This is a genomic window from Paramagnetospirillum marisnigri (genome assembly GCF_001650715.1).
Taxonomy (GTDB): Bacteria; Pseudomonadota; Alphaproteobacteria; order Rhodospirillales; family Magnetospirillaceae; genus Phaeospirillum; species Phaeospirillum marisnigri.
In genome coordinates this window covers 1-42,963 of record NZ_LWQT01000053.1, presented here as the reverse complement: position 1 = coordinate 42,963, position 42,963 = coordinate 1, and the positions used below count along the sequence as shown (strand labels likewise).

General features: G+C 64.4%; 45 protein-coding genes and 1 tRNA gene. 28 read left to right on the top strand and 18 right to left on the bottom strand.

Annotation, left to right across the window (positions count from 1 at the left end):
• The 13 genes from A6A04_RS09700 to A6A04_RS09645 form a co-directional block, all read right to left on the bottom strand.
• Positions 1–197 (bottom strand): transposase (locus A6A04_RS09700; RefSeq protein WP_068492287.1); only part of this gene is annotated, 197 nt, incomplete at its 3' end.
• 231 nt (positions 198–428) lie between these two features.
• Positions 429–692: a hypothetical protein gene (locus tag A6A04_RS09695; RefSeq protein ID WP_068492282.1), complete on the bottom strand. Its 264-nt coding sequence runs from the start codon at positions 690–692 to the stop codon at positions 429–431.
• Between the two features lie 293 nt (positions 693–985).
• Positions 986–1,576 carry an AAA family ATPase gene (locus A6A04_RS09690; RefSeq protein ID WP_068492280.1) on the bottom strand — a complete coding sequence of 197 codons (591 nt, stop codon included), beginning with the start codon at positions 1,574–1,576 and terminating at the stop codon, positions 986–988.
• Entirely contained in the window at positions 1,576–1,824 is a 249-nt protein-coding gene (locus A6A04_RS09685; protein ID WP_216636090.1) for a hypothetical protein, read from the bottom strand. The genes A6A04_RS09690 and A6A04_RS09685 overlap by 1 nt, the downstream gene beginning before the upstream one ends.
• 157 nt (positions 1,825–1,981) lie before the next feature.
• Positions 1,982–3,055: a GGDEF domain-containing protein gene (locus A6A04_RS09680; RefSeq protein WP_068492278.1), complete on the bottom strand. Its 1,074-nt coding sequence runs from the start codon at positions 3,053–3,055 to the stop codon at positions 1,982–1,984.
• 48 nt (positions 3,056–3,103) lie between these two features.
• Positions 3,104–3,622, bottom strand: coding sequence for a GAF domain-containing protein (locus A6A04_RS09675; RefSeq protein ID WP_068492277.1), 519 nt, complete (start codon positions 3,620–3,622; stop codon positions 3,104–3,106).
• Positions 3,623–3,842: 220 nt separating this feature from the next.
• A complete protein-coding gene (locus A6A04_RS09670) occupies positions 3,843–4,349 on the bottom strand; it encodes a hypothetical protein (protein WP_156612547.1) in 507 nt (168 codons plus the stop codon).
• Positions 4,346–4,735: a helix-turn-helix domain-containing protein gene (locus A6A04_RS21625; RefSeq protein ID WP_082914827.1), complete on the bottom strand. Its 390-nt coding sequence runs from the start codon at positions 4,733–4,735 to the stop codon at positions 4,346–4,348. The genes A6A04_RS09670 and A6A04_RS21625 overlap by 4 nt, the downstream gene beginning before the upstream one ends.
• A 10-nt stretch (positions 4,736–4,745) precedes the next feature.
• A complete protein-coding gene (locus A6A04_RS22300; RefSeq protein WP_156612546.1) occupies positions 4,746–5,348 on the bottom strand; it encodes a hypothetical protein in 603 nt (200 codons plus the stop codon).
• A 338-nt stretch (positions 5,349–5,686) separates the two neighbouring features.
• Entirely contained in the window at positions 5,687–6,832 is a 1,146-nt protein-coding gene (locus A6A04_RS22295; protein ID WP_172822752.1) for an HTH domain-containing protein, read from the bottom strand.
• 279 nt (positions 6,833–7,111) lie between these two features.
• Positions 7,112–7,187 (bottom strand) — tRNA-Glu (locus A6A04_RS09655).
• A 21-nt stretch (positions 7,188–7,208) separates the two neighbouring features.
• A complete protein-coding gene (locus A6A04_RS09650; RefSeq protein ID WP_068492269.1) occupies positions 7,209–7,679 on the bottom strand; it encodes a Mov34/MPN/PAD-1 family protein in 471 nt (156 codons plus the stop codon).
• Entirely contained in the window at positions 7,679–8,008 is a 330-nt protein-coding gene (locus A6A04_RS09645) for a hypothetical protein (protein WP_068492267.1), read from the bottom strand. The genes A6A04_RS09650 and A6A04_RS09645 overlap by 1 nt, the downstream gene beginning before the upstream one ends.
• A 64-nt stretch (positions 8,009–8,072) precedes the next feature.
• Between A6A04_RS09645 and A6A04_RS09640 the strand changes: the two genes are divergently transcribed.
• The gene (locus A6A04_RS09640) at positions 8,073–9,047 is read left to right on the top strand and encodes an RluA family pseudouridine synthase (protein WP_068492265.1); all 975 of its coding nucleotides are present in this window, start codon (positions 8,073–8,075) and stop codon (positions 9,045–9,047) included.
• A 132-nt stretch (positions 9,048–9,179) separates the two neighbouring features.
• A complete protein-coding gene (gene rpoH / locus A6A04_RS09635; RefSeq protein ID WP_068492294.1) occupies positions 9,180–10,073 on the top strand; it encodes an RNA polymerase sigma factor RpoH in 894 nt (297 codons plus the stop codon).
• 60 nt (positions 10,074–10,133) lie between these two features.
• On the opposite strand, the gene A6A04_RS09630 is transcribed toward rpoH, so the two are convergent.
• The gene (locus A6A04_RS09630; RefSeq protein ID WP_068492263.1) at positions 10,134–10,634 is read right to left on the bottom strand and encodes an acyl-CoA synthetase; all 501 of its coding nucleotides are present in this window, start codon (positions 10,632–10,634) and stop codon (positions 10,134–10,136) included.
• Between the two features lie 55 nt (positions 10,635–10,689).
• A complete protein-coding gene (gene nhaA, locus A6A04_RS09625; RefSeq protein WP_068492292.1) occupies positions 10,690–11,853 on the bottom strand; it encodes a Na+/H+ antiporter NhaA in 1,164 nt (387 codons plus the stop codon).
• Between the two features lie 134 nt (positions 11,854–11,987).
• On the opposite strand from nhaA, the gene A6A04_RS09620 reads away from it, so the two are divergent.
• The 5 genes from A6A04_RS09620 to A6A04_RS09600 are packed head-to-tail and all read left to right on the top strand — an operon-like array spanning position 11,988 to position 16,127.
• A complete protein-coding gene (locus A6A04_RS09620; protein ID WP_068492262.1) occupies positions 11,988–12,578 on the top strand; it encodes an anthranilate synthase component II in 591 nt (196 codons plus the stop codon).
• A complete protein-coding gene (gene trpD, locus A6A04_RS09615; protein WP_068492261.1) occupies positions 12,578–13,633 on the top strand; it encodes an anthranilate phosphoribosyltransferase in 1,056 nt (351 codons plus the stop codon). The genes A6A04_RS09620 and trpD overlap by 1 nt, the downstream gene beginning before the upstream one ends.
• A gap of 4 nt (positions 13,634–13,637) precedes the next feature.
• The gene (trpC, locus tag A6A04_RS09610; RefSeq protein WP_068492260.1) at positions 13,638–14,447 is read left to right on the top strand and encodes an indole-3-glycerol phosphate synthase TrpC; all 810 of its coding nucleotides are present in this window, start codon (positions 13,638–13,640) and stop codon (positions 14,445–14,447) included.
• Positions 14,440–14,937 carry a cyclic pyranopterin monophosphate synthase MoaC gene (gene moaC, locus A6A04_RS09605; RefSeq protein ID WP_068492259.1) on the top strand — a complete coding sequence of 166 codons (498 nt, stop codon included), beginning with the start codon at positions 14,440–14,442 and terminating at the stop codon, positions 14,935–14,937. Before trpC ends, moaC begins: the two co-directional genes overlap by 8 nt.
• A complete protein-coding gene (locus A6A04_RS09600; protein WP_068492258.1) occupies positions 14,937–16,127 on the top strand; it encodes a molybdopterin molybdotransferase MoeA in 1,191 nt (396 codons plus the stop codon). The genes moaC and A6A04_RS09600 overlap by 1 nt, the downstream gene beginning before the upstream one ends.
• 190 nt (positions 16,128–16,317) lie before the next feature.
• Here A6A04_RS09600 and A6A04_RS09595 read toward each other — a convergent pair whose 3' ends face one another.
• Both A6A04_RS09595 and lexA read right to left on the bottom strand, forming a co-directional pair.
• Positions 16,318–16,524, bottom strand: coding sequence for a hypothetical protein (locus A6A04_RS09595; protein WP_068492257.1), 207 nt, complete (start codon positions 16,522–16,524; stop codon positions 16,318–16,320).
• A 1-nt stretch (position 16,525) separates the two neighbouring features.
• On the bottom strand, positions 16,526–17,230 hold the full coding sequence (gene lexA / locus A6A04_RS09590; protein WP_068492256.1) for a transcriptional repressor LexA: 705 nt from the start codon (positions 17,228–17,230) through the stop codon (positions 16,526–16,528).
• 216 nt (positions 17,231–17,446) lie between these two features.
• Here lexA and A6A04_RS09585 point away from each other — a divergent pair, with 216 nt between their 5' ends.
• The 11 genes from A6A04_RS09585 to ybgF all read left to right on the top strand — a co-directional run bounded on the left by A6A04_RS09585 (position 17,447) and on the right by ybgF (position 26,141).
• The gene (locus A6A04_RS09585; protein ID WP_068492255.1) at positions 17,447–18,199 is read left to right on the top strand and encodes a YebC/PmpR family DNA-binding transcriptional regulator; all 753 of its coding nucleotides are present in this window, start codon (positions 17,447–17,449) and stop codon (positions 18,197–18,199) included.
• 25 nt (positions 18,200–18,224) lie between these two features.
• Entirely contained in the window at positions 18,225–18,722 is a 498-nt protein-coding gene (ruvC, locus tag A6A04_RS09580; protein ID WP_068492254.1) for a crossover junction endodeoxyribonuclease RuvC, read from the top strand.
• Entirely contained in the window at positions 18,719–19,351 is a 633-nt protein-coding gene (gene ruvA / locus A6A04_RS09575; RefSeq protein WP_068492253.1) for a Holliday junction branch migration protein RuvA, read from the top strand. Before ruvC ends, ruvA begins: the two co-directional genes overlap by 4 nt.
• On the top strand, positions 19,348–20,385 hold the full coding sequence (gene ruvB / locus A6A04_RS09570; protein WP_068492252.1) for a Holliday junction branch migration DNA helicase RuvB: 1,038 nt from the start codon (positions 19,348–19,350) through the stop codon (positions 20,383–20,385). Before ruvA ends, ruvB begins: the two co-directional genes overlap by 4 nt.
• Entirely contained in the window at positions 20,382–20,828 is a 447-nt protein-coding gene (locus tag A6A04_RS09565; protein ID WP_068492251.1) for a YbgC/FadM family acyl-CoA thioesterase, read from the top strand. The genes ruvB and A6A04_RS09565 overlap by 4 nt, the downstream gene beginning before the upstream one ends.
• A 5-nt stretch (positions 20,829–20,833) precedes the next feature.
• A complete protein-coding gene (gene tolQ / locus A6A04_RS09560) occupies positions 20,834–21,559 on the top strand; it encodes a protein TolQ (protein ID WP_068492250.1) in 726 nt (241 codons plus the stop codon).
• Entirely contained in the window at positions 21,559–22,026 is a 468-nt protein-coding gene (tolR, locus tag A6A04_RS09555) for a protein TolR (RefSeq protein WP_068492249.1), read from the top strand. Before tolQ ends, tolR begins: the two co-directional genes overlap by 1 nt.
• 9 nt (positions 22,027–22,035) lie before the next feature.
• Complete coding sequence (locus A6A04_RS09550; protein WP_068492248.1) at positions 22,036–22,980, top strand: cell envelope integrity protein TolA; 945 nt, start codon at positions 22,036–22,038, stop codon at positions 22,978–22,980.
• 5 nt (positions 22,981–22,985) lie between these two features.
• Positions 22,986–24,320 carry a Tol-Pal system beta propeller repeat protein TolB gene (tolB, locus tag A6A04_RS09545; RefSeq protein WP_068492290.1) on the top strand — a complete coding sequence of 445 codons (1,335 nt, stop codon included), beginning with the start codon at positions 22,986–22,988 and terminating at the stop codon, positions 24,318–24,320.
• 167 nt (positions 24,321–24,487) lie between these two features.
• Positions 24,488–24,976: a peptidoglycan-associated lipoprotein Pal gene (gene pal / locus A6A04_RS09540; RefSeq protein ID WP_068492247.1), complete on the top strand. Its 489-nt coding sequence runs from the start codon at positions 24,488–24,490 to the stop codon at positions 24,974–24,976.
• Positions 24,977–25,118: 142 nt separating this feature from the next.
• Positions 25,119–26,141: a tol-pal system protein YbgF gene (gene ybgF, locus A6A04_RS09535; RefSeq protein WP_068492246.1), complete on the top strand. Its 1,023-nt coding sequence runs from the start codon at positions 25,119–25,121 to the stop codon at positions 26,139–26,141.
• Between the two features lie 105 nt (positions 26,142–26,246).
• On the opposite strand, the gene A6A04_RS09530 is transcribed toward ybgF, so the two are convergent.
• A complete protein-coding gene (locus A6A04_RS09530; protein ID WP_068492245.1) occupies positions 26,247–26,723 on the bottom strand; it encodes a GNAT family N-acetyltransferase in 477 nt (158 codons plus the stop codon).
• Positions 26,724–26,800: 77 nt separating this feature from the next.
• On the opposite strand from A6A04_RS09530, the gene tilS reads away from it, so the two are divergent.
• The 10 genes from tilS to A6A04_RS09485 all read left to right on the top strand — a co-directional run bounded on the left by tilS (position 26,801) and on the right by A6A04_RS09485 (position 42,717).
• Positions 26,801–28,114, top strand: a complete 1,314-nt coding sequence (gene tilS / locus A6A04_RS09525) for a tRNA lysidine(34) synthetase TilS (RefSeq protein ID WP_068492244.1) — start codon at positions 26,801–26,803, stop codon at positions 28,112–28,114.
• An 80-nt stretch (positions 28,115–28,194) separates the two neighbouring features.
• Positions 28,195–30,114 (top strand): ATP-dependent zinc metalloprotease FtsH, encoded by a 1,920-nt coding sequence (ftsH, locus tag A6A04_RS09520; protein WP_068492243.1) that lies wholly within the window; start codon positions 28,195–28,197, stop codon positions 30,112–30,114.
• Complete coding sequence (gene folP, locus A6A04_RS09515) at positions 30,107–31,258, top strand: dihydropteroate synthase (RefSeq protein WP_068492242.1); 1,152 nt, start codon at positions 30,107–30,109, stop codon at positions 31,256–31,258. The genes ftsH and folP overlap by 8 nt, the downstream gene beginning before the upstream one ends.
• Positions 31,259–31,498: 240 nt before the next feature.
• Complete coding sequence (locus A6A04_RS22290) at positions 31,499–31,648, top strand: hypothetical protein (protein WP_156612544.1); 150 nt, start codon at positions 31,499–31,501, stop codon at positions 31,646–31,648.
• Positions 31,649–31,736: 88 nt separating this feature from the next.
• Positions 31,737–32,984, top strand: a complete 1,248-nt coding sequence (locus A6A04_RS09510; protein ID WP_156612543.1) for an NHLP bacteriocin system secretion protein — start codon at positions 31,737–31,739, stop codon at positions 32,982–32,984.
• Entirely contained in the window at positions 32,981–35,170 is a 2,190-nt protein-coding gene (locus A6A04_RS09505) for an NHLP family bacteriocin export ABC transporter peptidase/permease/ATPase subunit (RefSeq protein WP_407670251.1), read from the top strand. The genes A6A04_RS09510 and A6A04_RS09505 overlap by 4 nt, the downstream gene beginning before the upstream one ends.
• Positions 35,160–38,051 (top strand): NHLP bacteriocin export ABC transporter permease/ATPase subunit, encoded by a 2,892-nt coding sequence (locus A6A04_RS09500; RefSeq protein ID WP_156612542.1) that lies wholly within the window; start codon positions 35,160–35,162, stop codon positions 38,049–38,051. Before A6A04_RS09505 ends, A6A04_RS09500 begins: the two co-directional genes overlap by 11 nt.
• A gap of 18 nt (positions 38,052–38,069) precedes the next feature.
• Positions 38,070–39,182, top strand: coding sequence for a branched-chain amino acid ABC transporter substrate-binding protein (locus tag A6A04_RS09495; RefSeq protein ID WP_082914825.1), 1,113 nt, complete (start codon positions 38,070–38,072; stop codon positions 39,180–39,182).
• 388 nt (positions 39,183–39,570) lie between these two features.
• A complete protein-coding gene (locus tag A6A04_RS09490; RefSeq protein WP_068492237.1) occupies positions 39,571–41,358 on the top strand; it encodes a sensor histidine kinase in 1,788 nt (595 codons plus the stop codon).
• Positions 41,359–41,898: 540 nt separating this feature from the next.
• Complete coding sequence (locus A6A04_RS09485) at positions 41,899–42,717, top strand: hypothetical protein (protein ID WP_156612541.1); 819 nt, start codon at positions 41,899–41,901, stop codon at positions 42,715–42,717.
• The last annotated feature ends 246 nt before the right edge of the window (positions 42,718–42,963 follow it).

Genomic DNA, 42,963 nt, shown 5'->3' with positions numbered 1-42,963 from the left:
TCGCGCTCAAGCTCCTTGAGCCGCTTGGCCTGTGAGACCTTCATCCCACCGTATTCCTGGCGCCAGCGGTAGTACGTAACCTCCGTTACCGCCAAAGCCTTGGCGACGTCGGCCACCTTCCGGCCTTGCGCCAGAAGCACGTCCGCTTCACGCAGCTTGCCGATGATCTCTTCGGCGGTATGTCTCTTCTTCGGCATGGAATGTCCCCTTCATGGTCAGTTGAATTATTACATTCAACCTGGAGCCATTCACGGGGGGAGGGTCAAGGAAGGCTGGCCGGAACTTTGGCACCTGATCACCACGGATGAGTTAGCGGGAGCGCAGTAGCCCGGAGGGGCGGCGCCATTGGGAGGGGGCTTGTCTCCCTTCCAATGGCGGCGTTGCGGGTTGCCGGGTGCTGAGAGGGCACAACATCAGGCCGAGGCCGCTTACGCGGCCTGGCGCTGGGGGAAATTCCGACCGGCGGCGGCGGCATGGAAGAACGCGGCGGTCTGCATGGCCCAAAGGTCCAAGCCGATGTCGTCGGCTGCCTCGACCGGGATGGTCTGGCTCCAATCGGCGGCGCCGAAGAAGTCACCGGCGAGCGTCCCGGACAGGCTTCCAAATTCACCTTTCGGGGTCCAGCTGACCATGTAGGGGGTGTCTCCGATCCAGGTCAGGAACTGCTGGGGCTGGGTGGCGGTGCGGTCCATGGGAAGCCTCCTAAATCTCGGTTTCGACGGCGATCCGAGACACCGGGGCGTGGGGCAGGCATAGGATTTTGGGGGAACCGCGTCGGCTTGCCGACGTGGGGGAGCCGAAATCCGTCATTGCCAGGACCGGCGGCAGCCGGGCCGGTGCCCAGGCGACCTGGTGTAGGATCGCCAGCGGCGAAACTGAGCATTGATCGGAGGTGGCTTCCCCAGGGCCGTCTGCCGGAGCCGTGCCGGTCAGGCCCGGTCGCGGTCTCCTGCATGAGCCAGCGGCTGGCGTTGGTCGTGGAAGGCTACAGGGACAGTCCGGTTTCGAGGACCTGAAGCTTGGCGCCTCGCACCCAACGCGGCAGGGTGCTGGCCTGGCTTTTGACCTGGTTATGCTCGATGGCGGCGATCAGCCGCATCCGAGCCCGCGAATTGTCCAGCAGCCATGCACGATCTGCCAGGGCCAGGGCCTGCGGAAGATTGTCCATGCTGCGGCGGTAACGTCGTTCCACGTCGGCGCCGGAAACACGGTGGCCACCATCCGAAACGCGGGAGGCGATTCGGCCCATGGAGACGATGGGCGATTCCGTCGCGATGAAGATGAGGTTCACCTTGTAACCTGCCGCCTTGGCGTCCCGCATCAGGGCAAGTTCCTGGTTGCCGGACAGCGTGGTCTCGATGGCGAAGCTTCGACGATCCGCGAGCAAATGGCCCCTGAGAGCCAGGGCCTGGCGCCCCGCGCGGATCGCGGCGGCAGGATCATTCGGATTGGACGGGTTGAGGGTACGCGCGATTTCGTCGGGATTGACAACGGGAAGGCGGTCCACCAGATGGCGACGGGCCAGTGTGGTCTTGCCGCTTCCATTCGGCCCGGCGACGATCCAAATCTGGTGCATTACAGGTCTCGGATCAGGACTTCCCGGTCATTGGCGAAGGTCACCAGCTGGCGGCGACCGTCAGGGTGCTCCTTCACGATGCCCTCACGATATTGGTCGTCGCTGTAGTAGATGGGGCGACCGGCGGCCAGATGGCGTTTCGCCTCATCGCCCTTGTCGCTGGCCAGGGCGCTGGTGAAGGCCGTGACGAACCGGCGTTCCTCAGCCTCGGTCATGGTCTCCAGCTTTGAAATATCCTGTTGCGTCATCACCATCTCCTCTGCTGCGGATTCAATCGCTCGCAGTCAGGTCCGTCCAGATAATTTTTGGCGGCCCTTGCGCAAGGCAACCAGTGCCTGTCCGGCCCTGAACCAGATCGTATGCCTCCAGGCCGCGTCGGCATCCCTGAGCCCCGAGATCGAACATTCACGCGATGCACGTTACCCGGTTCCGGCCTTCCCGCTTGGCAACATACATAGCCTGATCTGCCTGACTCTGGATCTTGGCAATGCTTTCGGAGTGGGCCTTGGCCGCAGCGACCCCGATGCTCGCCGTGATCGCCAAGCGTTTCTCACCAATATCGGGCATCAGGTTCTCGATATCCTGCCGCAGTTTCTCAGCCAGTGCCACTGCACCTTCGATATCCGTGTCGGGCAGCAGCGCCGAGAACTCCTCACCCCCGATCCGTCCGATGAAGTCGCTCTGCCGAACCCCCATGCGCAGGGCATTGGCGACCGTCCGAAGCACGGTGTCTCCGGCCTCGTGTCCATAGGTGTCGTTGATGCGCTTGAAGTGGTCCAGGTCGACGAACATCATGGCGAATGGCGCCTGCGAGCGCTGCGCCTGCTTCAAGGCACTCTCACACAGGGCGTAATAGGCCCGGGCATTGTACAGCCCGGTAAGCGGGTCCTTGGCTGCCTGATCGGCGAGCTTCTGGTTCGCCAGCACCATGGCGTGGTGAAAGGATATGGACTTGGACGAAAACGCAAAGAAGAAGGCGCTGATATAGCCGATGGCCACCGCCATGGTGATGATAGCGTTGGCCGAATACGGCGTCGGCAGGAGGGGGTTCGCGGCAAATATGAAGATAATCGATACGCCGGTTAGAAAGAGGCCGTACCAAGTGCCGACCAGCAGATAGACGGCAGGGATGGAGAGAGCGAACCAGACGATGCGCATCTCATCTTCGGCGTTGGAGAAAAATGCAACCGCTTCCAGCAGAAACGAAGCCGTCATGCAGATCGTCGCGATCACCGGAAGGCGCTCCGGCTTCGCGCGAAGAAGAGCCAATGCCACCGCATTGAGGACGCAATACGCCGCCCCGCTCCAGAGATAGTGGGGATGCAAGTGCGCGCTGCCGGTCAATGCCGCGATAATGAACAGCGCGGTGACACTGGTGCTGAAGACCACCAGGACACAGGCGAATCGGTGCTGGAACTGGCGGTATTCCGCTCCGTCGGGGAACTCGGTTCGTCCGAACAGAAGGTGGTCGAAGCGCATGGCTTTCCCTCTTGCCTCGCCGATGGCCAGCTTCGGCGCTCACTCAGGTCAGCGTTGTGTCTGCTGTCGCTCCCACTGGCGGCGACAGCGGCGAAATTCCAACATCTCCATGACCATGGCCGCCAGATCCTGGAGCACTTGACGCTGATGCGGATCGAGGCCACGACGGACGCGACGGTCGAAAATGCAGACGGTGCCGAGGGCATAATTGTCGGGCGTCAGCAGCGGCGCGCCCGCATAGAAGCGGATTCCAGGCTTGCCAGTGACCAGGGGATTGGCGGCGAATCTCTCATCTCGCGACGCATCTGGAACCATCAGGACGTCGGTGTCGAGGATCGCATGGGTGCAGAACGAGATTTCCCGCGCTGTCTCGCGGGCGTCGGTGCCTATCATCGCCTTAGACCATTGGCGGTTCGTGTCAATCAGCGACACCAGGGCGACCGGCACATCGAACACCGTGGCGGCGGTCCTGACGATACGATCGAAGCTCTCCTCGAACTCGGTGTCGAGGATGCCGTAATTGACCAGCGTCCCCAGGCGTTCAGCCTCATTTGACGGCAATTCCATCGGGTACCTCTCCCATTGAACGTCAACGAACACATACCATCTGTATATGCTGTTATTTGTGCTATTGGCAACCCAATATCATGAGGTCTAGGCACTCATTGATAGAAGTAATTAGTCTCCGCAAGCGGCCGGAAGCATAGTGGCGGCAAACACGCTGCCGTCGATTCCCTCTGGTGCAATCCCCGTCGCCGTCATGGCTGTGGTGTTGAAGGGCTTCATGCTAGGTGTCTCCTTCAGTTTTCGGTGACCTTTTCCCAGCCTTCGCCCGGCGTTCCTTCAATTCCTCGCGGGCCGATGTGAATTCCCGGCAAACCTTCGTGAGGCCGCCATCTACCTTACCGATCCGCCATTCGTGGAGAGCCTTGGCCAGGCTGGGTCCACGGCCCTTCCAGAAATTGTTAAAGGCCTGCTGGTGATCGGGGCAGCAAAAGTCCTGCTGTTGACGGGCCTTGTCGAAGCTCCCATCACACCACAGGCACGTCCCTTTAGGCTTCTCGGCCGCCGCCTGCTTGCGACGGACCCTTTTGGACCGCTCCCATTCCATCCGGCATTCGGCGCAGCAGCATTCCTGGTTGCGCCTGGGCTTCATCATGGTCTTGCCGCACCAGCGGCAGGCTTTGGAGGGGTCCTGCGCCAGAGCGAGGGGGATTGGAGCCGCCGCACCTTGAACAAGCCCCATCGGGCTTGTTTGGGGAACCATGTACATGGATCGCGAAACAGGCTTCATGGCTGCCTCCCGAACTTGGCGGCAAGGGCGACCTGCCGGACACGTTCAACGGCATCCCTGTAGTCTGGATCAGCGCGCATGTGGACCTCCGCGCGTCGAATGCCGTTCAGAATCGTCGTGTGGTCGCGGCGGCGGAGCAACATCGCGATCCGGACCAAGGCCAGTCCTCCGACCTGGCGCAATACCAGCATGGCCGACCACCTGGCCCGAACGTACGGCATGGCACGAGAGGGGGAGAGCAATTCGGCACGGGTGACGCCATGATTGATGCAGGCCGCTCGAATTACAGTTTCTGACCGAAGCTGATTTTGAGAAGAATGGCGACAATCCTGGGCTTTGTTGATCACGCCAGCAAATTTTCCATGATCCAGATCATAATTTGTCATGGCCGCCTCCCTAAACCTGATAGCCGTGAGACGCGAAGACCTGAGCCATGTTTGCGCCTTCCCAAGAGCCTGGCCGGGACACCACCATGGCGGCGTCCTCCACCAGCATGGCGACCAGGCCGTCAACGGTCAGGGGGCCATGGGAGGTGCAACTTTTGTTGGCCTGGTCGGCTTCAGTGCACCAGGTGGCCAGTTCGGCGAGCAGACGAGCGGTCTCGGCCGACACCTCGACGATGATCTGGCGGGGGGAGTGGTCTTCCTTGATCTGGTCGGGGTCGGGCTTCGCGGGTTTACGCCAGTCCCAGGTATAACCGAGGCGCAAGGCGCCTGCTGGACGCTTGGCGATATTGCTGTAATACATCGGGTTCCGGTTCATGGCGCGATAGAATAGTCGCTGCCGGGCATCTTCGATCTTTGGCCGGAAAGTCCTGCTCCGGCGTACTGACTTCAGGACGTGCCATTTGTGCCATTGGCCGGGCAGGAAGCCTTCCGGGAGGTCATAGGCGCGCGCCCGCTCGCAGGCTGGGTGAAGCCGCCTTCCAACAGCCCTGCGGCCGCGCATGCTGAAATAACCAAAATCGGCATCCCAGCCGTTACCAATGGTGAAGCTCATGATCCTGTCCTCCGAGTGGGTTTCGCACCTTTTCCTCGTCGTGAAATCGGGGGTAGCAAGGTCAAGGGACAGGGGGCGGGCGGGGTAGCTCCCAAAACCCGGAGGGCGGCGCTTGCGCCGATCTGCTTGCAGATTTTTGGGGCATCCCGGCCCCTGGCGACGGGCATCGCCCGGCGCTTGCCCATTGACCGCGCGAGCGGGCTGAAAGCCCCTTAGCTCATCAGGTTGTGGCGCGAACAGCGCCACACCGATTTTGCTCCCTCCCCGCATATGGCGGGGAGGGCCGGGGAGGGGTACGCCCCGACGAGGGGCGTTCCGTTTGTGTGTGGGAGGGGAATTCACGAATTGGCCTGATTAAACAAATCCATCAATTCAAAAAAGTCCGCATCCCACGAATATGCGCAATCAAGGCCAAACAATTCAGACAGGATGCTGCGAATCTCCTCGATACTAATGCGACCAGTAGTTATTGCCGTTTTTAGGTCATCAAGAATCAGTGAATCTGCGCGAGTGCCTTTGGGCCTTGGCCCTAGTAGACCAGGGACGAAGTCTGTTCGAGGGCATATAAAGCGATTGGAATTTGTTGCGTAAAGCAAAGCGACAGCTTTTGCTCTGACTCTGGTTGTGTAGGGGGATGGCTTGGATAATAGCGCCTTTACCCGGCTACGGAGTTCAGGACTGCCATACTCGTACTGCCTGGAATTCATTGTATCCTCCGAGGGGATGTTTCCTTGCTTCTGGGTGACGCAGGAATGGCCCGTTGATATGTTTTTCCGAGGCGATATCTCTATATAGTTTTGGTATTTAGACTCACTGTGGGACGATCCTGTCTCCCCTATGCTCACGGTTTTTTCGTGGTGGCTCACGCAACGAGCCAAGCCGTCAGCCATGGTCTCGGATCGGCGTGGGCGATGGTGAGGGGGCAGCACTTTCTCGGTAATCTCAATAATCTGACCGATTACCCATCCATCGCGGTTGGTGATCAGGCGAGTTTGGATGTAGCCACGATATTTCAGCAGATGGATATATCTCTGGATCGTTCGGGGGCTGACCCCCAGCAGCACGGCCAAGCCGTTGCGGCTTACCCGTTTCGAGCGAGCGGTAAGCGATCTAATCGCCTGAAGCGCCAGTCTGGCCCCCATTGTCAGGCGGGTATCGGTCGCCGCCTGTAGGCTCATGGGCTTCGACCAGAGCTTGGTCTCCGGCGGTGCGGGGTTGGTGTCGCGTGCCCGTTTTGTGCGTTTGCCCTGGCGCTGAGCCTCCCTGGCCCGCAATGACCGCTCGGCCTGGTCATGCCACTCGGCTTCCAGGGCCTCCAATTCTCCGGGCCGCATCGGTCGACGCTGGGCCTCCTGCTTCGCCCGCCACTTTCCGGCTGCTGCCGCCAGCGCGGTCTGCATCCGTTGCCGAGGCGATGGTGGTGCCTCGGTGCTTATAGCGTCTGATCGCGGCTCAAAATGTCCTCGCACATGGCCATAGGTCATCGTCCCTCCTGCGAGGGGCGCGGATGACGACAGGAGAAAAGGACGAGCTAGCCCGTTCGGAAAACTCATGGTTTTCCGTTGACACTTCGACCTGCCTGGGCTAAGAAAAAGGTCGCCAAACGATCTTCTTAGCCGGTAACGGCAGGCCGCTAATCCTCAGGGTTAGCGGTCTTTTTGCTTATGTCATTGGTATTTCCGCGCCTCTCCAATGCAAGCTCACCTTGCGGGACACCATTTGGTCGTGATATCACAACCAACGGATTCGGCGGGTAAATCGCATGGCGTCCCCACGGGGATTCGAACCCCGGTTACCGCCGTGAGAGGGCGGTGTCCTAGGCCTCTAGACGATGGGGACGCAAGAGGCGCGAGGCCCGCTTTATGTCGGAAAGCCCTTGCCCTGGCAAGCACTTTTTTCCGCGATCCGCAGGGGGACCGGGCGGCTGCGCCCGGTGTCGCGGTCGAGGCGGTGGGCCAGGGCCTCGACCATGCGCGGGCGGCCGTCGGGGGATCGGGCCACGGCGGCGATCAGCCAGATCATCTCGGGTTCCCAGGCCTGCTCCAGGTCGGTGGTCGAGGGCAGGGGCGGGGCGTCGGGGTGGGAGTGCCAATGGCCGACGATGCGTTCGCGGCCGCCGCGCAATTCGCGTTCGGCCTGAAAGCGGATGCGGGGGTCCAACTCGAAGCGGTCGGGCCGCTGGTCGGCCAGCAGATTGGCAGCCTCCATCAGTCGCGAGACCCGGACGACGCGTTGGCCGCTGCCGATCAACAGGCCGCAGCATTCGCGGGGATAGGCGGCTTCGGCCGCCTGGGCGATGACGGCCAACTGTGCCGCCGTCATCACCAGCATCAGCGCACCTGGGGTTCCGGGGCGAGCACGAAGCCGCCCACCACCCGGCCTTGGGCGGGGTCCAGCACCAGCAGCCGGTCGGGGCCGGCGCCGGAAAGGCGCAACACCACCCGTTCGCCCGCCGCCGTCACCTGTTCGATGCGGCTGCCCGCGGGCACCGGAATGGCGACGGTGCCGAAATCGGCGCTGGCGGGGGCGCTGGCGGCCGGGGCGGGGGCGGCCATGCCCTTGTACTGGGCCTTCTTGGCGAACAGGCCATAGCCCATCAGGCCCAGCCCCGCCATGAGCAGGATGCCGAGGAACACCACCAATGCCTTGATCGCTTTCATGGGCTGCGCTTCAATCCGTGTTCGCCGATCCGGGCGGATCGGCCATGAAGGAAAACCGAGCACCGTGACCCAGACCCAACTCGATCCCAGGCCGGTTGCCCCCGAGGAAGCCGGTGCCCGTCTCGACAAATGGCTGGCCGGGCAGCTTCCCGATCTGTCGCGCACCCGCATCAAGGCGCTGATCGAGGACGGGCAGGTGGTTTCGGCGGGCGCCACCATAGCCGACCCCTCGCACAGGGTCAAACCCGGCCAAATCTTCTCGGTGGGGGTGCCGCCCGACGCCCCGGCCGAGCCCGAACCCCAGGATATCGCCCTCGACGTGGTCTACGAGGATGCCGATCTGATCGTCATCAACAAGCCCGCCGGAATGGTGGTTCATCCGGCGCCGGGCAATCCCGACGCCACCCTGGTCAATGCCCTGCTGGCCCATTGCGGCGATTCCCTGGCCGGAATCGGTGGGGTGCGGCGGCCGGGCATCGTCCATCGCCTGGACAAGGACACCAGCGGCCTGATGGTGGCGGCCAAGACCGATATCGCCCATCGCTCGCTGTCGGAACAGTTCGCCGCCCACAGCCTGGAGCGTGCCTATCGCGCCCTGGTCTGGGGCCTGCCCAACCCGCCCAAGGGCGAGATCGAGGGCAATATCGGCCGCAACCCCCATGACCGCAAGAAGATGGCGGTGGTCAAGGGTGGCGGCAAGCCGGCGCTGACCCGCTATCAGGTGCTGAAGACCTTCGGCGGCGGTGCCGTCAGCCTGGTGGAATGCCGCCTCGCCACCGGGCGCACCCACCAGATCCGGGTCCACATGACCAGTCTGGGCTATCCGCTGGTGGGGGACCCCGCCTATGGCCGCAGCCGTGCCGGACGGTTGAAGGCGCTGCCCGAGCCGGTGCGAATGGCATTAGCCGATTTCTCTCGTCAGGCTCTCCACGCCTATCTTCTTGGCTTCGATCACCCGACCAAAGGAAGTAGGATTCGGTTCGAAAGCAGTATGCCTGCGGATTTGGCGGGCCTTATCTCAACCTTAGAGGCTATATAAAAATCCCTATACTTGAGCGCGGTGCTGTGACATTCTTTTTCTTATGGAACGACATTGCCGACCAAGGGCGCCTCTCCGGCGCCGGGACGGGAAACGAGGGAAGACCCTCCATGTCGGAAGAGGAGAATGACCATGACGGCGATTGCTTCCAGTCTGTCGCTTGCCCCCGAGGGCAACCTGACCCGTTATCTCCAGGACATCCGCAAATTCCCCATGCTGCCGCCGGAAGAGGAATACCAGCTGGCCAAGCGCTTCCGCGAGCACGGCGATATCGCCTCGGCCGACAAGCTGGTGACCAGCCATCTGCGGCTGGTGGCCAAGATCGCCATGGGCTATCGCGGCTATGGCCTGCCCTTGGGCGAGCTGATCTCGGAAGGCAATGTGGGCATGATGCAGGCGGTGCGCCGCTTTGACCCGGAACGTGGCTTCCGCCTCGCCACCTATGCCATGTGGTGGATTCGCGCCGCCATCCAGGAATATATCCTGCATTCCTGGTCGCTGGTGAAGATGGGCACCACCGCCGCCCAGAAGAAGCTGTTCTTCAACCTGCGCAAGCTCAAGGGCCAGATGCAGGCCATCGAGGAAGGCGACATGTCGGCCGAGAATGTGGCCAAGATCGCCCACAATCTCGACGTCACCCCGGAAGAGGTGATCAACATGAACCGGCGCCTCGCCAGCCCCGACCATTCCCTCAATGCCCCGGTGCGGGCCGAGGGCGAAGGCGAGTGGCAGGACTGGCTGGTGGACGATCACGAGGACCAGGAAACCGAGCTGGGCGAGCGCGAGGAACTGGGGCAGCGCCGTCAGATGCTGACGGCCGCCCTGGCCGGGCTCAACGATCGCGAACGCGCCATCCTGACCAAGCGCCGCCTGACCGATGATCCCGCCACGCTGGAGGATCTGTCGCAGCATTACGGCATCTCGCGCGAGCGGGTGCGCCAGATCGAGGTCCGCGCCTTCGAGAAGCTGCAGAAGTCGGTGAAAAGCGCCGCCGCCGCCCAGGAGGTCGGGACGTTGCGCTGTTGATAAGGCCGTGAACCAGTGCAAAGGGCCGGTTCCCGAGAGGGACCGGTCCATTTCTTTGTCTTAACCGCCCTTCTTGGCCACTTCGTCGCCCCATTCCTCCACCAGCTTCTTCTGGGCGGCTTTCAGGGCATTGACCCGGCGCTGGCCGCTGGCGGCCAGATAGCTGGCCACCATGGGCGGCATGGCGGCATAGATGCCCCAGCCGATGGCGGCGCAGCCATAGGCCACCATCAGCATCACCGGGTCGGTCACCAGCCGCAGGGCCTCGTCCAGGGTATGGACGCCGAACCATAAGCCGAACAGATAGGGGAACACCCCGGCGAAGTTCAGGCCGCCGACGCACAGGAAGGCGTATTTGTTGGGGCCTTTCTCGGTGGCCCACGAGCCCAGGGTGGGCAGCATGGTGAAGAAGATCAGCACCGCCGTGGGCAGCGAAAACGGCACCAGGGCGGCCAGGATGGCCAGCACCACGCCCTTGTTGATGCCACCGCCACCGCCGCCTTTCTTGGCCGCCGCCGCCGCTCTGGCTTGCGCTACCGCTGAGACGTTTTTCTTCGCCATGGCCGAATCATGGCATCTCGATGGGGGATTGGCAACGCATCAGGCAGCGGGGGCATCACGTAGCGGGGCGGCGGGCCAGCAGCAGGCTGCCCAGAACCGCCGAGGCCAGCGAGCCGCCCAGGACCCCCAGCCGGATGGCATTGTCGTGCTGGATGCCATCGAAGGCCAGGGTGCCGATGAACAGGCTCATGGTGAAGCCGATGCCGGTCAGCACCGCCACTCCGAAAAACTGCCCGAGGCTGGCGCCCGCGGGCATCCGGCCCAGGCCGAGACCGATGGCCGCCAGGGTCGCGGCCATCACCCCGATCGGCTTGCCCAGGAACAGTCCGGCGGCAACCCCAACGGTGATGGGATCGGCCAGGGTGGCGGCGCTCACCTGCCCCAGGAAGACACCGGCATTGGCAAAGGCGAACAGCGGCAGGATGGCGAAGGTCACCCAGGGATGCAGGCCGTGCTCCATCACCCGCAACGGCGAGGCATGGGGGCCGCCGCCTCCACGCAAGGGGATGGCGAACCCCAATGCCACCCCCGCCAGGGTGGCATGGACGCCGGATTCCAGCACGCAGGCCCACAGGATCGCTCCCACCACCACATAGGGGGCGAAGGCGGTGACGCCCGAGCGGTTCAGGGCCGCCAGCGCCATCAGGGCCAGGGCGGCCAGCACCAGGGCCGGGACCGACAACTGGGCGGTATAGAACAAAGCGATGATCACGATGGCGCCCAGGTCGTCCATGATGGCCAGCGCCAGCAGGAAGATGCGCAGGCTGGGCGGCACCCGCTTGCCCGCCAGGGCCAGCACGCCCACGGCGAAGGCGATGTCGGTGGCGGCGGGAATGGCCCAGCCGCGCATGGCCTCGGCATCGCCCCAGGTCACGGCCAGATAGACCAGGGCGGGCGCCGCCATGCCGCCCAGGGCGGCGATCAGCGGCAGGCTGGCCTGCCTGAGGCTGGACAGCTCGCCTTCCAGCACCTCGCGCTTGATCTCGAGGCCGACCATCAGGAAGAATACCGCCATCAGTCCGTCATTGACCCAATGGTGCAGCGGTTTGGCCAGGACCAACTCGCCCGCCTGTAGCGACAGGCGGGTTTCCAGGAAATGCTCGTACACGGAATGAAGCGGAGAATTGGCGAAGGCCATGGCGGCGAGGGCGGCGGCCATCAGCACCACGCCTCCGGCGGCGTCATGTCTCAGCAGGGCTCGAAGTCTGGAAAGAGACATCATGCAGGCAGGGTAGCAGCCGTGCACGAATGGGTGAAGCTGTGTCTGTACGCAGGCCGACGGCATTGATAAAGTGCGGCCCAATCCCGGGCGGCCGAGGCGGCCGCCCCGAGCCGAGAAGAGTTGCCGCCGCCATGTACCTGCTGATCGATAACTACGACAGCTTCACCTATAACCTCTGGCATTATCTGGGCGAATTGGGCGCCGAGGTGGAGGTGCGGCGTAACGACGCGCTGACCGTCGATCAGGTCCTGGCCATGGCGCCCCAGGGCATCGTCATCTCGCCCGGTCCTTGCGATCCCGATCGCGCAGGCATCTGCCTGGAGCTGATCCGCCGCGCCGCCGGGCGTATTCCGCTGTTCGGCGTCTGCCTGGGGCATCAGGCCATCGGCCAGGCCTTCGGCGGCAAGGTGGTGCGCGCCCCCAAGCCCATGCATGGCAAGGTCGATTCCATCATCCATGACGGAACCGGCGTCTTCGCCGGACTGCCCAGCCCGTTCCGCGCCACCCGCTACCATTCCCTGGTGGTGGAGAAGGACGGCTTCCCCGACTGCCTGCATGCCTCCGCCTGGACCGAGGACGGGCTGGTCATGGGACTGGTCCACAAGGACCTGCCCATCTGGGGGGTGCAGTTCCATCCCGAAAGCATCGAGACCGAGCATGGCCACGACATGCTGCGCAATTTCCTGAACCATACCGCGACCCGCACCGGAAACGCCGCCTGATGAGCACCGCACCCGCCCCCAATCCGCCCGCCACCCTTGCCCTGATGAAGGAGGTGCTGGGCCGTCTCGCCGTCGGCGCCACCCTGTCGGAAGACCAGGCCGAAGAGGTGTTCGAGGTCATCATGTCCGGCGACGCCACCCCTGCCCAGATCGGCGGCTTGCTGATGGCGCTGCGCGTCCGTGGCGAGACGGTGGAGGAAATCAGCGGCGCGGCGCGCATCATGCGCTCCAAGGCGCTCAAGGTGGACGCCCCGGCGGGCGCGGTGGATACCTGCGGTACCGGCGGCGACGGTTCGGGCACCTTCAACATCTCCACCGCCGCCGCCTTCGTGGTGGCGGCCTGTGGCGTGCCGGTGGCCAAGCACGGCAATCGGGCGCTGTCGTCCAAGTCGGGCTCCGCCGACGTGCTGGGCGCGCTCGGCATCAAGGTCGATGCCGACATGGCGCTGGTGCGCGAATGCCTGTTCGAGAACAATATCGGCTTCCTGATGGCGCCGCGCCACCACAACGCCATGCGCCATGTGGGCGGTCCCCGCGTCGAGCTGGGAACCCGGACCATCTTCAATCTGCTGGGGCCGCTGTCCAATCCGGCGGGTGCCACCCGTCAGGTGCTGGGCGTCTTCGCCGAGCAGTGGGTCGAGCCTATCGCCCGGGTGCTGGGGCGGCTGGGCTCCGAGCATGCCTGGGTGGTGCATGGCACCGACGGGTTGGACGAGTTGACCACCACCGGCCCCTCCAAGGTGGCCGAGCTCAAGAACGGCGAGGTTCGCCTCTTCACCGTCACCCCGGAGCAGGCCGGGCTGGCCCGCGCCACGCCCGACCAGTTGAAGGGCGGCGATGCCGCCCTCAACGCCGCCGCGCTGAAGGCGGTGCTGGCGGGGGAAAGGGGCGCCTATCGCGACATCGTGGTGCTGAACACCGCCGCCGCCCTGATCGTGGCGGGCAAGGCCGATGATCTGGCGCAGGGCGCCCGGCTGGCCGAACAGGCATTGGATAGCGGGGCCGCCGCCGCCGTTCTCGACCGCATGGTCGCCATCACCAATCGGGAGGTTTGAGCAGATGAGCGCAACTCCGACCATTCTCGACAAGATCTGTGCCGAGAAGCGCAAGCAGGTGGCGGAGCAGAAGGGCCGCCGCCACATCCAGGAGCTGCTGAAGCGGGCCCAGGACCAGGCGCCGCCGCGCGGCTTCGCCAAGTCGCTGGAAACCCATGTGGCGAAATCGGGCTATGGCATCATCGCCGAGATCAAGAAGGCCTCGCCCTCGGCGGGGGTGATCCGCGCCGACTTCAAGCCGGATATGCTGGCGCGGGCCTATCAGCGCGGTGGCGCCGCCTGCCTGTCGGTGCTGACCGATCCAAAATTCTTCCAGGGCTCCGACGCGGACCTGGGCGCGGCGCGCTCGGCCTGCGAAATCCCGGTCCTGCGCAAGGACTTCATGGTCGACCCCTATCAGATCGTCGAGGCGCGTGCCCTGGGCGCCGACTGCGTCCTGCTGATCGTCGCCGCCCTGACCGACGCCGAGCTGTCCCAGATGGAGGACATCGCGCTGGGCTATAACATGGACGTCATCCTGGAAGTCCATGACGAGGCCGAACTGGAGCGGGCGCTGAAGCTGAAATCGCCGCTGATCGGCATCAATAATCGCGACCTCAAGATCATGAAGACCGATCTTGCCACCACCGAGCGGCTGGTGCCGCTGATCCCCAAGGGCAAGGTGGTGATCTCGGAAAGCGGGTTGGAAGGGCCGGGCGACCTCAAGCGCATGGCTTCCGCCGGAGTGTGGCGCTTCCTGATCGGCGAGGCCCTGATGCGCCGCGCCGATGTGGAGCAGGCCCTGAAAGTGCTGCTGGCCGGGGCCAATGTCTGATCCCGGCGCCCCGGCGGGCGGGCTCACCCATTTCGATGGTGACGGCAACGCGGTGATGGTGGATGTCTCGGCCAAGGTCGAGACCGAGCGGGTGGCGGTGGCCCGGGGGTCCGTGGTCATGAAGCCCGAAACCCTCGCCCTGATCCGCGATCGGGCCCTGAAGAAGGGCGACGTGCTGGCGGTGGCGCAACTGGCGGGGATCATGGCCGCCAAGCGTACCCCCGACCTGATTCCACTCTGCCACCCCCTGGCCCTGACCTCGGTCGGAGTGGAACTGTCCCTTGATGAAGCCGCCTCCGCCGTCCATATCGAGGCGGTGTGCAAGCTGAATGGCCGAACCGGCGTCGAGATGGAGGCCTTGACCGCCGTCACGGTGGCCGGGCTCACCGTATATGATATGTGCAAGGCGGTGGATAAGGGCATGCGCATCACCGACATCCGGCTGGTGCGCAAGTCCGGCGGCAAGTCGGGACTCTTCGAGGCGGAATAATGATTTCAGTTGCGGAAGCCCTGGCCACCATCCTTGCCGGAGCACGGCCGGTGGCGGCGGAAATGATCGGCCTCGCCCAAGGCGGAGGTCGGGTGCTGGCCGAGGACCTTGCGGCGCGGGTGTCGCATCCGCCGGTACCGGTCTCGGCTATGGACGGCTATGCCCTGCGCGCCGCCGATCTCGCCGGTTTGCCCGCCGCTTTGGCGGTGATCGGCCAGTCGGCGGCGGGTGCGCCCTTCGCGGGAGTGGTGGGGCCGGGCCAGGCCGCACGTATCTTTACCGGCGCGGCGCTGCCCGCAGGCGCCGACGCGGTGGTGATGCAGGAAGACACCGAGCGCCAGGGCGACAGCGTCCTCATCAAGGTAGCGGTGCCGCCGGGCAAGTTCGTGCGGCCCACCGGCCTGGACTTCAAGACCGGCGACGTGCTGCTGCCCGCCGGAACCGTGCTGGACGGCCGCGCCATCGGTCTGGCGGCGGCCATGAACATTCCCTGGCTGTCGGTCAAGCGTCGGCCGCGCATCGCGGTGCTGTCCACCGGTGACGAGATCGCCATGCCCGGCGACCCCCTCGGCCCGGCCCAGATCCTGGGTTCCAACGGCCCCGGTCTGGCGGCCTTCATCCAGGGCGAGGGCGCCGAGGCCATCCATCTGGGCGTCGCCCGCGATTCGCGGGAATCCCTGGATGCCATGATCGGGGCGGCGGCGGGGTGCGACCTGCTGGTCACCACCGGCGGCGCCTCGGTGGGCGATTATGATCTGGTCAAGGACGCCCTGTCCCAGGCCGGGCTGTCGCTAGGCTTCTATACCGTCGCCATGCGGCCGGGAAAGCCGCTGATGTTCGGCGATCTGAAGGGGGTGCCGGTGCTGGGCCTGCCCGGCAATCCGGTCTCGGTCATGGTCTGCGCCGTGCTGCTGGTGCGGCCGATGATCAGGGCCATGCTGGGTCTGGAGAGCAAGACCGAGACTTTGGCCGCCCGCCTGGGCCGCGACCTGCCCGCCAATGACGTTCGTCAGGACTATATGCGGGCGGCGCTGAACCGTCAGGACGACGGCAGTCTGGTGGCGACGCCGTTCACCGTCCAGGACAGCGCCGTGCTGTCGGGCATGGTGCGGGCCGATTGCCTGGTGGTGCGGCCGCCCTTCGCTCCTGCCGCGACGGCGGGCGAGGTGGTGGAGATCGTGCGGCTGTAGGGGGCATGGCGCGTGATCCGACCCGTCATGTCATCCCGAGCGATAGCGAGGGACCTCATCCTGGAGCGACCTTTCCAACCTGAACCCGCCATTCCAGGTGGAGATCCCTCCGCCCCAGGGCGTCGGGATGACAGGTCATTTCAGACGTCGGCCGATTTAGTGGGGCGAGGCGCCCGCGCTCCCGCTATTCCTAGGCCAACACCACCTGATCGGCGGACCAGCGCCGGGTGACCGGGTTGCACAACGAGCGCCATTCCTCGAACCGGCGCCGGGCGTCGGCCTCGGCGGATTTGCGGCTGAAGCGGCCCAGATAGGTGACGCGCATTTCGGCCGAGTCGCTGTCGACCGGGCTGCCGTCCAGGGCGAAGCCGAAACGCAGGGGGCGAAAGCTTCCCATCTCAGTAGCTCCGCAGCAGGCCGACGAGACGGCCCTGCACCTTGACCCGGTCGGGCGGGAAGATGCGGGTCTCGTATTTCTTGTTGGCGGGTTCCAGGGCGATGGAGGCACCCTTGCGGCGCAGGCGCTTCAGGGTCACTTCCTCGTCATCCACCAGGGCGACCACGATGGTCCCGGCCTCGGCGGAGTCGCAGGACCTGATCACCACGGTGTCGCCGTCATGGATACCGGCGTCGATCATGGAATCGCCCTCGACGGTGAGGGCGTAGTGATTGCCCCCGCCCAGCATGGCGGCGGGGACGTCGATGCTGTTGGAATGGTCGCGTAGTGCCTCGATGGGAGTGCCCGCCGCGATCTTGCCATAGAGCGGCAGGGTGACGGCGTCGGAAGGCCCGGCCACCGGCGCCCCGGCCAGCGACGGAGCGAAGCCGCCCTTGATCACGGTGGGGGAGAAGGCCTTGCTGGGCAGCGGCAAGGGCTGGTCGGCGGCGTTCTCGGGCAGACGAACCACTTCCAGGGCACGGGCGCGGTGGGCGAGGCGACGGATGAAACCGCGTTCCTCCAACCCGGTGATCAGGCGGTGGATGCCCGACTTGGACTTGAGGTCCAAGGCATCCTTCATCTCGTCGAAAGAGGGGGAAATGCCGGTGGCGCGAAGACGCTGGTCGATGAATACCAGCAGTTCATATTGTTTGCGAGTCAGCATCCCGACATCTCTCCTGGGTGGGCCAATGTGAACAAAGGCCAAACAATGCCGTTTTGTTCTAGGCTCGTTCCCGTTCCGCGTCAATATGATTCTTTTTTGTTCCGGCGGGAGAATTCAGCGAAACCGGGAGGGTGGGCGTCAGCGTTGTTGCTTTGCTACAACATGTGGTATAGGCATGCCATCCAATTTCATGGCATTAGGGTTGGAATAGGGTCCATGGCGGGTCATTCACAGTTCAAGAACATCATGCACCGCAAGGGCGCGCAGGACGCCAAGCGGGCCAAGGTCTTCACCAAGCTGATCCGGGAACTGACGGTCTCGGCCAAGTCGGGCCTTCCCGATCCCACCATGAATCCGCGCCTTCGGGCGGCGATCGTGGCGGCGCGGGCCGCCAACATGCCCAAGGATACCATGGACCGCGCCATCAAGCGCGGCGCCGGGGGCGAGGACGGCGCCAATTACGAGGAAGTGCGCTACGAGGGCTATGGTCCCGGTTCGGTGGCCATCATCGTCGAAGGGCTGACAGACAACCGCAACCGCACCGCCACCGAGGTCCGCACCGCCTTCAACAAGAATGGCGGCGCCCTGGGCGAGACCAATTCGGTCTCCTTCATGTTCGACCGGGTGGGCGCCATCCGCTTCCCCCTGGCCGCCGCTGGGGCCGAGGCCATGTTCGAGGGCGCCCTGGACGCCGGGGCCGACAATGTGGAATCCGACGACGAAGGCCACGAGATCACCTGCGCCCCCGACGATCTGGGCGCGGTGCGCGATGCGCTGGAAGCCCGTTTCGGCACGCCGGAATACGCCCGTCTGGATTGGAAGCCGCAGACCACGGTTCCGGTCACCGACGAGGAGGTGGCCAAGACGCTGCTGAAGCTTTTGGACATCCTGGAAGACAATGACGACGTCCAGCGGGTCCAGGCCAATTTCGAGATTTCCGACGAGTTGATGGAAAAGCTCGGCGGCTGAGCAGCCCGCGCATGAGGCATGATCGATGAGGGTTCTGGGGCTTGATCCGGGGCTGCGCAACACGGGTTGGGGGGTGATCGACGTGATCGACAACCGCCTGCGCCATGTGGCCGACGGCGTGGTCAAGTCCGATGCCTCGCTCTCCCTGGCGGAGCGTCTGGTCCAACTGTTCGACGGCGTCACCGGCGTCATCGGCCAGTGGTCGCCGGAAGAGGCGGCGGTCGAGGAGACCTTCGTCAACAAGAACCCGGAAAGCACCTTGAAGCTGGGTCAGGCCCGTGGCGTCGTGCTGCTGGCCCCGGCCAAGGCCGGGCTGCCGGTGGGGGAATACGCCGCCGCCCTGGTCAAGCAGGCGGTGGTGGGCACCGGCCGCGCCGCCAAGGATCAGGTGGGCATGATGGTGCGCACCTTGCTGCCCGGCTGCCTCGCCGCCACGCCCGATGCCGCCGATGCCCTGGCGGTGGCCATCTGCCACGCCCATCACCGCGCCACCCAGCGCAAGCTCAGGGCGGCCTTGCGATGATCGCGCGGCTGAAGGGGCTGATCGATTCCCAGGGCGACGACTGGGCGGTGGTGGACTGCGGCGGCGTCGGCTATCTGGTGTCGTGCTCGTCGCGCACCCTGGGCCGCCTGCAGGCCGGAACCGCCAGCGCTCTGTTCATCGAGACCCATGTGCGCGAGGACGCCATCCAGCTTTACGGCTTCCTGGAGACCGGCGAGCGCGACTGGTTCCGCCTGCTGACCACGGTGCAAGGCGTGGGGGCCAAGGTGGCGCTGTCCATCCTGTCGGTGGCGGCGCCCGAGCAGTTGCTGCAGATCATCGCGGCACAGGACAAGACCGGCCTGACCCGTGCCAACGGCGTCGGCCCCAAGCTGGCGCTGCGTATCCTGACCGAGTTGAAGGACAAGGCGGGCAAGATCGCGCTCGGCGGTTTCGGCCCGGCGAGCGCGGCCATCGCCGCCTCGGCACCGTTGCCCGCCGCCAGCGGACCGCTGGAGGATGCGGTCTCGGCCCTGGTCAATCTGGGCTACAGGCGGCTGGAGGCCTTCCAGGCGGCGGGGGAGGCGGCCCGTGACCTGCCCGAGGATACCGACGCGTCGGCCCTGATCCGCGCCGCGCTGAAGCGGTTGGGCAAGGACCTGACGCGATGAGGGAGGTTTCGCCCGAGCAAAAGCCCGGCGATCCGGATGCCTCGATCCGGCCGCAAAGCCTCGACGACTTCGTCGGCCAGCGGCAGGTCTGCGAGAATTTGAAGGTGTTCATCACGGCGGCGCGCGATCGCGGCGACGCCCTGGACCATGTGCTGTTCCACGGCCCGCCCGGCTTAGGGAAAACCACCCTGGCCCAGATCATGGCCCGCGAATTGGGGGTGGGGTTTCGCGCCACATCGGGGCCGGTGATCCAGCGGGCGGGCGATCTGGCGGCGCTGCTGACCAATCTGGAGCCGCGCGACGTTTTATTCATCGACGAGATCCACCGCCTTAATCCTGCCATAGAGGAAGTGCTCTATCCTGCCATGGAGGACTTCCAACTCGACCTGATCATCGGCGAGGGACCCGCCGCCCGCTCGGTCCGCATCGACCTTCCCCGGTTCACCCTGGTGGGAGCGACCACCCGTTCCGGCTTGCTGACCACCCCCTTGCGCGAACGCTTCGGCATTCCCTGCCGGATGAATTTCTATACCCCCGACGAGTTGGAAAGCATCGTCAGCCGAGGCGCCCGGGTGCTGGGCTTCGCCCTGACCCCCGACGGCGCGGCGGAAGTGGCGCGGCGCTCGCGCGGTACGCCCCGCGTGGCCGGGCGGCTGTTGCGCCGGGTGCGTGATTTCGCCGCCGTGGCCGGGCGCTCGCCGGTGGACGCGCCGGTGGCGGACGCGGCGCTCAACCGGCTGGAGGTGGATTCCATCGGTCTGGACGCCATGGATCGCCGCTATCTGCGCATGATGGCCGAGAATTACGGCGGTGGGCCGGTGGGGGTGGAAACCCTGGCCGCCGCCCTGTCGGAAAGCCGCGACACCCTGGAAGAGGTGGTGGAGCCCTATCTGCTGCAACAGGGCCTGATCCAGCGCACCCCCAGGGGGCGCATGCTGTCGGCCTCGGGTTTCCGCCATATCGGCCTCAATCCGCCGCGCGAGGTGCTGGCCCAGTTGGATCTGCTGGCGTCGCTGCCGGAGGACGGGGAATGACGAGCGAGGCGAAGCCGAACCCCGTCCATGCCTTCCCCATCCGGGTCTATTACGAGGACACCGACGCGGGCGGCATCGTCTATCACTCGCAATACCTCAATTTCGCCGAGCGGGCGCGGACCGAACTGGTGCGCGAAATGGGCATCAGCCAGCGGGCGCTGCTGGAAGACGGCGAGGGCACCGCCTTCGCCGTGCGCGGCGCTCAAATAGAGTTTCTCCGGCCGGCCAAGCTGGACGACCTGTTGAGGGTGGAAACCCGCGTGACGGCGGTGGGCGGGGCCAGCGTCGAGCTGTCTCAGATCATTTTCCGCGATGCCGATGGCGCGGAAGTGGTTCGCATCGACGTTCGGCTAGGATATATCACCCTGTCCGGCAAGCCCGCGCGCATTCCGGCGGGCGTCAGGGACTTGTTCGGGACCTGGATCAGAGACGAAAGGCGGTAGGTATCATGGATCCTTCTCAGACAGCGGCGGTCGCCGGGGCGGCGATGCAGCACGATCTTTCCATGTGGGCGCTGTTCCTGCGCGCCGACATCATCGTGAAGTTCGTCATGCTGGCCTTGATCGCGGCGTCGTTCTGGTGCTGGGCGATCATCTTCGACAAGCTGCTGAAGGTGCGCCAGCTCCATACCAAGGCGGAACAGTTCGAGGAAGCCTTCTGGTCCGGCGGCTCGCTGGAGGAACTCTACGACCGCATCGGCGCGCGTCCGCTCGATCCCATGTCCTCCATCTTCGTCGCCGCCATGCGCGAGTGGCGCCGCTCGGCGGCCAAGGGCCTGGCCGACCGCGACAGCACCCGGGCCAGCCTGCCCCAGCGCATCGACCGGGTGATGACCGTCACCCTGGGCCGCGAGATGGAACTGCTGGAACGTCGCCTGGGCTTCCTGGCCTCGGTGGGCTCGACGGCGCCGTTCATCGGCCTGTTCGGCACCGTCTGGGGCATCATGAACAGCTTCCAGTCCATCGCCGCCACCAAGAATACCTCGCTGGCGGTGGTGGCTCCCGGTATCGCCGAGGCGCTGTTCGCCACCGCGCTGGGCCTGGTGGCCGCCATCCCGGCGGTGATCGCCTATAACAAGATCTCGGGCGATCTCGATCGCTATTCCAAGCGCCTCGAGAACTTCGCGGGCGAATTCGGCGCCATCTTGTCGCGCCAACTCGAGGAGAAGGCCTGATGGGCGCCTCCATCGGTGCACGCAAGGGGGGCCATTCGCGGCGCTTCCGCCCGGTGGCCGAAATCAACGTCACCCCCATGGTCGACGTCATGCTGGTGCTGCTGGTGATCTTCATGGTCACCGCGCCGCTGCTGACGGCGGGCGTGCAGGTGGACCTGCCCAAGACCTCGGCCGCCCCGTTGAAGGGCGACGACCAGCCGCTGTCGGTGACCATCGACGCCCACGGCAAGATCTACATCCAGGAAACCGAGGTCCAGTTGGACCAGTTGGCTCCCCGGCTCCAGGCCATCACCGCCCAGAAGCCCGAAACCCGCATCTTCGTGCGCGGCGACAAGGGCATCGACTACGGGCGGGTGATGGAAGTGATGGGCACTCTGGGCGCCGCCGGTTTCGCCAAGGTGGCCCTGGTGACCGAGGTCAAGGGCGGAGCCGATCCCGCCAAGCCCGCCAAGAAGGGAGCGCGGTAGTCCCCCATCATGGAAATGCGGCGCGACAGCTACGTCTTCTCGGGCGTCCTGCATCTGGCGATCTTCCTGATCGCCGTGTTCGGGCTGCCGCAGTTCTGGGACCCGCCGCCCATCGAGGAAACGCCGATGGTGGTGGACATCGTTCCCATTGGCGAGAAGACCAACCCGCCGCCGCTCCAGGACAACAAGCCGCAGCCCGAGCCCCAGAAGGCCGAGCCCGAGCCGCCCAAGCCGGAACCACCGAAACCAGAGCCGCCGAAGCCGGAACCGCCCAAGCCGCCGCCGCCGCCCACGCCTGCTCCTCCGCCGCCGCCTCCGCCGCCTCCGCCTCCGCCTCCGCCGAAGCCGGAGCCTGCTCCCGTTCCCGCGCCCAAGCCGGAGCCCAAGCCGGAGCCGCCCAAGCCGGAACCGCCCAAGCCCGAGCCGAAACCGGAGCCGCCCAAGAAGCAGAAGAACGTCACCGACGAGTTGGATTCCCTGCTGAAATCGGTGGACAAGAAGAAGCCCAAGCCCGAGGACGAGCTGGACAAGCTGCTGAAATCGGCCGAGAAGCTGAAGCCGTCGGTGCCGGAGAACAAGACCGCCACCCAGACCGCGCCGCAATCGGTGCGGGGCTCGGCGTCCAACAATCCGCTGGAACCGGTCTCCATGACCGAGAAGGACCGTATCCGCGCCCATGTGGAGCGGTTCTGGAACGTGCCGGCCGGGGCCAAGGATGCCGACAAGCTGGTGGTCTATATCCGGGTCTCGGTGCTGCCCGATGGTACGGTGACCGACGCCCAGATTCAGATGGGCGACCCCACCATGATGCTGAACCCGTTCTATCAGGCCGCCGCCGACAGCGCCCGACGCGCGGTGCGCGCCGCCAGTCCGTTGCCGATTCCGGCCAATAAATACGATCAGTTCAAAGACTTCACCCTGGCCTTCAATCCAAAATTCGCGGCAGGAAGGTGATCAATATGACTCGCATCCGCTCTTTCGTGGCGCTGGTCGCCGTTTTCGTCCTTGGCATGGTGGCAGCGCTCCCTGTCGGTGCCGAGGTCCGTATCGACATCACCCGCGGCCAGATGAAGCCGCTGCCCATCGCCATTCCGGAATTCGCCGGGTCGTCGGGCCAGGAAAGCCAGATCGGGAAGGATATCGCCCGGGTGGTTTCTGCCGACCTGGAGCGTTCGGGCCTGTTCAAGCCCATCGATCCCAAGGCGTTCATCCAGACAGTGGCATCCCTGCAGGTGCAGCCGCGCTTCCCCGACTGGAAGGCCATCAACGCCGAGGGCCTGGTGGTGGGCAAGTTGGACAATACCCCCGATGGACGGGTGCGGGTGGAATTCAGGCTGTGGGACGTGTTCGCCGAAGCCTATATGACCGGCTGGACCCTGTCGGCCTCGCCCAATGACTGGCGCCGCCTCGCCCACAAGGTCGCCGACGCCATCTATAAGCGGGTGACCGGCGAGGACGGCTATTTCGATACCCAGATCGTCTATATCGCCGAATCGGGTCCGAAGAACGACCGCAAGAAGCGTCTGGCCATCATGGACCAGGACGGCGAGAACCATCGCTTCCTCACCGATGGCAGCGAACTGGTGCTCACCCCCCGGTTCTCGCCCAGCTCGCGCGAGATCACTTATCTGTCCTATTACCGGGGCGTTCCCCGGGTCTATATCTTCAACCTGGATACCGGCCGCCGCGAGGCGCTGGGCAATTTTCCGGGTATGACCTTCGCGCCGCGCTTCTCGCCCGATGGCAACAAGGTGGCCTTCAACATGGCCGAGGACGGCAATACCGAAATCTACGAGATGAACCTGCTGACCCGTCAGAAGGTCCGTCTGACCACCAACTCGGCCATCGATACTGCACCCAGCTATTCGCCCGATGGCCAGCAGATCGTGTTCGAATCCGATCGTGGCGGCGGGCAGCAGCTCTACGTCATGTCGGCGGGCGGAGGCGGGCAGAACCGCATCAGCTTCGGTGACGGCCGCTACGGCACCCCGGTCTGGAGCCCGCGTGGCGATCTGATCGCCTTCACCAAGCAGAAGGGTGGGCAATTCTTCATTGGTGTCATGCGTCCGGATGGGTCGGGCGAGCGCTTGTTGGCCGAGGGCTTCCTGGTGGAAGGCCCCACCTGGGCGCCCAACGGCCGCGTTCTGGCCTTTTTCCGCGAATCTCCGTCGGATGAGCGCGGTCGTGGCCAGTCGGTGCGCCTGTACACCATCGATCTGACCGGTTCCAACGAGAGGGTTCTGCTGACCCCGGTCGATGGCTCCGATCCTGCGTGGTCCCCCTTGATTCCCTAGAATTATGTTTGTATAGTCCGCGCCGATTAGGATTTTTTCCGGTGGCATCGGGTCCCGAACTTGTGATGTCGCCGGCGGGGCGTGTCGTATCTTCATTGGTCGGCACGGAGTCTCTTGGGTCCGATCGTTGCTTTTTTCCGCGTCGCACTGAGGGGGAGTCCTCAAATATGAAACTGCGTTTCCTGAGCATTTTTGCCGCCGCCGCTCTGCTGGCCGCTTGCGAATCCGCGCCTTCCGACACCGGCAACAAGGGCAGCACCGCTGCCACCACTCCGCCGGCCGCCGCGAAGAGCATCGCTCCCGGCTCGAAGGATGACTTTGTCGCCAATGTCGGCGATCGCGTCTTCTTCGACTTCGATAAGTCCAGCCTGCGTGCCGACGCCAAGGCCACCCTGTCCAAGCAGGCCGCCTGGCTGAAGCAGTACGGCTCGTACACCATGACCATCGAAGGTCATGCCGACGAGCGCGGCACCCGTGAGTACAACCTCGCCCTGGGTGAGAAGCGTGCCAATGCCGTGAAGGAATTCCTGGCTGCCAATGGCGTCGCCGCCAGCCGCGTCAAGGTTGTTTCCTACGGCAAGGAGCGTCCGGTTGCTCTCGGCTCGAACGAGGCCGCCTGGTCGCAGAACCGTCGTGGCGTGACCGTCCTGAACTAATCAGGTCGATTACGGCGTGAAAAATGGGGCGTCCGCCCGTTCGTCAGGTCCATGACCGGCGGATTGGGCGGGCGCCTTATTTTTGCCCACTTTATGTGGATTGCTTGCGTCCCGGGAATTCAGAGAAGACGAGGCTCGAACTGTGCGACGACTTCTGACCACCACCGCCTTCATCGCCTTGCTTGGCGCCGCCATGCTGTCGCCCCAAGCCCTGGCCCAAAGCGATACCCGCGCCCTGTATGACCGCATCGAGCGGTTGGAGCGCGATCTGCAGATGGTGCAGGCGCAGGCGGCCCGGGGTGGCACCGCGCCGACCGTGGTCCGTTCGCCCATGGCCAATGACGGTTCGGTGGCCGGGTCCATGGCGTCGCGCCTGGAGGACCGCATCAATGAGCTGGAAGACGCCAACCGTTTCCTGACCGGCAAGATCGAGGAAGCGAATTTCCGGGTCAATCAACTCAACAAACAGATCGAGCGCATGCAGACCGATATCGATCTGCGCTTCAAGGAAATCAACGACCCGCGCGGCAGCGGCCCGGCGCCGGCCGCCCCCCAGCAGTCTCAAAGCCTGTCCATGCCCGCTCCCGCCGCCACCCAGCCCAATGGCGCGCCGGTGCTGATTCCGCCCAAGGGCGTCAATCCCGGCGCCAATGCCGCCGACAATGCCGGTCCCGCCCCGGGGCCGCAGGTGCTGGGCCAACTCAGCCAGAAGGACGCGAAGCGCGCCGAGGCCCAGGCGCAGCAGGCGGCCTCCGCCGCCGCTCCGGCCGTGCCCAAGGACCCTCAGGCCGCCTATGATGACGCCTATAGCCAGTTGCAGAAGGGCGATTTCGATTCTGCCGAGCGCGGCTTCCAGGGCTTCTTGAAGAGCTTCCCCAACCATCAACTGGCGGGTAACGCCCAGTATTGGCTGGGTGACATCGCCTTCTCCCAGAAGAAGGACTTCGCGGCCTCGGCCAAGCTGTTCGGCGAGGCCTACAAGAAGTATCCCAAGCATTCCAAGGCTCCCGACATGCTCTACAAGCTGGGGGCCTCGTTCGGCCAGTTGGACATGAAGGATCAGGCCTGCCGCACCTTCGCCCTGCTGTTCGCCGAACATCCTGGAATGGCCGACCGCCTGAAGCGTGCCGCCACCGGCGACAAGCAGCGGCTGGGGTGCAAGTAGGGGAAAGCCTAGGCTGTATCGATATTCAGGGAATTTGGCGGGCTTCGGACCAGAATGTCTTCCGAAGAGAAATTTCAGCCCCATCCGTTTGAATGTCCATTGACCCTACAGCCCCTTCTCCATCCGGATGTTGATGAAATCCTGGCCGCGAACCGTCACGACCTGCGATTCGATGATCTGGAAGCCGCGCGCCTCGAAGAAGGGGCGGGCGGTAAGGCTGGCCTCGGTGAACAGGCGGGTTAGGCCCCATTGTCGGGCCACGCTTTCCGTTTGGACCAGCAGAGCCGAGGCGATGCCCTGGCCCTGGCGGTCGGGATGGACGAACATCATGTCCAGATGGCCATCTGTTTCCAACTCACAGAAGCCCGAAAGCGAACCGTCCGTCACCGCGACCCAGCCCGGCCGATCGCCATGCCGCTGCGTCCACTCCGTCAGGTCGATGCTGTCGGGCGCCCAAGCGCGCAGTTGCTCCTCGTGGTAATCACGCCTTGCCACCTGGCGCACCGAGGCGCGGAACAGGGCGATAAGGGCGGGCATGTCGTCGGGCGTCATGGCGCGGAGGAGCGGGGCGGCTTTGAACATGGTGCCATTCCAGCATGGGATGGGACCGCCTCCAAGAGGCTTGGCCTGTCCCCTGCCTTGATGCTTCAATCCATGCCATGACCCAGGCTCCCATCTCCTCCGACGACTTTGCCGCCCTCATGGCCCCATTGGGGCCGTTCGAGGCCCGGCCCCGGCTCGCGGTGGCGGTCTCGGGCGGGGGCGACAGCCTGGCTTTGGCCCTGTTGGCCAAGGAATGGGCCGCCTGGCGGGGTGGTTCCGTCCTGGCGTTGACCGTCGATCATGGCCTGCGGCCCGAATCCGGCGCCGAGGCCGAGCTGGTCGCCACATGGATGTCGGCCCACGCTGTTCCCCATCGCATCCTGGCCTGGACCGGGCCGAAGCCGGACACCGACATTCAGGCCTCCGCCCGGGCCGCCCGTCATGCCTTGCTGGCCGGGGCCTGCCGCGAGGCGGGCATCCTGCATCTGCTGCTGGCCCATCATCGCGAGGATCAGGCCGAGACCCTGCTGCTGCGGCTGGGGCGCGGCTCGGGGGTCGACGGCCTTGCCGCCATGGCACCGATCCAGGCCACCGCCTGGGGGAGGCTGCTCCGGCCCTTGCTGGAGATTCACAAGGCACGGCTGAGCGCGACCCTGCGCCAGCTTGGCCAGGACTGGATCGAGGATCCCTCCAACCAGAATTCCGCCTATGCCCGCATCCGGTTGCGGCGCCTCGCCCCCGATCTGGCGGCGGAAGGGCTCTCGGCCGAACGGCTGGCGGCGACGGCGTCGCGCATGGCCCGCGTCCGCGCCGCCCTGGATCAGGCGGTGGCCGCCGCCGCCGCCCGCTGGGTCGAGCTGCATCCCGCCGGTTTCGCCCGCTGCGCCGCCGTCGCCTTCACCCAACTGCCCGAGGAAATCGGCTTGCGGCTGTTGGCGCGTCTGGTGATGGCGGTGGGGGGCGGCGTCCATCCGCCCCGGCTGGAACGGCTGGAACGGCTGTTTGGGATGGTTCGGGACGGCACCGCCGACGCCACCCTGGCGGGGTGCCGGGTGGCTTGCCGGGGGGGGGAGGTGGTGTTGTGCCGCGAACTGGCGCGGCAGGCGCCGCCACAGGCCTTGCTCGTGGGTATGGTCCAGACCTGGGATGGCCGCTTCCGGGCTGTTCTGGCCGACGATGCTCCGGCCGGATTACGCCTGGGGGGGCTGGGCCGGGGAGGCTGGCGCCAGGTGGCGGTGTCCCTGGGAAGCCGGAGGCTGGCCTGGGTGCCGTCCCTTGCCCGGGCGACGATTCCCGCGCTCTGGCGCGAGGATGATGTTTTCGCGGTGCCTCACCTCGGCTATAACCTTGATGCGGCCCTGCAATCGCTGCGGCGGCTGGATTTCTCCCCCGTCCATCGCATCTGCGCTGGTGGGCCTCGCCTTGTCTAGGCGGGAATTGGCATTATGTGTAGGGCGATGCTTGCGGGCCGTGCCACGACCCGCCTGACGCAACCGGGAAGGACCTGACCTTGAATTTCAGCAAGAACCTGGCGTTGTGGGTCATCATCGCCGTGCTGTTGGTGATGCTTTTCAACCTGTTCCAGGCATCGACTCCGCCGCGTGGGCTGGGCCAGACCTCCTATTCCGACTTCCTGTCGGAGGTGGATCGTGGTGCCGTCGCAGATGTGACCATCCAGGGCCAGGGAATCAACGGGCACTTCACCGATGGCCGTCCTTTCGCCACCTATATGCCTGCCGATGCCAATGTGGTGGACAAGCTTCGCTCCCAGAACGTGCGCATCACCGCCGTGCCGCCCAGCGAGGACACGCCCACCCTGTGGAGCGTGCTGGTGTCTTGGTTCCCCATGCTGCTGCTGATCGGCGTCTGGGTGTTCTTCATGCGCCAGATGCAGTCGGGCGGCGGCAAGGCCATGGGCTTCGGCAAGTCCCGCGCCCGCCTGCTGACCGAAAAGACCGGCCGCGTCACCTTCGAGGATGTGGCGGGCATCGACGAGGCCAAGCAGGAACTGGAAGAGATCGTCGAGTTCCTGAAGGACCCGCAGAAGTTCCAGCGCCTGGGCGGTAAGATTCCCAAGGGCTGCCTGCTGGTCGGTCCGCCCGGCACCGGCAAGACCCTGCTGGCCCGCGCCATCGCCGGCGAGGCCAATGTGCCGTTCTTCACCATTTCGGGCTCCGACTTCGTCGAGATGTTCGTCGGCGTCGGCGCGTCCCGTGTCCGCGACATGTTCGAGCAGGGCAAGAAGAACGCGCCCTGCATCATCTTCATCGACGAAATCGACGCCGTCGGCCGCCATCGCGGCGCCGGGCTGGGCGGCGGCAATGACGAGCGCGAGCAGACCCTGAACCAGCTGCTGGTGGAGATGGACGGCTTCGAGTCCAACGAGGGCGTCATCCTGATCGCCGCCACCAACCGTCCCGACGTGCTGGACCCGGCGCTGTTGCGTCCCGGCCGCTTCGACCGTCAGGTGACGGTGCCCAATCCCGATATCCTGGGCCGCGAGAAGATCCTGAAGGTTCATATGCGCAAGGTGCCGCTGTCGCCGGACGTGGACGCCCGCGTCATCGCCCGCGGCACTCCCGGCTTTTCCGGTGCCGATCTGGCCAATCTGGTCAACGAGGCCGCCTTGCTGGCGGCGCGCATCGGCAAGCGCGTGGTGACCATGTCGGATTTCGAGGCGGCCAAGGACAAGGTGATGATGGGGGCCGAGCGCCGCTCCATGGTCATGTCCGAGGACGAGAAGAAGCTGACCGCCTATCACGAGGCCGGTCACGCCCTGGTGATGATGCATGTGCCCGGCCACGAGCCGCTGCACAAGGTCACCATCATTCCGCGCGGCCGCGCCCTGGGGCTGACCATGTCGCTGCCGGAACGCGACCGCTATTCCCTGTCGCTGCGCCAGATCAAGTCCATGATCGCCGCCTTCTTCGGCGGCCGGGTGGCGGAAGAGATGATCTTCGGCCTCGACGCGGTGACCACCGGGGCTTCCAACGACATCCAGCGCGCCACCGAACTGTCGCGCAAGCTGGTGACCGAGTTCGGCTTCTCGGAGAAGCTCGGGCCGCTGCGCTATAACGACAACCAGGAGGAAGTCTTCCTGGGCCATTCGGTGACCCAGCACAAGAATGTGTCCGAGGCGACCGCTTCCTTGATCGACTCCGAGGTTCGCCGCTTCGTCGAGGAGGGTGAAACCACTGCCCGGGAAATCCTCGCCAAGTACCGTGCCGAGTTGGAGATCATCGCCAAGGGCCTGCTGGAATACGAGACCCTGTCCCGCGACGACATCGACACCCTGATCCGGGGAGAGCCCCTGACCAAGGACGACAGCGGCGACTACCGGTCCAAGGACCAGCCCCGGCGGTCCTCGGTGCCGAGTTCGGGACCGTCCACCCGGGGTAGCTTCGGACCGGAGCCCCAGCCCGGTGGCTGAGGGTTCCACCCAATCCGCCTTCCGCCGAAGCCCCGCCTTGCCGCGGGGCTTCGAGTTTCAGGATGGCTGTCTCCATCTCCTGCCCACCGGGCTGGTCTGGGGCGAGCAGGCCGCCGCCGCCATCATCTCGGGCAATGGCTGGCCGCTGGCCGAGGGCCCTGCGGCCTTTACCGCCCTGGGGGTGCTGCTGCGCCAGGACGGCGGCGGGGCCAGCATCGCCGTCGCCCCGTTCAACGAGGTGGTGGAATGGGCCGAGGGCGAGGAGCCCGCCATCGCCCGCCATGTGGCCCAGTCCATCCATCGCATGGGGGCCAAGCGCCCGGATTGGGCCGGGCTGCCCATGGATCGGCCCCATGTCATGGGCATCGTCAACGTCACCCCCGACAGCTTTTCCGACGGCGGCGAGGCCTTCGCTTTCGACGATGCCATCGCCCGCGCCTTAGCGATGGTGGAGGCGGGGGCTTCCCTCATCGATGTGGGCGGCGAATCAACCCGGCCCGGCGCCGAGCCGGTGCCGGTGGAGGAAGAGGAGCGCCGCGTCATTCCGGTGGTCCGCGCCCTGGCGGAGAAGGGGATTTGCGTTTCCATCGACACCCGCCACGCCCGCGTCATGGATTCGGCGATGAGGGCGGGGGCGCGCATCATCAACGACGTTACCGCCCTGTTGGGCGATCCCGACTCCCTCAAAGTGGTGGCCGCTTCGGGGGCCGATCTCTGCCTGATGCACATGCGGGGCGATGACCCCCGCACCATGCAGGCCGATCCTTGCTATGACTGCGCGCCCTTGGATGTTCTCGACCATCTGGCCGGGCGGGTGAGGGCCTGCGAGGCGGCCGGACTCCCGCTGTCTCGGATTTGCGTCGATCCCGGTATCGGCTTCGGCAAGACTCCCGCCCATAACGCCCAGATCCTGGGCTCGCTGACGCTGCTGCACGCCCTCGGCTGCCCGGTGCTGCTGGGGGTAAGCCGCAAGAGCTTCGTCGCCCGGCTGTCCAGGGGCGAGGACGCCGCCCACCGTCTGCCCGGCACAATGGCGGCGAATCTGGCCGGGCTGGACGCCGGAATGCAGATACTCCGCGTCCACGATGTCCCCGAGACCCTTCAGGCCCTGGCGGTATGGCGGGCGATGCGGACGGGAGCGTGAGATCCTTGCCTGCGGGATCAACGCGATCAAGCAGGCTGCGGAAAAGCTCGACCCATCTCCCGTTTTCGCGTCACCCCCGCGCTGTCCGGTGCTTGTGTTCGTTAAGCTTGGTGGCGATGCCGCGCAATTCGGTGGGGTTAATCTCGCCGACCTTATTCGAATAGCATTGGATGATTGTCTGTAAAGATTATACGGTTGTTCCGCAAAGACGGTGAACGAATCATTGGGAGACGAATAGTCATGAGCACAGACGTCAAGACGTCCGCATCCGCGGCAAAAGTGGATGAGGTGAAGACGGCCACTCCGACCACGCCGCCCAAGGTGGTTGAGCTTGATGAGGCCGACCTCGATAAGGTGGCCGGTGGCAAGGCTGGCGGCAAGGCCGGCTGAGCCCGACCCACGGGTGGCCAGTGGGAAGGGGGCATTCCCTGCGGGTCGATGACATGGCAGGGCAGGCCTCACCTCGGAGTTCCCACAATTGGCAGGCCTGAAGTTCAGACCAGAGGCTCTCAAGCAGATCTCGTCGCCTGATCGGCTGGACATGGCCATGCAGGTCGTCCGGCCGGTCGGCTGGCTTGGGGTTGTCGCCTGCGGCCTGATCCTGGTCGCGGCGGCGGCCTGGGCATGGTTCGGCACCTATCGTGTCACCGTCCAGGGGCAGGGGCTGGTCCATGTGGAGGATGGTGTCTTCGTCGACATCTTTTCACCCAAGGAAGGCTGGCTGGAATATCTGGCCCCCATCGGTCAGGAGGTGAAAGGCGGCCAACTGATTGCGCGGCTCAATGCGCCGGAGAGCAGCCGCAGCGTCGACGAGTTGGCCGCCAGATTGGCCCTGCTGAACGCTCAGCGCGCCGCCAGCCAAAGCAGATTTGCCGCCCAGATCGAGGCTGAGCGGCACGCTATCGCGCAGCGCCGCGCCGGCTTGCTTGAGGCCCTCGATCTGTCCGAGCGCAATATCACCGATATTGAACGACAGGTCGGAGAACGAAAGGCCGGATTGGCCAAGAACCCGGGCTCGGCCGACCGGGTGCATGAGGCGCAAGAGCATCTTTTCGCCGCGCGCGTGACCGCCAACCGGATTCGGATGGAGATCTCGTCCCTGAATTTACCGAGAGCGCTGCTGGACCAACGCGATCAGGCGCTGGAATCGTTCGATCAGAAAATCCACGACGCCACTGCGCAAATCAACAGCGCCCGGCTGGCCTTGGATCTGGCGACACAGGTATATTCGCAAGATCCTGGCCGGGTGGTCATGGCCCCGGTATCGCTGCATTCCCTGGTTTCGGCCGGCAAGCGCCTGCTGACCATCGAATCGGGAGGCAATGGGCTGGAGGTCATGGCCTATGTGGCCGCCGAGCAGGGCAAGAACATCCATCCCGGCATGTCGGTTCGGGTCTCGCCCACCAATATCCGGCGCGAGGAATTCGGCTCGATCCTGGGCCGTGTCGTCTGGGTCTCGCCGCTGCCTCAATCCCAGGTCGAGGTGAACAGCGCCCTGGCCAATGACGACCTCTCTCGCCATTTCATGAAGGATGGGCCGGCGATCGCCATCAAGATCGCCCTCGTTCCCGATCCATCGACCGCGAGTGGTTATCGCTGGACCTCGGCAAAGGCGGCCTCGATCCCGTTGAGCAGCGGCTCTCTGGCCAAGGTCTGGGTGACGGTGCGTGAGGACCGGCCGATCGCATTGCTGATTCCGGCGCTCCGGCAGATGCTGGCACTGTGACCCCGACTGTGGATGATCCGTCCGCGCCATATCTGCCCCGGATGACGCGCCGACGCTGTCCGACGATCTTGCAGATTCAGGCCCTGGAATGCGGTGCCGCCGCGCTGGGCATGATTCTCGCCCATTACGGCCGCTGGGTGCCGCTTGATGAGTTGCGGGTGGCGTGCGGTGTGTCGCGCGACGGCAGCAAGGCCAAGAATATCCTGGCCGCCGCCCGCGGCTATGGCCTTGAGGCCAAGGGGCTGAAGCTCTCGGACCTGTCCGCCTTTGCCGATTTGAAGATGCCGGCGATTTTGTTCTGGGGGATGAACCATTTCCTGGTGCTGGAGGGGATCGGCCGCGATTGCGTCCATGTCAACGACCCCGCCCTGGGCCGTCGCGCCATCGGCTTCGACGAATTCGACGAGTATTTCACCGGCGTTGTGCTGACTTTCGCCGCCGGTCCGGGATTCGTTCCCGGCGGACGCCCCCCGAGCTTCACGGCGGCGGTGGGACGGCGGCTGGACCGGTCATGGGACGCCGTCGCCCTGATCATTCTCGTCAGCCTCTTTCTTGTCGTGCCCGGCATCGTCATCCCGGCCATCAGCCGGATCTTCATCGACGATGTGCTGGGAAACGGCCTCAACGACTGGCTGATGCCTCTGCTGCTTGGCATGGCGCTGACGGCGGTGATGCGCTCGGCGCTGACATGGCTGCGCGGCGTGCATCAACTGAGGCTTCAGGTGAAGCTGGGGATTTCGGCGTCAACGCAACTGTTCTGGCAATTGCTCCGGCTGCCCATGGTGTTCTTCACCCAACGCTATGTCGGCGATGTGGCGGCCCGGATCGAAGCCAGCAGGCGTTTCGCCGATCTGGTCGCCGGACCGCTGTCCGACGTTGCGTTCAACCTGATCTGTGCCGTTTTCTACGCCATCGTGATGGTGCTGTACGATGTCCGGCTGGCGGCTATCGGCATCGGATTGAGCCTGGTGAATTTGGCGGCCATACATGCCGTCGCCAAGCTGCGGGAGAACGGCGCCAAGCGACTTGAGCGCGACGAAGACAAGCTGGCCAGTTGCTCGATTGAAGGCGTCCAACTGATCGAGACGCTGAAAGCCACCGGAACCGAGCCCGACTTCTTCAGCGAATGGACCGGATTGCAGGCACTGGTCCTGAACGGCCGGCGGCATCTCGAGATTCTGTCCGGGCTCCTCAATGCGCTGTCGCCCCTGCTGAACGGCCTGACATCGGCGGTCGTCCTCGGCTATGGCGGCCTGCTGGCCATGGATGGCGCCATCACCTTGGGCGCCTTGGTCGCCTTTCAATCGCTGCTCGCCAGCTTTGCCGAGCCGATCAACCGGCTGACGGCGGTGGCGGAACAGTACCAATCCCTCAAGAATACCCTCGTCCAGTTGAGCGACGTGACCAACACGCCGGTAGATTCGCGCTTTGAACGTCATGACTCTGAAACCGAATTCCCGGCCAAGCTGGCAGGCTATCTGGAGTTTCGTGACGTCAGTTTCGGCTATAGCCCGCTCTCGCCTCCGCTACTCGAAGGGTTTAGCCTGGCCCTTACCCCCGGATCGTGGGTGGCGTTGGTGGGCGGATCCGGAAGTGGCAAGTCCACCCTGGGCAAGCTTGCCGTCGGCCTGCTAAGCCCTTCCGCCGGTGCGATCTTGCTCGACGGCGAGCCATTGGCAGAGCGCCCGCGGCGGCAGGTGGTCAGCTCGTTGGCCCAGGTCAGCCAGGATATCTTCCTGTTCGACGACACCATCCGCAACAACATCACCCTCTGGGACCCAACCGTGCCCGAGGCCGTCGTGGTTCAGGCGGCCAAGGATGCCTGTATCCACGAATTCATCGCCACCCGTGCCAAGGCCTATGACGGCCATATTGCCGAGGGTGGACGTAACCTCAGCGGCGGTCAGGCGCAGCGCATCGAAATCGCCCGGGCGTTGGCGCGCTGTCCGTCCATCCTTGTCCTGGACGAGGCCACATCCGCCCTGGACCCTCTGACTGAAATTCGGGTGATGGAAAACCTGCGGCGTCGGGGCTGTACGGTGATCGTCGTCGCTCATCGCCTAAGCACAATCCGGGACTGCGATGAGATTATCGTTCTGAGCGATGGAAAAGTTCTCCAACGCGGCGATCACGACAGCCTGCGTGCCATTCCCGGCCCCTATGCGGAGTTGATCCGTGCAGAGTGATAGCCTCGCCCCCGAATTGCGGCAAAGTCTGGTTGATGCCTTGACCGGTCTGGGGCATTTGGTCCAGGTGGACGGGCGTTGGTCGCGACGCCTGGACCATCCCGATCTGGTGCTCTTGGTGCTGGACGGAAAAATAGAGCTTCTCCTGGTTACCGAGCGGGCCAGCGACGGCACCGGCATCGAACGTCGCCCATTGTTCGCCGTGGCCGCCGGAGAGGCGGCCTTGGCCATGCCCCCCGGTCGCGACGATCAATGCGATCAGGTCGGAACTTTGATGGCGGTGGGCGTCGCCACCGGTACGCGCGTGCTGGAGATCAGCCGCGATCAATTATTCGCCCTGGCCGAGGAAAGCAGCGCGCTCCGATCCGCGGTGGCCGGAATTCTCGACGCCTGGCTGACCGCACTCTCCGGCTGCACTGCGAACCGCACATGCGGCCGCCGATCACTGACCATCACCGACGATAGCCCCATCACCGTCGAGGAGCCATCGAGTCTCGCCTCGGTACGAGGGGTCTGGTGGGTGACGGCCGAGGGTGATCTTCCCACGCCGCTGACCACAGCGACGGGTTTGGACGTGGAGCCCTTCACGAACCTCACCATCGCCCGGACCGAGAGCCTGCTGCCCGGCCTGCGGTCGGCGCTGGACCGCCATGAAGCGGCGGAGGCGATACGCTTGCTGGCCTGGGGGCATGAGTGCCGGTTGGCCGACCGCAGCCGCATCGACGCGCAGGACCGGCATGAACGCGGGGTGGTCGAGCGCTCATTCGGCAACATGCTCGCGCTCTACGGCATCGAGATTCCGCCGGTTGCCGGGCCATCCAGCGCGTCACGGGTGACGGCCGCCTGCCGTCTTGTTGCCGAGGCGATCGGCGCTTCGGTTATCGAGCCCGACGATCTGGTGGGGACCTCAGCGACGCGGGACATTCTGGTCGCCGTCATTGAGGCTTCTCGCCTGCGGTCCCGGCTGGTGACGCTGGATCGCCAATGGTGGCGCCACGACAATGGGCCGCTCGTGGGGTTCCTGATGGAGGGCGACGCGCCGGTGGCGCTGTTGCCCTGTTCGGGTGGGGGCTATCGTCTCGTCGATCCCGAGACCGGCAGCCGACGCCGCATTACGGCCGCTATCGCCCAAGGTTTGCAGGGCGAAGCCTACACCTTGTACCGGCCGTTTCCCGATCAGCCTTTAACGGCGGTCGACGTCCTGACTTTCGCACTGCGCAACACCAAACGCGAAATGGCGACCTTGCTTGGCATCAGTCTGGCGGCAAGCGTGCTGGCGCTGGCGGTCCCGGTGGTCACCGGCTTGCTGTTCGACAGCATCGTGCCCTTATCCGCCCGCGACCAGTTGTTCGACGTCATCTTCGGTCTCGTCGCTGCGGCAGTGGGGGCCGGGGTGTTCGAAATCGTTCGTGCCTTCACCTTGCTGCGGGCGGAAACCGTGATGAATGGTGAGGTCGGCGCCGCGGTGTGGGACCGGCTGCTCAAACTGCCGGCCAACTTCTTTCGCCAGTTCTCCACCGGCGAACTGGCCCAGCGGGCCAACAGCATTGGCCAAATCCGTGAATTGCTGGGAGGCACTACGGTCGTGGCCCTGTTGGGCGGTGTGGGCTCCCTGGTCAATTTGATCCTGCTGTTCTGGTATGACGCGCGGCTGGCGACAATCGCCGTGGGAACGGTCTTTGTCGCCATGACGGTGACCCTGATCGCCAATATCCGCCAGGGACGGATAAAGCGCGCCATGCTGGGCAAGCGCGGCCGCTTGAGTGGCCTGATCATCGAGATTATCCGGGGAATTGCCACCATCCGGGTGGCCGGGGCCGAGAAACGCGCCTTCGCCGCCTGGGCCTCGGCCTTCACCGAGGACGTCGCCCACAACAAGCGTTGGATGCGGATCAAGCTTGGCCTCGATTGCTTCGACGCCGCCTATCCCATCTTCGGGGCGATGCTGTTGTATATGGTCATGGGTTATGGCGGTCAGCCTCTGGGAATGGGGCAGTTCATCGCCTTTTCCGCCTCGTTTGGGCAGTTCCTGGCCGCAACCCTCTGCCTGTCGACCGTGATGCAGACGGCGCTGACGGTAGTGCCGCTTTATGATCTGGCCCGACCGATCCTGCACACCGTGCCGGAAAGCCATGGGGACAAGGCCGAGCCGGGGATTCTTCACGGCAATATCGAGATCAACAACGTCTCCTTCCGCTACGGCGAAGACGGGCCGCCGGTGCTGCGCGAAGTGTCCATGCGCGCGGGGCCGGGCGAGTTCATCGCCTTCGTCGGTCCGTCCGGCTCGGGCAAGTCGACCGTATTCCGCCTGCTGATGGGGTTTGAGACGCCGGATAGCGGCAGCATCTTTTATGAGGGAAAGGACCTCGCCGGTCTGAAACCCGAGGCCGTCCGGCGTCAGATCGGCGTCGTTCTGCAAAACGGAAAGCTGTCGAGCGGCAGCATCTTCAAGAATATCGTCGGCTCATCACGGCTGACGGTCGACGATGCTTGGGAGGCGGCCCATGCCGTCGGGTTGGCCGATGAGATCGAGGCCATGCCCATGGGCATGCACACGGTCTTGATCGGCGGCGGTACGACCCTGTCGGGCGGGCAGCGTCAGCGGCTGTTGATCGCGCGCGCGCTGGTGCATAAGCCGCGAATCATCCTGTTCGACGAGGCCACCAGCGCCCTGGACAATCGTACACAGACCATCGTCAGCCAAAGCCTGCAGAAGCTGAAGGCAACGCGGGTGGTCATCGCCCATCGCCTCAGCACGATCCAGGCCGCGGATCGAATCTATGTCGTGGTCAACGGGCGGGTTGAGGAAGAGGGTAATTTCGACGTGCTGATGGCCCGTAACGGCGTCTTCGCCGAACTGGCCCGGCGACAGATCAGTTAGCTGTGACAGGGTGATGATATGAAATTCCGGAGGTTGGCGGCATCACTGGTGGCGATGATCCTTGTCGCGCCGACCACTCCGGCACTGGCCGAGGTGGTCATTGCCCTGGCGGCCCCCCTGGCCGGCGAGTCCATCCTGGGTCAGGACCTTAAGGCAGGAGCGGAAGCCGCCGTAAAGGCGATCAACCTGGGGGGCGGCCTGCTGGGCGAGCCATTGCGTCTGGAATTGGTCGACGATCATTGCGACGCCCGCCAAGGTGCTTTGGTGGCCACGCAGATGGTGAAGAACGGCATCAGCGCGGTGATCGGTCATGCCTGTTCGGGCGCCTCGGTCCCTGCTTCACTGGTGTATCAGGAGGACGGTGTCCTCATGCTGTCGCCATCCAGCAGCGTCCCAAAATTGACGGAAAGAGGGCTTGATCTGGTCTTTCGTCTGTTCGGGCGGGACGACCGCTTGGCCGATGCCATGGCCAATCACGTCGCTCGCAAATACGCCGACAAGCAAATCGCCGTCATCCACGACAAGCGAAGCTATGGCAAGGGGCTGGCCGACGGATTCAAGGACGGTCTGAACAAGCGCAAGCTGAGAGAGGCCGTCTATGACGCGTTGAGCGGCGATAGCACCGCCGTCTTACCCCTGGTTCGCCGCCTGAAGGATCGAGGTGTCGACGTGGTATTTTTCGGCGGATATTTCGATGACATGGTCCAGCTTGTCCGGGTCAGCGCCGAACAGGACTACCACCCCACATTCTTTACGGGCGAGGCCGCATCGCCGGCCGCTTTCTGGCAGGCAGCCGGTCCTGCGGCGGAGGGCGTGGTGTTTGCAAGCATTGCGGCCGATCCGACCTTTGAGGGTTTGGATGCGATCGGCAAGGCTTTGATCGAAGCCGGGCGGCCGGTGACCATCTACGGACTGAGCGCCTATGCCGCCGTCACGGTCTTTGCCCAGGCGGTACGCCACGCCAAATCAGCCGAACCCAAGGCCGTGGCGGCAGCCCTGCATGCCAATGAATTCGCCACACCATTGGGTAATGTGCGCTTCAGCCATAGCGGCGATGCCCTTGGTATCCGGTATCAAATATCACGCTGGAGCAACGGTGTCCCATTGCCGCGTGCCACCATCGGGCCATGAGCGGATATATGACACTTGAGAACGCGCAACTTTGATTGGTTGAGACGTCCGCGTGATAGCGCCGTTTCTGCTGCGTGGAAGGCTGCCTCTGTGGCACCCGGCCACACTCCCGGCACACGGCGCAACCGGTAGGCTTCGAGCCGACGGCCGAGGCCGAAGGGGAGCCTTGCTCGGACCAGCGTTTCTCCCCTTCCCAGCATCGAGGTTCAGGACCGCGACGACGAAGAGGAACATCCGCCCCGGTCAGCCCGATACGCAATTGTCGGAAAACAATGCGGCATTTCTTGTTCAAATCTGCGATGCAAAAAAAGATCGCCCCCATGGCACCATATTTTTATATATATCATAGTGCCTGCACGGTCAGCTCTTCACGAAGGCCCCACAAATTATGCAATCTGGCGCCAGCATCCGGACCAGACTGTTTGCCAGCGCCCTCACCGCGACCGCACCACTGGTTGTGGCACTGGCCCTCCTCGCCCTGGTTCTCTACGAAAACCAAAAAGCTCAGGTCCAGACTGATACTCTCCAGACCGCCCGCGCGCTGACCGCCGCCATGGATCGGGAATTCAGCATCAGCCTGAACGTTGCCCAGGCATTGGCACTCTCCCCCAGGCTTCGGACCGGGGACTTGGCGTCCTTTCACGCCGAGGCAAAGGCCGTCCTGACGGACAGTTTTCCCGGCTTCACCATCGTGGTGACCGACCGCAGCGGCCAGCAGATCCTGAATACCTTGCGCCCTTACGGCGATCCTTTGGCCCGGCATGGCAACCTCAACCAGGTCGAGAAGGTTTTCACACACGGCATTCCCCTGATCTCCGATCTCTACATCGGCGGCCTGCTTCAGCGTCATGTTCTCAGTGTAGACGTCCCGGTTCGAAGGGACGGCGAGATCACTCACGTGCTGAGCATCGGCCTCCTCCCTGATACCCTCCAAAGACTGCTGGCCGACCAGCGCCTTCCCGAAGGTCACATGGCGGCAGTGTTCGACCCACAGGGCGTGATCGCGGCGCGCACCCATCTGGCAGACAAGCTGGTGGGCAAGAAAGGCGTTCCCGCCCTGCTGGAACGGATGACGCAGGATCATGAAGGGATCGTCGAGACGCGTACGCTGGAAGGGCTGGATGTCATCATCGCTTTTAGCCGATCGGCCAAAACAGGCTGGTCGGTCGGCATCTCTCGCCCGTGGACCCTCGTCCTGGCAGAGACTCTGAACCGGATCACCATCATCTACGTCATGGTGGCGGTTCTGTTGGTTGCCGGAATCATGATCGCCTGGGTCATCGGCGGCAAGATCAGCCGATCCGTCCGGGCCCTGGCCGATCCGGTCGTCGCTTTGGGAAAGGGCGAGCCGGTCGTTGTCCTCACCCACGGACCCAGGGAAGCCATCGAGGTCAGCCGAATTCTCAAGACGGTTGAAGGTGAGCTTCACTCCTATCGAGACAAACTGGAATCCCTTGTGGCCCAGAGGACTGCGGCGCTCCAGGCATCCAATAGCGAGTTGGAGCAATTTGCCTACGTGGCATCCCACGATCTACAGGAGCCTCTCCGGATGGTGGTGTCCTATGTGGATCTGCTTGCCAAGCGCTATGGCGATTCACTGGACCAGGATGCCCATGAATTCATCGGCTATGCCCGCGAGGGAGCGCTGCGTATGAGCCAGTTGATCAATGATCTTCTGGACTATTCCCGTATCGGCCGCCATGGCGAACCGGACAAGATCGTGAATTTACGCGACGTGGCGCTCCAGGCCCTGGACAACCTTACCATGGCCTTGGCCGATGCTGGAGGTAGCGTCCAGGTTGCCGATGACCTTCCCGTCATCTCTGGCAATCCGGTGGAACTGGTGCGCGTGTTCCAGAACATCATTGGCAATGCCTTGAAATACCGTCGCCCAGGCCAACCGCCCAGGATCACGGTCACCGCTCACAAGAAAGACGGCGACTGGCTGATCAGGATAAGCGACAACGGAATAGGCATCGCGCCAGAATACCGAGACCGCATCTTCGTCCTGTTCCAGCGCCTTCATACCCGGAATGAATACGAAGGCACCGGCATCGGCCTGACCAGCGCCAAGAAGATCATCGAGATGCATGGGGGACAAATTTGGGTTGAAGATACCGAAGGGGGCGGAAGCACGTTCTGCTTCACCCTGCCCAGCCGCCCCGCAGCCAAATAACGCCCCGCATCTCCCCCCTTCCCACCGTTGCGGCCTTGCGCTAGAACCCCGGCCTCTCGTTCACCCGAGACCCGCGCGGCCGTAGCTCAGCTGGATAGAGCGCTGCCATCCGGAAGTAAGGCCTACAGATATCGTCAGTAATAAGCTAAGCATAAGCTTGGCTTGTTCCCTGTGTATTTCGAGGTATTCGCATTTTAGTGTCAATGTGTGCCGGCGGTACGACCCAGGTACACCCGCATGGAATTTTCTTTCACTTCCTGATCGCGGTGTCCGAGAATCAGTCAGTAAAGGAGGCGATGGGACTCCCTTCGCGTTTCCCCTATCCCCAAACATCGAGCGGCTCTCGTTTCCTCCGGCGTTGACAGTCATGTTGGAATTGGACCGCTTAACTTGGCGTACAGTATGCCGGTCCGACTGTCTGGCGCCTGCTGGCAAAGCTAGTTATGCTGTGCTATCGGGATGACAGTCTGGGAACGGAGAACTTGCCACTACTGTGCAACCCTGCCCGTATTCTCCGGGCCAGACGGGACCTTTCCGACCATGATTGCTAGACGCAGTTTTTCTTTGCCTGTCACAGCACTCCTCTCCGCGGTGGCCTTCTGGGGGACACTTCATCCTGCTACCGGTATGGGCGGCGGAGTAATTTTCCTGCTGTCCGGCTGGCTAATTCCGACAGCTATGGTTGTCATGCTGGCCGTCTGGTTGGCAGGGTTTGTCACTGGCCGTTTGGCCCGGATGGGCGCTTTCCTGGCCGGGTTAGTGGTGCTGGGCCTCAATACCCACCTGCCGGCAGCCATTGGTCAGATGACCGCCCGACCAGAGGCCACTTGGTGGGTGGATCGGAAAATCCCCCGCAGCAAGGATGCGATCTATTACACCACCAAATTCGTGGATGGGATGCCCCTCGACCGCCCAACCCTGGCGGCGGTGGACTGGGGCGCCAGTGAGCGATGCATGTGCATTCGCTTTCAAGCCAACCAAAGTTCTTCCTATCGCCATGCGCTGCTGGCGGGCTTTCAGTCCATCGCCCCAGCCCAGATGATGGGCAATGCCAACCATCCGTATTTCCTGACTTATACCGTCGAGCCGACTTCGGACGGCCACTCTGCTGCCATCACCGTAGAGACCCACGACCAGCACGGCGTGGCCGCGACGTTCCGGCAACCCAACGTTCCTTTTGTGCCCATCGCGGCCTGGAGCCAGCCCGTCGATGGCGTTGACACCCCCGCGTTCAACCGCAATGCCGTCGATCTGCTGCTGCACGACAACTGGATTGCGCAGGGCATTGGCAAGTGGTTACCCGGATATTTGGCACGGATGCAACTCGATGCATTCATCGTTGCGGCATTTGAGCCGTAGTGAAGCGTCAGTTTTGGAACGGCGCGCCGTAACAGGCCGCGACCTCGCCCACATCCCCGGCACATCTGCCCAACCGGCTGGATTCGAACCTGCGGCCGATGCCGAAGGAGGGCGTTGATCGGACCAGCGTTTCCCCCCTTCCCACCGTCGCCCGCCTGCGCTATAATCCTGGGCACCTCCGGAAACTGGCGTCGGCTCGGGTTTCGTGATTCCCTATCCGTATGACGGAACAGGGGGCGGATATGA

Coding starts and splice junctions, on each gene's coding strand:
- A6A04_RS09695 (WP_068492282.1), bottom strand. CDS start 692: ATGGACCGCACCGCCACCCAGCCCCAGCAGTTCCTGACCTGGATCGGA.
- A6A04_RS09690 (WP_068492280.1), bottom strand. CDS start 1,576: ATGCACCAGATTTGGATCGTCGCCGGGCCGAATGGAAGCGGCAAGACC.
- A6A04_RS09685 (WP_216636090.1), bottom strand. CDS start 1,824: ATGACGCAACAGGATATTTCAAAGCTGGAGACCATGACCGAGGCTGAG.
- A6A04_RS09680 (WP_068492278.1), bottom strand. CDS start 3,055: ATGCGCTTCGACCACCTTCTGTTCGGACGAACCGAGTTCCCCGACGGA.
- A6A04_RS09675 (WP_068492277.1), bottom strand. CDS start 3,622: ATGGAATTGCCGTCAAATGAGGCTGAACGCCTGGGGACGCTGGTCAAT.
- A6A04_RS09670 (WP_156612547.1), bottom strand. CDS start 4,349: ATGAAGCCTGTTTCGCGATCCATGTACATGGTTCCCCAAACAAGCCCG.
- A6A04_RS21625 (WP_082914827.1), bottom strand. CDS start 4,735: ATGACAAATTATGATCTGGATCATGGAAAATTTGCTGGCGTGATCAAC.
- A6A04_RS22300 (WP_156612546.1), bottom strand. CDS start 5,348: ATGAGCTTCACCATTGGTAACGGCTGGGATGCCGATTTTGGTTATTTC.
- A6A04_RS22295 (WP_172822752.1), bottom strand. CDS start 6,832: ATGACCTATGGCCATGTGCGAGGACATTTTGAGCCGCGATCAGACGCT.
- A6A04_RS09650 (WP_068492269.1), bottom strand. CDS start 7,679: ATGCTGGTGATGACGGCGGCACAGTTGGCCGTCATCGCCCAGGCGGCC.
- A6A04_RS09645 (WP_068492267.1), bottom strand. CDS start 8,008: ATGAAAGCGATCAAGGCATTGGTGGTGTTCCTCGGCATCCTGCTCATG.
- rpoH (WP_068492294.1), top strand. CDS start 9,180: ATGACGGCGATTGCTTCCAGTCTGTCGCTTGCCCCCGAGGGCAACCTG.
- A6A04_RS09630 (WP_068492263.1), bottom strand. CDS start 10,634: ATGGCGAAGAAAAACGTCTCAGCGGTAGCGCAAGCCAGAGCGGCGGCG.
- nhaA (WP_068492292.1), bottom strand. CDS start 11,853: ATGTCTCTTTCCAGACTTCGAGCCCTGCTGAGACATGACGCCGCCGGA.
- A6A04_RS09620 (WP_068492262.1), top strand. CDS start 11,988: ATGTACCTGCTGATCGATAACTACGACAGCTTCACCTATAACCTCTGG.
- trpD (WP_068492261.1), top strand. CDS start 12,578: ATGAGCACCGCACCCGCCCCCAATCCGCCCGCCACCCTTGCCCTGATG.
- trpC (WP_068492260.1), top strand. CDS start 13,638: ATGAGCGCAACTCCGACCATTCTCGACAAGATCTGTGCCGAGAAGCGC.
- moaC (WP_068492259.1), top strand. CDS start 14,440: ATGTCTGATCCCGGCGCCCCGGCGGGCGGGCTCACCCATTTCGATGGT.
- A6A04_RS09600 (WP_068492258.1), top strand. CDS start 14,937: ATGATTTCAGTTGCGGAAGCCCTGGCCACCATCCTTGCCGGAGCACGG.
- A6A04_RS09595 (WP_068492257.1), bottom strand. CDS start 16,524: ATGGGAAGCTTTCGCCCCCTGCGTTTCGGCTTCGCCCTGGACGGCAGC.
- lexA (WP_068492256.1), bottom strand. CDS start 17,230: ATGCTGACTCGCAAACAATATGAACTGCTGGTATTCATCGACCAGCGT.
- A6A04_RS09585 (WP_068492255.1), top strand. CDS start 17,447: ATGGCGGGTCATTCACAGTTCAAGAACATCATGCACCGCAAGGGCGCG.
- ruvC (WP_068492254.1), top strand. CDS start 18,225: ATGAGGGTTCTGGGGCTTGATCCGGGGCTGCGCAACACGGGTTGGGGG.
- ruvA (WP_068492253.1), top strand. CDS start 18,719: ATGATCGCGCGGCTGAAGGGGCTGATCGATTCCCAGGGCGACGACTGG.
- ruvB (WP_068492252.1), top strand. CDS start 19,348: ATGAGGGAGGTTTCGCCCGAGCAAAAGCCCGGCGATCCGGATGCCTCG.
- A6A04_RS09565 (WP_068492251.1), top strand. CDS start 20,382: ATGACGAGCGAGGCGAAGCCGAACCCCGTCCATGCCTTCCCCATCCGG.
- tolQ (WP_068492250.1), top strand. CDS start 20,834: ATGGATCCTTCTCAGACAGCGGCGGTCGCCGGGGCGGCGATGCAGCAC.
- tolR (WP_068492249.1), top strand. CDS start 21,559: ATGGGCGCCTCCATCGGTGCACGCAAGGGGGGCCATTCGCGGCGCTTC.
- A6A04_RS09550 (WP_068492248.1), top strand. CDS start 22,036: ATGGAAATGCGGCGCGACAGCTACGTCTTCTCGGGCGTCCTGCATCTG.
- tolB (WP_068492290.1), top strand. CDS start 22,986: ATGACTCGCATCCGCTCTTTCGTGGCGCTGGTCGCCGTTTTCGTCCTT.
- pal (WP_068492247.1), top strand. CDS start 24,488: ATGAAACTGCGTTTCCTGAGCATTTTTGCCGCCGCCGCTCTGCTGGCC.
- A6A04_RS09530 (WP_068492245.1), bottom strand. CDS start 26,723: ATGTTCAAAGCCGCCCCGCTCCTCCGCGCCATGACGCCCGACGACATG.
- tilS (WP_068492244.1), top strand. CDS start 26,801: ATGACCCAGGCTCCCATCTCCTCCGACGACTTTGCCGCCCTCATGGCC.
- A6A04_RS22290 (WP_156612544.1), top strand. CDS start 31,499: ATGAGCACAGACGTCAAGACGTCCGCATCCGCGGCAAAAGTGGATGAG.
- A6A04_RS09495 (WP_082914825.1), top strand. CDS start 38,070: ATGAAATTCCGGAGGTTGGCGGCATCACTGGTGGCGATGATCCTTGTC.
- A6A04_RS09490 (WP_068492237.1), top strand. CDS start 39,571: ATGCAATCTGGCGCCAGCATCCGGACCAGACTGTTTGCCAGCGCCCTC.
- A6A04_RS09485 (WP_156612541.1), top strand. CDS start 41,899: ATGATTGCTAGACGCAGTTTTTCTTTGCCTGTCACAGCACTCCTCTCC.